The 56,507-nt window shown below is 71.1% G+C and carries 48 protein-coding genes and 1 tRNA gene (1 of these 49 running past the window's edge); 33 read left to right on the top strand and 16 right to left on the bottom strand.

The window, feature by feature from the left end; all coding sequences use genetic code 11:
- Positions 1 to 1,048: 1,048 nt before the first annotated feature.
- Genes J5Y10_RS23730 through J5Y10_RS23740 form a run of 3 tightly spaced genes read left to right on the top strand, consistent with a single transcriptional unit; the run spans position 1,049 to position 3,453 of the window.
- Positions 1,049 to 2,074, top strand: coding sequence for a PGN_0703 family putative restriction endonuclease (locus J5Y10_RS23730; RefSeq protein WP_209376613.1), 1,026 nt, complete (start codon positions 1,049 to 1,051; stop codon positions 2,072 to 2,074).
- A 6-nt stretch (positions 2,075 to 2,080) separates the two neighbouring features.
- On the top strand, positions 2,081 to 2,458 hold the full coding sequence (locus J5Y10_RS23735) for a hypothetical protein (protein ID WP_209376614.1): 378 nt from the start codon (positions 2,081 to 2,083) through the stop codon (positions 2,456 to 2,458).
- A complete protein-coding gene (locus J5Y10_RS23740) occupies positions 2,458 to 3,453 on the top strand; it encodes an ArdC family protein (RefSeq protein ID WP_245215029.1) in 996 nt (331 codons plus the stop codon). Before J5Y10_RS23735 ends, J5Y10_RS23740 begins: the two co-directional genes overlap by 1 nt.
- Positions 3,454 to 3,487: 34 nt before the next feature.
- Here the strand turns inward: J5Y10_RS23740 and J5Y10_RS23745 are convergent.
- Positions 3,488 to 3,564, bottom strand: a tRNA-Arg gene (locus J5Y10_RS23745).
- 59 nt (positions 3,565 to 3,623) lie between these two features.
- On the bottom strand, positions 3,624 to 4,850 hold the full coding sequence (locus tag J5Y10_RS23750; RefSeq protein ID WP_209376615.1) for a glycoside hydrolase family 108 protein: 1,227 nt from the start codon (positions 4,848 to 4,850) through the stop codon (positions 3,624 to 3,626).
- Positions 4,851 to 4,986: 136 nt separating this feature from the next.
- Between J5Y10_RS23750 and aptA the strand changes: the two genes are divergently transcribed.
- Together aptA and J5Y10_RS23760 are read left to right on the top strand one after the other, a co-directional pair.
- Positions 4,987 to 6,312, top strand: coding sequence for an omega-aminotransferase AptA (aptA, locus tag J5Y10_RS23755; RefSeq protein WP_408901600.1), 1,326 nt, complete (start codon positions 4,987 to 4,989; stop codon positions 6,310 to 6,312).
- 119 nt (positions 6,313 to 6,431) lie between these two features.
- Positions 6,432 to 8,450: an AI-2E family transporter gene (locus tag J5Y10_RS23760; protein ID WP_209376616.1), complete on the top strand. Its 2,019-nt coding sequence runs from the start codon at positions 6,432 to 6,434 to the stop codon at positions 8,448 to 8,450.
- A gap of 107 nt (positions 8,451 to 8,557) precedes the next feature.
- On the opposite strand, the gene J5Y10_RS23765 is transcribed toward J5Y10_RS23760, so the two are convergent.
- A complete protein-coding gene (locus J5Y10_RS23765) occupies positions 8,558 to 8,920 on the bottom strand; it encodes a plasmid stabilization protein (protein ID WP_209376617.1) in 363 nt (120 codons plus the stop codon).
- A gap of 141 nt (positions 8,921 to 9,061) precedes the next feature.
- Here J5Y10_RS23765 and J5Y10_RS23770 point away from each other — a divergent pair, with 141 nt between their 5' ends.
- Genes J5Y10_RS23770 through J5Y10_RS23780 form a run of 3 tightly spaced genes read left to right on the top strand, consistent with a single transcriptional unit; the run spans position 9,062 to position 11,931 of the window.
- On the top strand, positions 9,062 to 10,039 hold the full coding sequence (locus J5Y10_RS23770; protein WP_209376618.1) for a CobW family GTP-binding protein: 978 nt from the start codon (positions 9,062 to 9,064) through the stop codon (positions 10,037 to 10,039).
- Positions 10,040 to 10,041: 2 nt separating this feature from the next.
- Positions 10,042 to 11,082 carry a WD40 repeat domain-containing protein gene (locus J5Y10_RS23775; protein WP_209376619.1) on the top strand — a complete coding sequence of 347 codons (1,041 nt, stop codon included), beginning with the start codon at positions 10,042 to 10,044 and terminating at the stop codon, positions 11,080 to 11,082.
- Positions 11,083 to 11,103: 21 nt separating this feature from the next.
- Positions 11,104 to 11,931, top strand: a complete 828-nt coding sequence (locus tag J5Y10_RS23780) for an aldo/keto reductase (protein ID WP_209376620.1) — start codon at positions 11,104 to 11,106, stop codon at positions 11,929 to 11,931.
- A gap of 39 nt (positions 11,932 to 11,970) precedes the next feature.
- Here J5Y10_RS23780 and J5Y10_RS23785 read toward each other — a convergent pair whose 3' ends face one another.
- Positions 11,971 to 12,216 carry a hypothetical protein gene (locus tag J5Y10_RS23785; protein WP_209376621.1) on the bottom strand — a complete coding sequence of 82 codons (246 nt, stop codon included), beginning with the start codon at positions 12,214 to 12,216 and terminating at the stop codon, positions 11,971 to 11,973.
- A gap of 303 nt (positions 12,217 to 12,519) precedes the next feature.
- On the opposite strand from J5Y10_RS23785, the gene J5Y10_RS23790 reads away from it, so the two are divergent.
- Positions 12,520 to 12,954, top strand: a complete 435-nt coding sequence (locus J5Y10_RS23790; RefSeq protein WP_209376622.1) for a DUF3775 domain-containing protein — start codon at positions 12,520 to 12,522, stop codon at positions 12,952 to 12,954.
- Positions 12,955 to 12,987: 33 nt separating this feature from the next.
- On the opposite strand, the gene J5Y10_RS23795 is transcribed toward J5Y10_RS23790, so the two are convergent.
- On the bottom strand, positions 12,988 to 13,707 hold the full coding sequence (locus J5Y10_RS23795) for a DUF1194 domain-containing protein (RefSeq protein ID WP_209376623.1): 720 nt from the start codon (positions 13,705 to 13,707) through the stop codon (positions 12,988 to 12,990).
- A gap of 85 nt (positions 13,708 to 13,792) precedes the next feature.
- A complete protein-coding gene (locus J5Y10_RS23800) occupies positions 13,793 to 14,458 on the bottom strand; it encodes a phosphoribosyltransferase (protein ID WP_209376624.1) in 666 nt (221 codons plus the stop codon).
- Between the two features lie 74 nt (positions 14,459 to 14,532).
- Here J5Y10_RS23800 and J5Y10_RS23805 point away from each other — a divergent pair, with 74 nt between their 5' ends.
- The 6 genes from J5Y10_RS23805 (at position 14,533) to J5Y10_RS23830 (ending at position 22,064) form a co-directional block, all read left to right on the top strand.
- Positions 14,533 to 16,131, top strand: a complete 1,599-nt coding sequence (locus J5Y10_RS23805) for an ABC transporter substrate-binding protein (RefSeq protein WP_209376625.1) — start codon at positions 14,533 to 14,535, stop codon at positions 16,129 to 16,131.
- Positions 16,131 to 17,147, top strand: a complete 1,017-nt coding sequence (locus tag J5Y10_RS23810) for an ABC transporter permease (protein WP_209376626.1) — start codon at positions 16,131 to 16,133, stop codon at positions 17,145 to 17,147. Before J5Y10_RS23805 ends, J5Y10_RS23810 begins: the two co-directional genes overlap by 1 nt.
- On the top strand, positions 17,144 to 18,163 hold the full coding sequence (locus J5Y10_RS23815; protein ID WP_245215030.1) for an ABC transporter permease: 1,020 nt from the start codon (positions 17,144 to 17,146) through the stop codon (positions 18,161 to 18,163). The genes J5Y10_RS23810 and J5Y10_RS23815 overlap by 4 nt, the downstream gene beginning before the upstream one ends.
- Positions 18,160 to 19,023: an ABC transporter ATP-binding protein gene (locus J5Y10_RS23820; RefSeq protein WP_209376627.1), complete on the top strand. Its 864-nt coding sequence runs from the start codon at positions 18,160 to 18,162 to the stop codon at positions 19,021 to 19,023. Before J5Y10_RS23815 ends, J5Y10_RS23820 begins: the two co-directional genes overlap by 4 nt.
- Positions 19,020 to 19,763, top strand: coding sequence for an ABC transporter ATP-binding protein (locus J5Y10_RS23825; protein WP_209376628.1), 744 nt, complete (start codon positions 19,020 to 19,022; stop codon positions 19,761 to 19,763). The genes J5Y10_RS23820 and J5Y10_RS23825 overlap by 4 nt, the downstream gene beginning before the upstream one ends.
- A gap of 105 nt (positions 19,764 to 19,868) precedes the next feature.
- Positions 19,869 to 22,064 carry a matrixin family metalloprotease gene (locus tag J5Y10_RS23830; RefSeq protein ID WP_209376629.1) on the top strand — a complete coding sequence of 732 codons (2,196 nt, stop codon included), beginning with the start codon at positions 19,869 to 19,871 and terminating at the stop codon, positions 22,062 to 22,064.
- Here the strand turns inward: J5Y10_RS23830 and J5Y10_RS23835 are convergent.
- The 3 genes from J5Y10_RS23835 to mdoH all read right to left on the bottom strand — a co-directional run bounded on the left by J5Y10_RS23835 (position 22,055) and on the right by mdoH (position 25,418).
- Complete coding sequence (locus J5Y10_RS23835) at positions 22,055 to 22,621, bottom strand: sugar O-acetyltransferase (protein ID WP_209376630.1); 567 nt, start codon at positions 22,619 to 22,621, stop codon at positions 22,055 to 22,057. The two genes, J5Y10_RS23830 and J5Y10_RS23835, sit on opposite strands and share 10 nt — an antisense overlap.
- Positions 22,622 to 22,722: 101 nt before the next feature.
- On the bottom strand, positions 22,723 to 23,694 hold the full coding sequence (locus J5Y10_RS23840; RefSeq protein WP_209376631.1) for a LysR family transcriptional regulator: 972 nt from the start codon (positions 23,692 to 23,694) through the stop codon (positions 22,723 to 22,725).
- Entirely contained in the window at positions 23,691 to 25,418 is a 1,728-nt protein-coding gene (gene mdoH, locus J5Y10_RS23845; RefSeq protein ID WP_209376632.1) for a glucans biosynthesis glucosyltransferase MdoH, read from the bottom strand. Before mdoH ends, J5Y10_RS23840 begins: the two co-directional genes overlap by 4 nt.
- A gap of 151 nt (positions 25,419 to 25,569) precedes the next feature.
- Here mdoH and J5Y10_RS23850 point away from each other — a divergent pair, with 151 nt between their 5' ends.
- From J5Y10_RS23850 to J5Y10_RS23875, 6 genes are all read left to right on the top strand, one after another.
- Positions 25,570 to 26,646 carry an acyl-CoA dehydrogenase family protein gene (locus J5Y10_RS23850; RefSeq protein WP_245215031.1) on the top strand — a complete coding sequence of 359 codons (1,077 nt, stop codon included), beginning with the start codon at positions 25,570 to 25,572 and terminating at the stop codon, positions 26,644 to 26,646.
- A complete protein-coding gene (locus J5Y10_RS23855; RefSeq protein ID WP_209376633.1) occupies positions 26,643 to 27,404 on the top strand; it encodes a PIG-L deacetylase family protein in 762 nt (253 codons plus the stop codon). Before J5Y10_RS23850 ends, J5Y10_RS23855 begins: the two co-directional genes overlap by 4 nt.
- The gene (locus tag J5Y10_RS23860; protein ID WP_209376634.1) at positions 27,401 to 27,994 is read left to right on the top strand and encodes a class I SAM-dependent DNA methyltransferase; all 594 of its coding nucleotides are present in this window, start codon (positions 27,401 to 27,403) and stop codon (positions 27,992 to 27,994) included. Before J5Y10_RS23855 ends, J5Y10_RS23860 begins: the two co-directional genes overlap by 4 nt.
- A 151-nt stretch (positions 27,995 to 28,145) precedes the next feature.
- The gene (locus tag J5Y10_RS23865; RefSeq protein WP_245215032.1) at positions 28,146 to 29,264 is read left to right on the top strand and encodes a glycosyltransferase; all 1,119 of its coding nucleotides are present in this window, start codon (positions 28,146 to 28,148) and stop codon (positions 29,262 to 29,264) included.
- A 9-nt stretch (positions 29,265 to 29,273) separates the two neighbouring features.
- A complete protein-coding gene (locus J5Y10_RS23870; protein WP_209376636.1) occupies positions 29,274 to 30,296 on the top strand; it encodes a glycosyltransferase family 2 protein in 1,023 nt (340 codons plus the stop codon).
- Positions 30,293 to 31,309: a glycosyltransferase gene (locus J5Y10_RS23875; protein ID WP_209376637.1), complete on the top strand. Its 1,017-nt coding sequence runs from the start codon at positions 30,293 to 30,295 to the stop codon at positions 31,307 to 31,309. Before J5Y10_RS23870 ends, J5Y10_RS23875 begins: the two co-directional genes overlap by 4 nt.
- 9 nt (positions 31,310 to 31,318) lie before the next feature.
- Here the strand turns inward: J5Y10_RS23875 and J5Y10_RS23880 are convergent, their stop codons facing one another.
- Positions 31,319 to 32,560, bottom strand: a complete 1,242-nt coding sequence (locus tag J5Y10_RS23880) for a D-alanyl-D-alanine carboxypeptidase family protein (protein WP_209376638.1) — start codon at positions 32,558 to 32,560, stop codon at positions 31,319 to 31,321.
- A 379-nt stretch (positions 32,561 to 32,939) separates the two neighbouring features.
- Here J5Y10_RS23880 and J5Y10_RS23885 point away from each other — a divergent pair, with 379 nt between their 5' ends.
- The gene (locus J5Y10_RS23885; protein ID WP_209376639.1) at positions 32,940 to 34,217 is read left to right on the top strand and encodes a hypothetical protein; all 1,278 of its coding nucleotides are present in this window, start codon (positions 32,940 to 32,942) and stop codon (positions 34,215 to 34,217) included.
- Between the two features lie 6 nt (positions 34,218 to 34,223).
- Here J5Y10_RS23885 and J5Y10_RS23890 read toward each other — a convergent pair whose 3' ends face one another.
- On the bottom strand, positions 34,224 to 37,031 hold the full coding sequence (locus tag J5Y10_RS23890; RefSeq protein WP_209376640.1) for a phosphoenolpyruvate carboxylase: 2,808 nt from the start codon (positions 37,029 to 37,031) through the stop codon (positions 34,224 to 34,226).
- Between the two features lie 30 nt (positions 37,032 to 37,061).
- Between J5Y10_RS23890 and J5Y10_RS23895 the strand changes: the two genes are divergently transcribed.
- The 10 genes from J5Y10_RS23895 (at position 37,062) to J5Y10_RS23940 (ending at position 50,846) form a co-directional block, all read left to right on the top strand.
- Positions 37,062 to 37,751 carry an ANTAR domain-containing response regulator gene (locus J5Y10_RS23895; protein ID WP_245215033.1) on the top strand — a complete coding sequence of 230 codons (690 nt, stop codon included), beginning with the start codon at positions 37,062 to 37,064 and terminating at the stop codon, positions 37,749 to 37,751.
- Between the two features lie 299 nt (positions 37,752 to 38,050).
- Positions 38,051 to 38,752 (top strand): glycosyltransferase family 32 protein, encoded by a 702-nt coding sequence (locus J5Y10_RS23900; RefSeq protein ID WP_209376641.1) that lies wholly within the window; start codon positions 38,051 to 38,053, stop codon positions 38,750 to 38,752.
- Between the two features lie 909 nt (positions 38,753 to 39,661).
- A complete protein-coding gene (locus J5Y10_RS23905) occupies positions 39,662 to 40,732 on the top strand; it encodes a CmpA/NrtA family ABC transporter substrate-binding protein (RefSeq protein ID WP_209376642.1) in 1,071 nt (356 codons plus the stop codon).
- Between the two features lie 2 nt (positions 40,733 to 40,734).
- Positions 40,735 to 41,994 (top strand): CmpA/NrtA family ABC transporter substrate-binding protein, encoded by a 1,260-nt coding sequence (locus J5Y10_RS23910; RefSeq protein ID WP_245215036.1) that lies wholly within the window; start codon positions 40,735 to 40,737, stop codon positions 41,992 to 41,994.
- 2 nt (positions 41,995 to 41,996) lie between these two features.
- Positions 41,997 to 42,869, top strand: a complete 873-nt coding sequence (gene ntrB, locus J5Y10_RS23915; RefSeq protein ID WP_209376644.1) for a nitrate ABC transporter permease — start codon at positions 41,997 to 41,999, stop codon at positions 42,867 to 42,869.
- 10 nt (positions 42,870 to 42,879) lie between these two features.
- Positions 42,880 to 43,683, top strand: a complete 804-nt coding sequence (locus J5Y10_RS23920; RefSeq protein WP_209376645.1) for an ABC transporter ATP-binding protein — start codon at positions 42,880 to 42,882, stop codon at positions 43,681 to 43,683.
- A complete protein-coding gene (locus tag J5Y10_RS23925) occupies positions 43,680 to 44,870 on the top strand; it encodes an NAD(P)/FAD-dependent oxidoreductase (protein WP_209376646.1) in 1,191 nt (396 codons plus the stop codon). The genes J5Y10_RS23920 and J5Y10_RS23925 overlap by 4 nt, the downstream gene beginning before the upstream one ends.
- Positions 44,870 to 46,597: a NirA family protein gene (locus J5Y10_RS23930; RefSeq protein ID WP_209376647.1), complete on the top strand. Its 1,728-nt coding sequence runs from the start codon at positions 44,870 to 44,872 to the stop codon at positions 46,595 to 46,597. Before J5Y10_RS23925 ends, J5Y10_RS23930 begins: the two co-directional genes overlap by 1 nt.
- Positions 46,594 to 48,219 carry a sulfite reductase subunit alpha gene (locus J5Y10_RS23935; RefSeq protein ID WP_209376648.1) on the top strand — a complete coding sequence of 542 codons (1,626 nt, stop codon included), beginning with the start codon at positions 46,594 to 46,596 and terminating at the stop codon, positions 48,217 to 48,219. Before J5Y10_RS23930 ends, J5Y10_RS23935 begins: the two co-directional genes overlap by 4 nt.
- Positions 48,219 to 50,846: a nitrate reductase gene (locus J5Y10_RS23940; protein WP_209376649.1), complete on the top strand. Its 2,628-nt coding sequence runs from the start codon at positions 48,219 to 48,221 to the stop codon at positions 50,844 to 50,846. The genes J5Y10_RS23935 and J5Y10_RS23940 overlap by 1 nt, the downstream gene beginning before the upstream one ends.
- Before the next feature lies 1 nt (position 50,847).
- Here J5Y10_RS23940 and J5Y10_RS23945 read toward each other — a convergent pair whose 3' ends face one another.
- On the bottom strand, positions 50,848 to 52,548 hold the full coding sequence (locus tag J5Y10_RS23945) for a gamma-glutamyltransferase family protein (RefSeq protein ID WP_209376650.1): 1,701 nt from the start codon (positions 52,546 to 52,548) through the stop codon (positions 50,848 to 50,850).
- A gap of 137 nt (positions 52,549 to 52,685) precedes the next feature.
- Here J5Y10_RS23945 and J5Y10_RS23950 point away from each other — a divergent pair, with 137 nt between their 5' ends.
- Positions 52,686 to 53,282 (top strand): hypothetical protein, encoded by a 597-nt coding sequence (locus J5Y10_RS23950; protein ID WP_209376651.1) that lies wholly within the window; start codon positions 52,686 to 52,688, stop codon positions 53,280 to 53,282.
- Here J5Y10_RS23950 and J5Y10_RS23955 read toward each other — a convergent pair.
- The 4 genes from J5Y10_RS23955 to J5Y10_RS23970 form a co-directional block, all read right to left on the bottom strand.
- On the bottom strand, positions 53,266 to 54,888 hold the full coding sequence (locus J5Y10_RS23955; protein WP_209376652.1) for an ABC transporter substrate-binding protein: 1,623 nt from the start codon (positions 54,886 to 54,888) through the stop codon (positions 53,266 to 53,268). The genes J5Y10_RS23950 and J5Y10_RS23955 overlap by 17 nt on opposite strands.
- Positions 54,889 to 54,951: 63 nt before the next feature.
- A complete protein-coding gene (locus J5Y10_RS23960; protein WP_342453005.1) occupies positions 54,952 to 55,524 on the bottom strand; it encodes a HupE/UreJ family protein in 573 nt (190 codons plus the stop codon).
- On the bottom strand, positions 55,521 to 56,216 hold the full coding sequence (gene ureG / locus J5Y10_RS23965) for an urease accessory protein UreG (RefSeq protein WP_209376653.1): 696 nt from the start codon (positions 56,214 to 56,216) through the stop codon (positions 55,521 to 55,523). The genes J5Y10_RS23960 and ureG overlap by 4 nt, the downstream gene beginning before the upstream one ends.
- Positions 56,213 to 56,507, bottom strand: the 3' portion of a protein-coding gene (locus tag J5Y10_RS23970) for an urease accessory protein UreF (RefSeq protein ID WP_209376654.1). Its footprint extends 440 nt past the window's final position; 295 of the gene's 735 nt are visible here — the last part of the coding sequence; its start codon lies off the right edge, out of view — the gene reads right to left on this strand; it ends in the stop codon at positions 56,213 to 56,215. The genes ureG and J5Y10_RS23970 overlap by 4 nt, the downstream gene beginning before the upstream one ends.

Below are 56,507 nucleotides of genomic sequence, written 5' to 3' on the forward strand. Positions count from 1 at the left end.
TCGGATGGGTAGCGCTTCGTCTTGCGGGCGACTTCGGCCATCCGGCGGCGCGTCTCTCGGGTCCACATCCCGAGCTTGAATCATCTCGCCCACGTCGCGCCAAGCCATTCTCAAACGGTCACTAAGAGCCTGTTTGAGCTGCGCTTTGCTGGGCATCCCGATCTTCTCCTGAGGTGAAGACCAGGAGCCGCCTGGCGGGGCGGAGCGGTAGGAGCGATGTGGACGTCCCAGCATCGGGCGCGCCATGCGGCGTACCGTAGGCGGATAGTATCCTCGCATACGATTCGCGAGGTAGCGGACTGGCTGGAGCGCACCGCCCCGCCACGAAGCCCGAACCCGACGCCAGCGCTGGCCGTGGTGGGGGCGCTGGCCTGGCACCTGCGGGTGGGCGTAGCTGGCGGTTTTTGCTGCCGGGCATGCCGCTCTGGCGCACCGTTTACGGCTGGTTCCGCCGCGGGGCAGAGCGAGGCCTATTCGAGCAGATGATGCGCGACCTGACCCGGCTGCGCCGCCGGGCAGCGGGACGCCGACCAGAGCCCGCGCAACACGAGATCGCCCGCCGGCCGCCCGGCCTACAACCCTACCGCGCCGCTGCGTCGTCGAGCCCAGCTTCGCCTAGCTCACCCCCCCTGGGCCGGACTGATCCGCGACCGCGCATGCCGCCTCGACGTCTGCGAAGCCCGCCTCCACGCCGCCATCGTTCACGCCGCAACAGAGGCCCTCATCAACCCAGCCTGATTACCTCTTAAGCAGGCTGTCAGGCTTTTCGGCTTGCCCCTAAGCCATACGATTCCGTCCAAGACCGCGACGATCTAAGCCGAGTGGAAGTTGGCTCTCAAGTGCGCCGAGGGTCCCTCTCAGGTTGGATGAGCAACCTCGCCGGGGTGGGGTGGTGCTCCGGTATGCGGGTTGGTGTTGCTCCACCGCGAGTAGTTATCTTCTCCCGTGTTGTTCGAGGCCGTCCGGAAGCGGACCTCTATCCTGAACTCCTGACCCGTTCGCTCGAATCCCCAGCGCCCGGCATCCCGCCGGCCGTGCTGGAGGCCCGATGCGCCACGATCACTCCTTTGTCCCGCTTCTTCCCGAGGCGCTGCTCCGTCGCCATCGCTGCCACGAGCCCACCGACACCCGCTTCCGCGCCGCCGCCCGCCTCGCCCAGTCCCTCTGGCGCGAGCAGCAGGGCCTGCCCTGCGGTCGCGTGACCAACCCCGACACCGGCCGCCACCGCCCGCTCGGCAGCCGCCTGACGGGCGCCGCAGCCAAGGCCGGCGCCAGTTTCCTCGACCCCACCCTCGTGCCGCTGGTCCGCCGCGAGCTTGCCTGGCGCGAGCCGGGCGCCGTCATCGAAGAGCGCCGCCTCTGGGGCAACCTCCTTTCCAGCCAAGCCCTCGCCTTCTCGCTCTTCCTCCCCCTCAAGCGCGACCTGGCGCTGGCGACCAAGCTGCTGGGCGGGCTCTTCCCCGACTTGGTCGGCATCGTGACCGGGATCCTCCTCGAGCACTCCCCGGGTCGCGGCCATCCCGCCCTCACTGCCGACCGCACCGCCTTCGACGTGCTGGTCCGCTGCACCACCCCCACCGGCCGGCGTGCCTTCCTCGCCATCGAGGTGAAGTACTCCGAGGCGCCCGGCGGCGCCGCGGCTTCCCCCTACCCGCCCTATGACGGCCTCTCCCGCACCGCCGGCATCTACCGCGACCCCGACGGGGCGGTCCTCCGCTCCGGCATCCTCGGCCAGTTCTGGCGCCAGCAGCTCCTCGCTGCCGCCATGCTCCGGCAGGGCCTCTACGAGACGGGACGCGTGGTCGTCCTCGCGCCCGCGCCCAATGCCGACGCCTGGCGCGCGCTGGAGGGCTACGCCGACCAGCTGAAGTCGCCGGAGCCGGCGGTTTCCGGCTTCGAGGCCTTGCCCCTGGAGGCCTTCGTCCTCGCGCTCGCCAAGGCCGGGGCCGACGCGGTTGCCGAGCCGATCGCCCGGCGCTACCTCGACCTCTCGCCCGTCTACGCGGCCCTGGACCGACACCTGGAGGGCGGGACGCCACCGGACGGGAAGGAGACCCCGGCGGACGCGGGCTGAGCCGCCATGGCCCAGCACGGAACCGGCACGGGGGAGGGTCCCTCCCCTGCCGTTGCCGCCCTCCTCCGCGCCCTCGCCGCGCACCCACGGCCGCAGCTCGTCCTGCCGCATGTCGACCCTGAGCACCCGGAGACGGATCTCGCCCGCCGGGCCGCTGCCCTCGCCTCGGTTGCGATGGAGGCCCTCGCCTACCTCGCGGGCGAGGCCCGGTGCGGGCACCTGGCCGACAGCCTCTGGGAGCAGGTCGCCGCCCTGGAGGACGCGCCGGCCATCCGCGCACCGGTGCCGGACCGGGCCGCCCAGTTGGCGGACCACCGCGTCGAGGTCTGGCTGGAGGACCGCGCCTTCGGGACTGGCCCCTTCGCGTCCGAGGGGCAGTCGTGATGCGCGCCGGAATGCCTTCGGGCAGCTCGTCCGCCGGGGCCGACGTCTACGCCCGGGTGACGGACGCCATCGTCGCCGCGATCGAGGCCGGCCTCGCCAACAATGGTGCTGACTGGCGTATGCCCTGGCATCGGCGACGGGACACGGGTGCCTCCCCTGCCCTGCCGGTCAACGTCGCGAGCCGGGCCCCCTACCGTGGCATCAACACCCTGGCCTTGTGGGCCGCCGCCGACGCACGGGGCTACCCCGTCGGGATCTGGGGCACCTACCGGCAGTGGTCCGAGTTGGGCGGCCAGGTCCGGAAGGGCGAGAGGGCCAGCACGGTCGTGTTCTGGCGCTTCCCGGAGCGGGGCAACGCGGAGGAGGAGGCCGGCGACGGGGAGGCTGCCGTCCATGACGACGGAGCCGTAGACCATCGCCGCCGCGGACCCTGGGCGCGGTCCTACGCCGTCTTCAACCTGGCCCAGGTGGATGGAGCCACGCTGCTCGCGGACACCACCCCCAAACTGTCGGAGGGGGCGCGGATCGGCAGGGCCGAGGCGTTCTTCGCTACCCTACCTGGCCTCGACCTGCGGCACGGAGGCGCGGCCGCCTTCTATGCCCCCACGACCGATCACGTGCAGTTACCCGCCTTCGCGGACTTCCGATCGGCCGAGGGCTACTACGCTACCTTGGCCCACGAGGTGACGCATTGGACGGGGCACCCCTCCCGCTTGGCACGCGACCTCTCGGGGCGGTTCGGATCCGCAGCCTACGCGGCTGAGGAACTCGTGGCGGAGCTCTGGGCCGCCTTTGTCGGTGCCACCCTCGGCCTCGCAACCGAGCCCCGGCCCGACCACGCCCGCTACGTTGCCCACTGGCTCGACTTGCTGCGAGCGGACCGGCGTGCGGTTTTCACGGCCGCCGGTAAGGCGCAGAGCGCCTCAGATTGGGTTGTCGCAAGACAACTGACTTCCGACGAAGGGTGGCCAATGGGTAGCCACCACTCTGGCTGACCTGATGACCAACTACGCTAACAATTGAAAAGATTGGCGGACCCGATACGATTCGAACGTACGACCTTTGCCTTCGGAGGGCAACGCTCTATCCAGCTGAGCTACGGGTCCGTTGGCCTTCCCATACCGCACCCGCGCGCCGGGGGAAACCCCCCGGCGCGCGGCCAGCCTCAGGCCACCAGTGGCAGCGATCCAGGTCCCGTCATCCCCAGCGCGGCCTGCCGCGTCGCGTCCACCCGCCGCGTCCAGCCACGCCCGAAGGTCGGAAAGGTTCCCAGCCCTCGGTAGTAAGCCATCCGCGCCTCGGCCAGCCGCCCGATCAGGTCCGCGCTCCGGCAAGCCCCGGTCGCGGCCAGGGTGATCGGCCCCACGGAGCCATCCGGAGAGACGCCCACTGCCTTCTGCAGCATCTTCACGGAACGCCCCGCTCCGGCATTCACCCCGAAGTCGAGCACCATCAGGTCCACGCCCGCCGGCAGTTCCGCGCAGCGCATCGGGGACCAGTAGCGGGCCCGGTAGATCTCGCGCACCTCGGCCCGGGTCAGGGCCCGGATATCGGCCTCGGTCACCTCCCCGTCCCGGAACTCGGACAGGGTGCGGAGAGTGATGCCCATGTTGGTGGCCCCGCCGGGATCGGCCGGGTGGTTCACGAAGCCGCCCTCGGATTTCAGGACCTCGTCCAGACAGGCCTCGAAGCGGTCCTCGTCGGAGGGTCCGGACGCGGCAGCGAGGGAGACCGGCCGCAGCAGCGGGGCCGGGGCGGTGTCCCGCAGCGTCGCCATGGCCGCCTGCACCTGCTGGGCCTGCGCGTCCTGCAGCCGCCCGACGATCGCGTCCTTCTCCCGCGAGGACTGGGAGGAGCCGATCCAGAAGTTCACCACTGCAGCGAAAGCCGCGCCGAGGGAGCCGACGGTGATGTTGATGATGCTCGCCACCTGCGGGTCGAACCGCGCCGCACCGCCCGGCCCGGGATCGAGCGTCACCAGCAGGATCAGCACCGCGAAGAAGCCGAGCACGACGAGGGAGGAGACCGTTGCCGGCCCCCAGGCCAGGCGGCCACCGCCCCGCAGCATCTCCGCCATGCTGGCGCGGGCGGACTGCGTGTCGCCCAGGGTGGCGCGCAGCGTTTCCAGCGCCGCGCCGCGCTGCCCGGCCTCGCGCTGCGCGTTGAGACGCTCGCCCTCCAGCGCGATCTCGGCCAGGCGGACACGCAGGGCATTCGCCTTTTCCGTATCGGCGGCCAGGGCGGCGCGGGCAGCGGCAGGGTCCTCCGTGCCCGCGGCCTGGCGGACGGCCTCGGCCACCGTCCCGGCCACGGTTCCCGCCCGGTCCCCGGCGATCAGACGGATGATCTCTGGCGCCAGGGTCGCGGCGATGGCGATCAGAGGAAAGGCCATGGAAGAATTCCTCTCAAAGAACGAAACAGGAACCTATCCCGCGCCTCAATAGGAAATCAAGCCTTTTGTGCGGCTTCAGCCTTGTTGCCGGCCCTGCCCGGGCGCATGGTGCCGCCCCCGCCCCAAGGTGCCCGCGATGAACGAGATGTCCCTTCCGCGTCCGAACAACCTCGACTCGTTCTGGATGCCCTACTCGGACAACCGGCACTTCAAGGGCACGCCGCGCATGCTCGCGCGGGCGGAAGGCATGTCCTACTACACGCCGGAAGGGCGTGAGGTGCTGGACGGCACGGCGGGCCTGTGGTGCTGCAACGCCGGCCATGGCCGGCGCGAGATCGTGGAGGCGATCCAGAAGCAGGCCGCGATCATGGATTTCGCGCCCACCTTCCAGCTCGGCCACCCCATCGCCTTCGAGGCGGCGGCGCGCGTGGCGGAGATGACGCCAGCCGGCCTGGACAAGGTCTTCTTCACCAATTCCGGCAGCGAGAGCGCGGACACGGCCCTCAAGATCGCCCTGGCCTACCAGAAGGCCCGCGGCCAGGCTCAGCGCGTGCGCCTGATCGGGCGGGAGCGCGGCTACCACGGCGTCGGCTTCGGCGGCATGTCGGTCGGCGGCATCGGCGGGAACCGCAAACAGTTCGGCGCCATGCTGCCCTATGTGGACCACCTGCCCCACACGCATGACCCCGCGCGGAACGCCTTCACCAAGGGCCAGCCGGAGCATGGCGTGGAACTCGCCAACCACCTGATGGACCTGATCGCCCTGCACGGCGACACCATCGCGGCTGTCATGGTGGAGCCGGTGGCGGGCTCCACCGGCGTGCTGGTGCCGCCGAAGGGCTACCTGGAGCGCCTGCGCGAGATCTGCGACGCCAACGGCATCCTGCTGATCTACGACGAGGTGATCACCGGCTTCGGCCGCCTCGGCACGGATTTCGGGGCGGAGCGCCTGGGCGTGACGCCGGACATCATGACCATGGCGAAGGGCCTGACCAACGCCGCCGTGCCCATGGGCGCTGTCGCCACCTCCAACGAGGTCTACGACACGGTGGTGAACAACGCCCCCGCGGGGATCGAGCTGTTCCACGGCTACACCTATTCCGGCCACCCGCTGGCCTCGGCCGCCGCTATCGCCACCCTCGCCCTGCACCGGGAGGAGGACCTGCCGGGACGGGCGCGCGCGATCGAGCCCTACTGGCAGGAAGCCGCGCACTCCCTTCGCAGCGCGCCGGGGGTGGTGGACATCCGCGACTTCGGCCTCATCGCCGGGATCGAGCTGGCCCCGCGCGAGGGCAAGCCCGGCGCCCGCGCGATGGACGTGTTCCGCAAGTGCTTCGACGACGGCGTGCTGGTGCGTGTGACCGGCGACATCGTCGCCCTCTCCCCGCCCCTCATCATCGAGAAGCCGCATGTGGACCGGATCTTCGGCACGCTGAGCGACGCGATCCACGCCTTCGCCTGAGGCATCCCCTCAAGGACTGCTCCTGCGTTAAGGCATAGGGGGCTCCGGCCCCCCTTCTTCGTAACCCCGGTCGATCACGCCGCGTTGGGCTTCCTGATCCAGGGAGCCGAACGCGCCGCATGAGCACCACCCTCGCGCCGGAGGCACGTCCTCCCGCCCAGGTTCCGCCCCCCTCTAGCCCGGAACTGGGCCACCTGCTGACCGTGGTGGTCGGCGTCGTCACCGTCGCCGCCCTCTATCTGGCGCGCGAGGTGCTGATCCCCATTACCCTCGCCATCCTGCTCTCCTTCGTGCTCGCGCCCGTGGTCGGCCTGCTCCGGCGCTGGCGGGTGCCGCGTGTTCCGGCGGTGCTGCTCTCCGTGCTGCTGGCCCTTGGCGTGATCCTGCTCATCGGCAGCATCATCGGCGTGCAGATCGCGGGCCTGGCCCGGGATGCGCCCCGCTACCAGAGCGCGGTGCAGGAGAAGGTGGAGACGGCGCAGGAAACCGTCTTCGGCCGCATCCGCGATTTCTCCCGCCGCCTCAGCAACGAGGCGGAGCCCCCGCCCCCGGCGGCCCAGGGCGAGGCACAGGGCCCTGCGGCCCCGGCCACCCCCGCCCTGCCCGGCCTCAGCGGCGATGACCGCCGCCCCGTCCCCGTGGAGATCCGCCCGGGCGAATCCTCCGCGGTGGAGCTGGCCCGCAAGATCGTCTCCCCCGTGCTCGGCCCGCTGGAGACGACTTTCATCGTCTTCATCGTCGCCGTCTTCATCCTCCTCCAGCAGGCGGACCTGCGGGACCGGCTGATCCGCCTCTTCGGCTCCAGCGACCTCCACCGCACGACAGAGGCGCTGGACGATGCCGGGCGGCGGCTGAGCAAGTACTTCCTCGCCCAGCTCATGCTGAACAGCTCCTTCGGCGTGCTCGTCGCCATCGGGCTCTTCGTCATCGGCGTGCCCAGCCCGATCGTCTGGGGCATCCTCGCCGCGCTCTTCCGCTTCGTGCCCTATGTCGGCTCCATCCTGGCCGCCGCGATGCCCCTGGTGCTGGCCGCCGCGACGGAGCCGGGCTGGTCCATGGTGATCTGGACCGCCGCCCTCTTCCTCGTCACGGAATCCGTCATGGGCCAGGTGGTGGAGCCCATGGTCTACGGCCACTCCACCGGGCTCTCACCCGTCTCGGTCGTGGTTGCCGCCATTTTCTGGACCTGGCTCTGGGGCCCGATCGGCCTGATCCTGGCGACCCCCCTCACCCTCTGCCTCGTCGTGCTCGGGCGGCACGTGGAGAGGCTGGAGTTCCTGGACGTCATGCTGGGGGACCGCCCCGCCCTGACCCCGGTGGAGAACTTCTACCAGCGCATCCTGGCCGGCGACACGGACGAGGCCCTCTCCCAGGCCGAGACGCTGCTGCAGGAGCGCTCGCTCACCAGCTACTACGACGAGGTGGCGCTGAAGGGCCTGCGCCTGGCCGCCAACGACGCGGAGCGCGGCGTGCTGCCGCCGGAGCGGCTTGGGCGCATCAAAAATGCCGTCGGCGGATTGGTGAACGACCTGTCGGAGGTGCCGGATGGCGACCCGCCGCCGAAGGCGCACAAAGCCGAGCCGGATGCCATGCCGGCCGGGCGGACGGCGGACGAGAAGGCCGTGCCGATCCAGCCCGCCCCGAGCGTGGTGCTGCCGCCCCTGGCGGAGCGCGCGGGCAACTGGGGCGCGGAGACGCCCGTCCTCTGCCTCGCCGGCCGCGGCCCGCTGGACGAGGCCGCCTCCGCCATGCTCGCCCAGCTCCTCACGAAGCACGGCCTCGGAGCCCGCGTGGTGCCGCACGAGGCCAGCTCGCGCGAGCAGGTCGGGCGGCTGGACGCGGCGGGGGTGGCGATGGTTTGCGTGTCCTACCTCGACATCTCCGGCAGCCCCGCGCATCTGCGCTACCTGCTGCGCCGCCTGCGGCAGCACATGCCGGGCGTGCCCCTGCTGGTCGGGTTGTGGCCGGAGGGCGAGGCGGTGCTGAGCGATGCCAGCCTCGCGAAGGCTGTCGGCGCGGACTACTACACCTCCTCCCTGCATGCCGCCGTCACGGCCTGCCTGAAGGCGGCCGCCTCCGGCGCCCAGGACCCGGGCGAGGCGAAGGCGGCGATGGAGAAGAAGCCTCTGCCCGGTTGAGAAGCCGGGCCGCCGGCCTCAGACGCCGATCAGCTGTATTGCGAGCGGACGGTGAGGTCCGGGGATCCAAGGGGGGCGACGCCCCCTTGGGGCCGCCCGTGTCCGGTTCAGGCGCTCTTGCGCGCGGCGTTTCGCTTCCGCGTCGCGGCCGCCTTCCTCGCGGAGGCGGACCGCTCCTCCGGCGTCCGGCTTGCCGCCGCCTTCTTGGCCGAGGCGGAGCGGGCGCTCGCCGGTCGGGCCGCGCTGGCCGCTCCGCCCCGCTCGCCGCCCTTGCGGGCAGGCGCCTTGTTCATCGGTTTGCCGCGGCCGGAGCCGCTCTTCTTCCCCCCGCCCGTCTCCTTGTTGACGGTGGCCCAGGCCCGGCGCTCGGCTTCCTCCTCCGGCACGCCGCGGGATCCGTAGGAATCCTCAATGTGCTCGGCCATGCGCTTCTGCTTGTCGGTATAGGCGGATTTGTCACCACGGGGCATGGGAACGGCCTCCTGCTGGGATGATGGCCGGAAGAACGCGGGAACCGGGGGGCCGGTTCAATCGCCCTTCCCGATACCATATAACGCGGCGAACCGGCCCTCCCCCGAGGGCCACCGAGACTTGCCCGAAGGCGTCACCCCATGTCCCAGACCACCGAAGCGGCCCCTACCCCCGTCACCGTCCTCACCGGCTATCTCGGCGCCGGCAAGACCACCCTGCTGAACCGCATCCTCACCGAGAATCACGGCCGCAAGTTCGCGGTGGTGATCAACGAGTTCGGCGAGATGGGCGTGGACCAGGACCTCGTCATCGACGCGGACGAGGAAGTGTTCGAGATGAACAACGGCTGCATCTGCTGCACCGTGCGCGGTGACCTGATCCGCATCATCGGCAGCCTGATGAAGCGCCGGGACCGGTTCGACGGCATCATCGTGGAGACGACGGGCCTGGCGAACCCCGCCCCCGTCGCCCAGACCTTCTTCGTGGACGAGGACGTGAAGCGCGCCACGCGCCTGGACGCCATCGTGACCGTGGTGGACGCCAAGCACCTCCTCACCCGCCTCGGCGACAGTCCGGAGGCCGAGGACCAGGTGGCCTTCGCCGACGTGATCGTGCTGAACAAGATGGACCTCGTGACGGCCGAGGAGGCGGACGAGGTGGAGCGCCGCATCCGCGCCATCAACCCGACCGTGGAGATCCGCCGCGCCACCAAGTCCGAGGTGCCGCTGGACGCCGTGATCGGCCGCGATGCCTTCAGCCTGGACCGCATCCTGGCGCGGGAGCCCGAGTTCCTGACCGGCGACGACGAGCACACGCATGACAGCGCCGTGCAGTCCGTCTCCTTCGAGCTGGACCGCCCTGTGGACCCGGAGAAGTTCAATGCCTGGATCGGCGAGCTGCTCCAGACCAAGGGCCAGGACCTTCTGCGGACGAAGGGCATCCTTCACTACAAGGGCGATGACCGCCGCTTCGCCTTCCAGGCCGTGCACATGATCGCCGATGGCGACTACATCGGCGAGTGGAAGGAAGGCGATCCCCGCAAGTCCCGCATCGTTTTCATCGGGCGCGACCTGAACCGGCCCAAGCTGCGCCGCGGCTTCGAATCCACGGCGGCCTGAGCATGTCGGACGTCGCGGACGCGGATTTCCTTCTGGACCAGCGCGGCACCGGGCGCGAGCTCGGCGCCTGGGTGGCCGACGTCGCCTTCGGGAGGGAGGGGCGCTCCGTCGCCTTCGCCCTCTCCGATGGCAGCATCCACCTCGCCTCCCCCGCGAACCACGCGGGGGAGTGGCAGAAGCTGGAGGCGCATGACGGCGCCGTTCTCAACATGGTGCCGGACAGCGCCGATGGCCTGCTCTCCGGCGGCGACGACGGCAAGCTGCTGCACATCGCGCCCGATGGCAGCACGGAGGTCGTCTCCGACTTCGGGATGATGAAGTGGGTGGCGCACCTCGCCGCCCATTCCTCCGGGCTGCGCGCGGTGGCCGTCGGCAAGAACGTCCACCTGCTGGACGGGAAGGGCGCGAAGCTCAAGACCCTCGGCCCGCACCCCTCCACCGTCGGCGGCGTTGCCATCGACGCCAAGGGCAAGCGCCTCTTCGCCTCCCACTACAACGGCGTCTCCGCCTGGTTCGTGGGCGCCAAGGAGGACAAGCCGCGCGTGCTGGAGTGGAAGGGGAGCCATCACGCCATAGCCGTTTCCCCCGATGGCCAGAACGTCGTCACGGGCATGCAGGAGAACGCGCTGCACGGCTGGCGCCTGACGGACAGCCAGCACATGCGGATGTCGGGCTACCCGACGAAGACCCATTCCCTCTCCTTCACCGCCAAGGGCCGCTGGCTCGCCTCCTCCGGCGCGGATTCGGTCGTGCTCTGGCCCTTCTTCGGCGGCGGCCCGATGGGCAAGGCACCGACGGAGATCGCGGGCGGGGACCAGGTGATCTGCACCCGTGTCGCCTGCCACCCGCAGCACGAGGTGGTGGTGGCGGGTTTCCAGGACGGGCTCGTGCTGATGGCGGAGATCGCCTCCGGCAAGGTCGTGCCCGTCGCGGCGCCCGGGCGCGGCGCTGTCTCCGCGCTCGCCTGGAACGCCACCGGGACGCATCTCGCCTTCGGCACTGAAACCGGCTTTGGCGGGCTTCTGGACTTGGCGAAGCGCTAGGGCAGCCCCAACCTGGGTGGCATGAGCGATCGCATCACCACCCCCCTCCTCTCCATCCCGCGCCTCGGGCTCGGCACCTACCGTCTGACCGGGGCGGCAGGGCAGGCCGCGGTGGAATCAGCCCTGGCCATGGGCTACCGCGCCCTGGATACGGCCGAGATGTACGGCAACGAGGTGGAGGTCGGCGCCGGCCTTCAGGCCTCCGGCCTGCCGCGCTCCGACGTTTTCGTGACCAGCAAGGTCTGGTGGGACCATCTCAGCCCCGCTGAAATCCGCCAAGCCTGCGAGACCTCGCTCCGCAAGCTCGGCACGGACTACCTGGACCTCTATCTCGTCCACTGGCCTGCCGCCGACATGGACCTGCACCGCGTGATGCACGACATGACACGGCTGCGCGAGGAAGGGCTGGTCCGCGCGATCGGCGTGGCGAACTTTCCGGCCGGGCTGCTGAAGCGCGCGATCGAGACGGGCGCACCCATCGCGGCCAATCAGGTCGAGTACCACGCCCAGCTCTCGCAGGACCGGCTGCTGGAGGTGACCCGCCCCAACAACATCGTGCTGACGGCCTATTCCCCGCTCGGCCGCGGCGTGATGACGGAGAATCCGGTGATCCGGGCGATCGCCGCGCGCCACGGCACCGGCGCCGGGCAGGTCGCGCTGGCCTGGCTGCTGCGGCAGGACGGGGTGGCCGCCATTCCCAAGGCGTCGCGCCCGGAGAGCCAGCGCGCGAACCTGGAGGCGCTGGCCCTAGCGGAGCAGATCACCGAAGCGGATGTGGCGGAGTTGAACGCACTTCCGAAGGACCAGCGCTTCGTGAACCCGGCTTTCGCGCCGGACTGGGCGGCCTGAGAGCCGCCAACCGCCCGGCCATCGCCGGGCGGACTGCCCTCAGGTGTAGCGGACGGGGCGCGAAGCGCCGGCCGGAGAGATGCAGAAGTGCACGGCCGGGTAGAGCACGGCCTCGGCCTCGGGGGCCGGGGCATCGGCCTGCGCCGCCTGCTCAACCGGCTTGCGCGGGGCGGGGCGGGCGGCCGGGCTGCGGCGATGCGCCGGAGCAGCGGCCGGCCGCTCGGCCCGGACCTGCCGGGAGAAGATCGTGGCCCCGGAGGAAATCGGCGCCGCAACGTCACACATCGTCGCATTAACGAAGGCCGGAGCCTCTTCAGCGCTTGCAGATGGCGCCAGGGCAACAGTCCCGGCGAGCATCCCGAAGAGTGCGATCGCGCCCCAATTCAGCATCTCCGACCCCCTCTTCCGCATTAAATCATATACTTAGCGAAGCTTCTTGCCTCGCTCTCTGCGGAATGAACGCCGAGTCATCGCGGCGGTTTCCGCGAAGCCGAATCGCGGATCCGGCGGCAGCCGAAACGCGGATGAAGCGTTGGGCGGGCGGCAACCCTCTCCAGCGCCCGATCGGGGCCCCTCAGGAGCGACGAAATGAGCGACAAGCCCCCCGGCATCCCTGGGATTTCTCCCCAGGACGATGATGAGGTTGACCTCGGCATCAGCATCCAGACCGTCGCCAACATCGTCGACGCGGCCCGCGCCTCCGATGAGACGGAGGAGGACGAGCTGAACGAGGACATGAACGACCCGGAGACGGACGACGCCGCCAAGCCCGACCTGACCGGCGAGAATCTTGAGACCCTGATCGGCGAGCTGAACGAGGACGAGCAGGCCGCCCTCATCGCCCTCGCCTGGGTCGGACGCGGCGACTACGAGCCGGATGAGTGGAGCGAGGCGATCGGCCTCGCGCGCGAGCGCAACGAGACTGACACCGCCGCCTACCTGATGGGCATGGAGTTGCTCGGCGACCTGCTGGCCGAGGGCCTGGCCGCCTTCGGCATCGTGGTCGAGGAAATCGAGCGCTGACGGCTCGCCCCTGAACGGGCCCGCGGGCCGGTCCTACCCGAAGACCGGCCCCGGCAGCCCGGCGATCTCCCGCACCAGCTTGCGGCGCACGGCGTTGCCGAAAGCCTCGAAATCCTCGGCCGCAATGAGGAAGGCGCCGTCGCCGCCGATCACGGAATCCCGGTAGTAGGCATCCAGTGGGATAGGGGATGGCCGCCCGAAGGTCGGGCGGTCGTTGATGATGGGCAGTCCGTTGATCGTCACGCCTTGCGCCACCACGCGGTCGCGCACGGCCTCTACGGGCTGGCCGCTGTTGTTCACGCCGTCGCCGGAGACGTCGATCACGCGCCGCGTTCCCTCATAGGGCGATTCCATGAGGGTCCGCATGGAGAAATCCAGCCCGCCCGAGATGGAGGTCCAGGAGAGCGCGACGCGCGGCGCCTGCTCCAGCGCCGTGGCCCAGGCCGCCGCCTCCGCCTGGCTGCCGATATGCGTCCAGGGGATCACCAGCCGCTGGTAGTCCGATCCCGCCCATTCGACATAGGCCACGGCGATGGCTCCGGTCATGCCGCCGCGGATCGCCTCCACCACGCGCGGATCGGTCATCGCGTTGCGGTAGCCCTCCCGCTGCAGCCGGGCCTCGTCGTCGTCGATGGAGCGGGAGACGTCCACCGCCAGCACCAGCAGCAGGTCGACCGACTCTTCGGCGCGCGCGGGATGCGTGGCGGGGAGCATCGCGGCGCCGCCCGCCGCGAGAAGGGACCGACGCCGCATGGAACATGCCCTCGCCTGCTGATCGAGGGATCAGATCAGGCGCATCCACCGCGCCGCAATGACTTTCGTGTGGCGCACGCGCTTGTCAGGGAAGGCGCACGGCCGGCACCGTGGCGGGATCGGGCGCCCAGCCGCCGGGCACCGGGCGCAGCAGCGGCGCGGCGAAGGCCGCGACGACCGGCACCTCGCCCGGCCAGTCCGCCACCCAGCGGTCCCCCTGCGCCATGGCCACGCAGAGGCCCACCGGCCGCACCCCGGCCCGCGCCAGCAATGCCAGCCCCGCCAGCGCCGAGGTGCCGGTGCTGATCACGTCGTCCACCAGCAGCACGCGGCGGCCCTGCAGCCGGTGCAGCACGCGCGGATCCAGCCACATCCGCCGCTCCCCGGGCGTGGTGGAGGAGGAGACGGGGGCGGAGAGGGCCTCCTCGTACCAGCGCTTGCGGGAATAGCCCGCGGCGACCCAGTTCGGGTGCCCCAGCGCCTCCGCCACCGGCGGCGCCAGGGCGTGGCCCAGCGTGGGCAGCCCGCAGACCACCTCCGCCCCCAGCGGCCGCGCCGCATCCGCCATCCAGCCCGCCAGGCGCCGCAGGACCGGGAAGGAAGCCTGGTTCACGATGAGCCCGGTGACCGCCACCCCGCCATAGTTCCGCAGCGGCAGGCGCAGGGCGGAGCCGCCCGGCACGGGCAGGGCCGCGCTCTCCCGGTAAGGCGGGGCGTCGGGGGCGGGTTCAAAACCTTGCCAGAAATCCATTCACGGCGCTTGGCACGCTGTCGCGCGGTGGTCCAGCCTCGTAGAACCACCCGAATCCCCCTCGGAGCCGAGCCATGCCCAGCCGCCGCACCCTTTTCGCCGCCTCGGGCGCCGCCTTCCTGTCCTGGGACGCGGTGATCCGCGCCGCCCATGCCCAGACCCCGCCCGGCGTGCTGGTGATGGCGAAGCAGATCGACGACGTGATCTCGCTCGATCCTGCCGAGAGCTTCGAGTTCACGGGCACCGAGATCTGCGGCAACGTCTACCAGAAGCTCACCACCACCGCGACCGACGACCCCGCCCGCCTGGCCGGCGACCTCGCGGAGAGCTGGACCGCGGGCGATGACGCGAAGACCTTCACCTTCACGCTGAAGCCCGGCCAGAAGTTCGCCAGCGGCAAGGAGGTGACGGCGGAGGACGTGGTCTACTCCCTCCAGCGCGTCGTGGCGCTGAACAAGAGCCCGGCCTTCATCATCAACCAGTTCGGCTTCACCAAGGACAACATGGCGCAGACGATCCGCGCCACGGGGCCGCGCACGGTGGTGCTGACCACGGCCGAGCCTACCGCCACTTCCTTCCTGCTCTACTGCCTCTCCGCCGCCGTCGGCTCGATCGTGGAGAAGGCGGTCGTCTCCGCCCGCGCCGCGAACGACGACTGGGGCAATGCCTGGATGAAGGCCAACTCCGCCGGTTCGGGCCCCTACCGCATCGTCTCCTGGCGCGCGAGCGAGGCGGTGACGCTGGACGCCAATCCGAACGCGGCCCGTGCCCCGGCCACGCGCCGGATCATCCTGCGCCACGTCGCCGATCCCTCCGCCCAGCTGCTGGGCCTGCAGCGCGGCGACTACGACGTGGCGCGCAACCTCGCCTCCGACCAGATTCGGGGCGCGCAGGGCGACAGCCGCTACACGCTGGTGACGCAGCGCAAGGCGGGCCTGCTCTACATCGCGATGAACCAGAAGCACCCGATCCTGTCGAAGCCGGGGGTGCGGCAGGCCATCAAGTGGGCGATCGACTACGAGGGCATCCAGCGCAACATCGTCCCCAGCAACTACGCCGTGCACCAGGCCTTCCTGCCGGAGGGCCTGCCGGGCGCGCTGACGGAGAAGCCCTTCAAGGCCGATGTCGCCGCCGCGAAGAAGCTGTTGGCCGAGGCCGGGCACCCGGACGGCTTCGAGATCGGCTTCGACTTCTTCTCCGGCCCGCCGGTGAACGACATCGCCCAGGCCGTGCAGGCCAACTTGGCCGCCATCGGCATCCGCGCCCGGATGCTGCCGGGCGAGATGCGCTCCGTCATCACCAAGACCCGCGCGCGCCAGCACGACCTCGCCCTGCTGCGCTGGGGGTCCGACTACTTCGACCCGCACAGCAACGCCGAGGCCTTCAGCATGAACCCCGACAACGGGGATGATGCGCGCAACAAGACCCTCGCCTGGCGCTCCGCCTGGGCCATTCCGGAGCTGACCGCCCGCACGGTCGCCGCCGTGAAGGAGACGGACGGGGAGAAGCGCGTGGCGATGTACGAGGCCCTGCAGCGCGACCACCAGCAGCAGAGCCCCTTCGCCATCATGCTGCAGGACCTAGAAGTGGCGGTCGCGCGCAACACCGTGAAGGGCCTGCAGATCGGCGTGCTGAACGACCGCACCAACTACGCCGGTGTCACCAAGGCCTGATGCTTCTCGCCCGGCTCAAGTCGCTGGCGGCCACGGCCGCCAGCATCCCCATCACCCTGCTCGGCCTCGCCGTCGTCACCTTCTTCATCGGCCGCGTGGTGCCGATCGACCCGGTGCTGGCCGTGGTGGGCGATCGCGCCCCCGCGGACGTGGTGGCGCGCGCGCGGATCGAGCTCGGGCTGGACCAGCCGCTCTATGCCCAGTTCTGGCGCTACCTGACGGACATCCTCTCCGGCAATCTCGGCCGGTCCGTCATGACCTCCAACACGGTGTGGGAGGACATCGCCCGCTACTTCCCCGCCACCTTCGAGCTGGCGACGCTGGCGATCCTCATCGCCGCGCTGCTGGGCATCGGCCTCGGCGTCCTTGCCGCCACGCGCCAGGGGAGCTGGGTGGACCAGGCGGTCCGCGTCTTCTGCCTTGCCGGCCATTCCCTGCCCGTCTTCGTCCTCGCCCTCGTCTCGCTGCTCGTCTTCTACGCCTGGCTGGGCTGGCTGCCCGGGCCGGGGCGGCAGGGCATCGTCTTTCAGGACATGGTGGAGCCGGTCACGGGCATCCTGACGCTGGACGCCCTCCTCGCCGGCGATTGGCCCGCCTTCTGGGATGCGGTGCTGCACCTGATCCAGCCTGCGGGCATCCTCGCCTTCTTTTCCCTGGCCTATATCGCGCGCATGACCCGCGCCTTCATGCTGGCCGAGCTTCGCAGCGAGTACGTCACCACCGCCCGTGCCAAGGGCCTCTCCTCCATGCGGATCGTCTGGCGCCACGCCTTCCGCAACACGGCCGTGCCGCTAGTGACGGTGATCTTCCTCACCTATGCCGGGCTGCTGGAGGGCGCGGTGCTGACGGAAACGATCTTCGGCTGGCCGGGGCTGGGGCAGTACCTCACCGTCTCCCTGCTGAATGCGGACATGAATGCGGTGCTCGGCGCCACCCTTGTCGTGGGACTGATCTACGTGGTGCTGAACCTGATGGCCGACCTGCTCTACCGCCTGATGGACCCGCGGACGCGATGAGCGGCCATTCCCCCGGCAGCCCCATGGCCGATGCCGCCACCGCCACGGCGGCGGTCGAGCCCGTGTCCGACGCGGCGCCCGAGGCCGCCCTGGCGCCACCGCCGCCGCAACCCGGCGCGGCGCCTAGCCGCCGCGACTGGCTGCTGACCGATGCCCCCGCCTCCCGCAGCCAGGCCGCCTGGGGCCGCCGTTACCAGGCCTGGCTCGCCTTCCGCCGCAATCCGCTGGCGATGGTGGGGCTGGGCGTGATCCTGGCGATGCTGGTCCTGATCCTACTGGCGCCGCTGATCGCCACCCACGATCCGGGCGCGCAGGAGCTCGGCAACCGCCTTGCCGCCCCCTCGGCCGCCCATTGGCTGGGCACGGACGAGCTGGGCCGCGATGTCTGGTCCCGCATTCTCTACGGCGGCCGCATCACGCTCGGCATGGTCGTCGCCGTGGTGCTTTTGGTGGCCCCGCTGGGCCTGCTGGTGGGCTGCGTGGCCGGCTATGCCGGGGGCGTCTGGGACCGGTTGCTGATGCGGGTCACGGACATCTTCCTCGCCTTTCCCCGGCTCATCCTGGCGCTCGCCTTCGTCGCCGCCATGCGGCCGGGGGTGGAGAGCGCGGTGATCGCCATCGCCCTTACCGCCTGGCCGCCCTATGCGCGGCTGGCGCGGGCGGAGACGCTGACCATCCGCCGCACGGACTATGTCGCCGCGGCGCGGATGACCGGCGCCTCCCCCGCCCGTATCGTGCTGCGCCACGTCATGCCGATGTGCCTGCCCTCCCTCGTCGTGCGCGTCACGCTGGACATGTCCTCCATCATCCTGACCGCCGCGGGCCTCGGCTTCCTCGGCCTCGGCGCCCAGCCGCCCCTGCCGGAATGGGGCACGATGATCGCCACCGCCCGGCGCTTCATCCTGGAGCAGTGGTGGGTCGCCCTGATGCCCGGCATCGCCATCTTCTCCGCCTCCCTCGCCTTCAACCTGCTCGGCGACGGCCTGCGCGACGTTCTGGACCCGAAGCAGCGATGAGCGGCCCTTCCCTCGAGAGCGAACCTCTGGTCGCCGTGCGGAACCTCCATGTCGAGTTCCCCTCCGCTACCGGCGTCACCCATGCCGTTCGCGGCGTCTCCTTCGCGATCGGGCGGGAGAAGCTGGGCATCGTGGGGGAGAGCGGCTCCGGCAAGTCCGTGACGGGCCGCGCCCTGATGCGCCTCCTGCCGGGCAGCGCGCGGATGCGGGCGGACGTGCTGCGCTTCGGCACCACGGACATCCTGCAGGCGGGCGAGCGCGAGATGCGCGCCCTGCGCGGCGGCCGCATCGGCCTGGTGCTGCAGGACCCGAAATATAGCCTCAACCCCGTGATGACGGCGGGTGCCCAGATTGCGGAGGCGCTGCGCGCCCACAAGCGCCTGGGCCGGCGGGAGGCGCGCGATGCCGCCCTGGCCCTGCTGGAATCCGTCCGCATCCGCGATCCCCGCCGCGTCCACGACGCCTACCCGCACGAGCTTTCCGGCGGCATGGGCCAGCGCGTGATGATCGCCATGATGCTCGCCCCCGACCCGGAGCTGCTGATCGCGGACGAGCCCACCTCGGCGCTGGACGCCAGTGTGCAGGCGGAGATCCTCTCCCTCATCGAGGAGCAGGTGGACCGCCGCGGCATGGCGCTGATGCTCATCAGCCACGACCTCCCCCTCGTCGCCCGCTTCTGCGACCGGGTGGCGGTGATGTATGCCGGCCAGGTGATGGAGGAGCTGCCCGCGGCCGACCTGCACCAGGCCCGCCACGCCTACACGCGCGGGCTGTTGGAATGCCTGCCCAGCCTCTCGGAACGGCGGGACCGCCTGCCCACCCTGAAGCGCGACCCCGCCTGGCTGGCGCCGCGCGCATGATCGACGTCGGCAACCTCGATATCCGCTTCGGCGCCAACCACGCGGTGCGCGGCGTCTCGTTCCGCGTGGAGCCCGGCGAGACCTTCGGCCTGGTGGGGGAGAGCGGCAGCGGCAAGTCCACCGTGCTGCGCGCCATCGCCGGCCTCATCACCGAATGGTCCGGCCGCATCGCCGTGGACGGCCAGGCCCTCGGACGCAAGCGCGACCGCGCCTTCTTCCGCACCGTCCAGATGGTGTTCCAGGACCCCTACGGCTCCCTCCACCCCCGCCAGACCGTGGACCGCATCCTGTCGGAGCCGCTGGAAGTCCACGGCGTGCGCGATGCCGATACCCGCATCGCTCGCGCGCTGGAGGAGGTGGCCCTGCCCCGCACCGCGCGCTTCCGCTACCCGCACCAGTTGTCCGGCGGCCAGCGCCAGCGCGTCGCCATCGCCCGCGCCCTGGTGGCGGACCCGCGCGTGCTGCTGCTGGACGAGCCCACCAGCGCGCTCGACGTCTCCGTGCAGGCGGAGGTGCTGAACCTGCTGGCCGATCTCCGTGCCGCCCGGAGCCTCACTTGCATCCTCGTCTCGCATAATCTCGCCGTCGTGGCCCATCTCTGCGGCCAGATCGCGGTGATGCAGGGTGGACAGGTCGTGGAGAGGCTGGACGAGGCCGCGCTGCGTGCCGGCCGAGCGGTACACCCGCACACGCAGGACCTGATCCGGCTCTCGCGGGAGGTGGAGGACCGGGCCACTTGAGGCCACCACCGTCCCGAACCCTGGGATCATCATCATGGGATGACACATGGAACGTTTCGATGATATCCTGCATCCGCAGGGTATCGGGTCGTAGGAAGCGTTCCATTGCGTAGTTACAAGCTTGATGATTCGGGGCTGAACGAGAGCGATGGCGGGTTCGACACTCCCTTCATCCCGCCCGGTGCCCTCGGCCTCGCGCCTCCCCAGGGCCTGACGCCGCCCGGCGCGCCGGTGCCGCCGATGGCGTCCACATTCCCCGATCCGGACCAGCCGGGCGCCCCTGAGCTGGACGTCTTCTACGGCCTCGACAGCGGCACGGTGCCGATGGAGGAGCCGGAGGACTATTCGGCCTCTTACGGCAAATGGGGTGCCTCCCGCAGCTTCGGCACCGCCGGGGGCGTGGTGACCTGGAGCATCGCCGGGGCCGGTCTCTCCAACGGCACGGGCAGCTACAGCTTCTTCACTGGCAGCACGGTGTCGCTGTCGAGCTTTCTCTCTTTCGATTACAGCGCCGTCCTCACTCAGGCCTTTGCCGCCTGGTCTTCGGTCGCGAACATCACCTTCGTTCAGGTGGCCGATGGCGGCGGCAGCATCGGTGTCGGCCTTTCCGCCAACATTCGCATCGGCGCCGGCTACGTGGATGGCCGCCCGGTCTATGGCAGCAGCGTGCTGGCATCCACCTTCCTGCCGTCCAGCTACACGAACCCCGCCAGCGTCGCGACCTCCGGCGACGTCGTCTTCGACAGCGCGGAGGGAAGCTTCTGGACGCCCAACAGCTTCCTCGCGGTCGCCACGCATGAGATCGGGCACTCGCTGGGGCTAAGCCACTCCGGCTTCTCCAGCGCTCTCATGTCCCCCTACTACAACGCCGCCATCACCACGCCGCAGGCGGATGACATCGCGGGCATCCGCTCCATCTACGGCTCGGCCAGCGGCTTTCCCGGGTCCGTGTCCATCAACAATGTCACCATCACGGAGGGCACGGGGGGCATCACCTATGCGACTTTCACGGTGACCCGCACCGGCGGGAGTTCCGCCTTCTCCGTGAACTATGCCACGGTTGACAGCACCGCCCATGCCGGCAGCGACTATGTCGCGACCTCCGGCACGCTTTTCTTTGAGAGCGGCGCCCTTTCGAAGACGGTTTCCGTCGCCGTCCTCGGGGATAGTCTTCACGACCCGAACGAGGCCTTCGTCGTCGCCCTCTCCGGCGCCACGAACAACGCCCTCGTCACCAACGGCGTGGGCGTCGGCACGATCCTGGACAACGACGCCCCTTTCCGCCCGACCGGCTTCGCCCTGGCCAGCTTCGCGCCCAACGCCGGCGGCTGGGCCAGCAACGACCTTGTTCCGCGCCACCTTGCGGACGTGAACGGCGATGGCGCGGCCGACATCATCGGCTTCGGTTTCGGCGGCGCGCTCGTCTCCCTCGCCAATGGCCGCGGCGGCTTCGACAATCCCGGCTACGGGCTGGGTGCCTTCGGTGCCGACAACGGCGGCTGGGTCAGCGACAGCCTCCTCCCGCGCGAGCTGGCCGACGTGAACGGCGACGGAATGGCCGACATCGTCGGCTTCGGCTTCAACGGGGTCTATGTTTCCCTCGCCACCGGTGGCGGCCACTTCGCCGGCCCCACCTTCGAACTCGGGGCCTTCGGTGCCAACAGCGGCGGCTGGGTCAACAGCAACATCCTCCCGCGTGAGCTGGCCGACGTGAACGGCGACGGAATGGCCGATATCGTCGGCTTCGGCTTCAACGGGGTCTATGTTTCCCTCGCCACCGGCGGCGGCCACTTCGCCGGCCCCACCTTCGAACTCGGGGCCTTCGGTGCCAACAGCGGCGGCTGGGTCAACAGCAACATCCTCCCGCGTGAGCTGGCCGACGTGAACGGCGACGGAATGGCCGATATCGTCGGCTTCGGCTTCAACGGGGTCTATGTTTCCCTCGCCACCGGCGGCGGCCACTTCGCCGGCCCCACCTTCGAACTCGGGGCCTTCGGTGCCAACAACGGCGGCTGGGTCAGCAACGACATCCTCCCGCGCGAACTGGCCGACGTGAACGGCGACGGGATGGCCGACATCGTCGGCTTCGGCTTCAACGGCACCTATGCCGCCCTCGCGACCGGTGGCGGGCATTTCGGGCCGGTGATGCAGCAGGTCGCCGACTTCGGCCCCTCGGCCGGCGGCTGGGTCAGCAACAATCTCCTTCCGCGCGAGCTGGCCGACGTGAACGGCGACGGCCATGACGACATTGTCGGCTTCGGCTTCGGTGGCGTTTATACCACCCTCTCCAACTACGACTGATCGGGTCCCAGCCGCCGTACCACCCGCGCCGGGTTCCCTACGGCCAGCACTCCCGGCGGCAGGTCGCGGTTCACCACCGCCCCTGCCCCCACCACCGTGTCGTCCCCGATCGTCACCCCGGGCAGCACGATGCAGCCGCCGCCCAGCCACACGTTCCGCCCGATCGTCACGGGGTGCGCGCTCTCGATCCCTGCCGCGCGTGGGCCGGGCTCCAGCGGGTGGGTTGCCGTGTAGATCTGCACGGCGGGCGCCACTTGGCAGTGATCGCCGAGGGTGATCGGCGCGCAGTCCAGGAACACGCAGTTGAAGTTGACGTAGGCGGATGCGCCAATGCGGATGTTGCTGCCGTAGTCGCAGCGGAAGCCCGGCATCACCATCGTCTTCGCGCCGATCCCACCCAGCAGCTCCTCCAGCGCGGCCCGACGCGCCGCCTCGTCCTCGGGCGGCAGGGCGTCCATGCGCAGCATCAGCGCCCTGGCCCGGTAGCGTGCCGCCAGGAGGTCCGGATCCATCCCGTCATAGGGAAGCCCGGCCAACATCTTCTCGCGTTCGGTCATGCCCCAGCATGGCCCGGCAGGACGCGCCCGACCACCCTACGGCGGGGAAGCGCGGCATCGCCGGGCGCAACAGCCAATGCGCCAGCGAGCGTGCGCGGCGCCTAGTCCGCCACCGCCCGGCTTCCCTCCTTCCCGTCGGCCGGGCAGTCCTCCACCACTTCCCGCGCCAGGGTCAGCAGCAGGCGCCGCAGCCAGGCATGGCCCTGGTCGGCCTCGAAGCGCCGGTGGAAGATCATGGAAAGGCGGGTGTGCTGCGTCGCCGCGGCCGCTGCCTCCGGCAGGGGCAGCATCGCCAGCCCGTTCGCGGCGGAAAGCTGCCGCGCCAGGCGGGAGGACAGGGTCATCACCATGTCCGTCCCCAGCAGGATGCTCGGCACAGCGGAGAGATGGGCGACCACCGCGCCCAGCCGCCGGGAGTGGCCGAGGTCCCGCAGGATACGGTCCATCGCCCCGTCCCGCGAGCCGTTGGGCGAGTGCAGCAGGTGCGGGAAGGCGGTGTAGCGCTCCAGGCTCAGCGGCCCATCCAGCAGCGGGTGCCCGGGGCGGACGAGGATCATGAAGGCCTCCGGCAGCAGCCGCAGCCGGGTGTAGAGGGCGGTGGGCTCCGCCAGCATGGCCACCGCCAGCTGCGCCTCGTCCCCTTCCAGCAAGGCATTGGCATTGGTGCGGTCCGCGTGGCGGATGGCCACCAGGATGCCCGGCGCCTCCTTCGCCAGGCGCGCGAAGAGCGGGGGCGCCAGGATCGCCTCCGCATATTCCGAGAAGGCGAGGGTGAAGACGCGGTCGCTCGTCGCTGGGTCGAAGGGGGCGGTGGCGGCCAGGGTCTCCTGCAGCCGGTCCAGCACCTCCGCCACCGGCTGCATCAGGGCGAGCGCGAGGCTGGTGGGCTCCACCCCCTGGGGTGCGCGCAGGAACAGCTCGTCCCCCAGGGCCCCCCGCAGCCGGTTCAGCGCGTTGGAGACGGCGGGCTGGGAGAGGTTCAACCGCGACGCCGCGCGGGTGACATGCCGCTCCCGCGCCACCGCGTCGAAGACGCGCAGCAGGTTGAGGTCGAGCTGCGACAGGTCCTTCATGCCCGGTGATCCCCCTGGGCCCCATCCTTGGCGCGGGCGGGCCCGGACGCCAAGGCCGCCAGTTCCTCCGGCGTGGCGGCGATGCGGTGCCGGACGAGCAGGGCGGAGAGCCCGGGTGAGGCCGTGAGCACGCAGAGCGGCACCGCCAGCACCGGCCCCGCCAGGAAGGGAAGGCCGAGCAGCAGCGCCGTCCCGGAGGCCGAGGCCAGTGCCGCGGTGCAGCCCAGCCCGATCAGCGTGTGCGGCCAAAGCAGCCGCGCCGCGTCCCGCCAGGCCACGCCGCGATCCGCCCGGTTCTGCGGCGCCCAGCCGCCCCGGCCACCGAGGGCCAGCCGGCCCAGGGCAAGGCTCTTGTTGAGAAGGCTGACCGGCTCCACCAGCAGGGAGAAGAGGATTTCCGCCCCCGCTCCGCGCAGCACCGCCCGGCGCCCGCCATAGAGGGCGGCGCGCTCCCGCCGCATCAGCAGCTCCGCATAGCCCATCAGCTTCGGCGCTGCGTTGGCGGCCCAGGTGAGGGCCAGCAGCGCCGCCAGCGCCCCCATGGGCGTCCCCGCCCCGCCGCCCGTCGCGGCATTCGCCGCCGCCGCCAGCAGCATCCCCAGCCAGAGCGGCGCGCAGAGGAAGAGCAGCATGGCCTGCGCCAACTGCCACCGCCCCATGAGGGTCAGGCCCGGCCGCAGGATCAGGTGGCGGTACTGCATGTTCCCCGCCCCCCAGCGCACGTCCCGCGCCAGGAACTCCGGCAGGGCGGGGGGATTGCCCTCCAGGCTGCCATCCTCGGAGGGCAGGCAGCGCACGCGCCAGCCGGCGGCGTGCAGGCGCACCGCCTCCACCTGGTCGTGGGAAAGGATGGAGGAGCCGTCCGGCAGGGGCGCGAGCCGCGCGTGCGCCCGGAAAGGTGCAATCCGCAGCACGGCGTTGTGGCCCCAGTAGGGACCGTCATCCAGCTGCCACCAGCCCTGCCCCGTGGCCCAGGCCCGCATTCCCGCACGCATCCCGAACTGGAACAGGCGGGGGAAGGCGCGCGCCGCCGGGCGGCCGGCGATGAGCTGCTGGATCAGCGCCAAGCCCGGATCGGCCTCCATCCCCCGCACCAGCCGCAGCACGGCGGCCGCCGACATCTCGGAATCCGCGTCCAGCATCAGGGCTAGGTCATGATCGCCGGCGTGATGGTCCAGGAACTCCATCACATTCCCCGCCTTGAAGCCGGTATTGCCTGCCCGACGGCGGTAGCGCACGGAAATCGGGCTGGCGGCGGCGAATGCGGCGACCGCCGCCGCCTCCGCCGCCGCATGCGCCGCGTCCGCGGTGTCCGAGAGGAACCACAGGGTGAAACGTCCTCCCTGCCCCGCCGCCGCCAGCCCATCCAGCAGCCGCCCCAGGGGGGGCAGCACGCCCTCCATGGCCTCGTTGCGGATGCAGACGGCAATGGCGGTGCGCAGGGGCGGCCCGATGCGCGGCGCGGCCACCTGCGGCACCAGGAAGGCCGGCGCATCCGGCTCCCGCAGCAGAAGAAACAGGCCGATCGCGGCGTTCGCCACACAGATCGCCGTCCAGGGCAAGGTTCCCAGGTAGAGGGCGGCGATCGCCGCCTCCCACCCCGTCCAGCCGCCGGGAAGCAGCACCCGCCAGAGCAGCGCCGCCAGCGGCAGGGCAACGACAAGGCAGAGCAGCAGGAAGAGCGCGCGGCGGAGCGCGGGGCGCTCCCGGTGCGTCGGATTCACGATCACTCACGGAAATGGGATGGGATCAGAGTAGCTTGCGCAACTGCAAACCGTGAGCACCTTATCGCACGTTATGGATGCCCTCACCCTTACCAGCGCACTCGCCCCCCCCGCGGCGGACGAGGCTGTCCTCTCTCGGCTCCGTGCCGTCATGCCGGCCATCGCAAGCCGCGCGGCGGCGCTGGACAGCATGGATTCCGCCCTGCCGGAGGCGGATGTTGCTGCGCTGGCGGAAGCCGGGTTGCTGACAGCCCCCCTGCCCCGCGCGCTGGGCGGCCGGGGCTGGGGCAGCGAACCCGCCGGGGCCGAATCGGTCTTCGAGGCGCTTCGGCTGGTGGGCCGGGCGAGCCTGCCGTTGGGCCGGCTCTATGAGGGCCATGTCAACGCGATACGGCTGGTGGCGGAGCACGGCACCCCCGCCCAGCACGCCGCCGCAGCCGCCGCCGCGCGGGACGGCCGTCTTTTCGGTGTCTGGAACACGGAGCGGCCGGGGATCGACCTGCGAATCGATGCGGAGGGGGTTCTGCGCGGAGGGAAGGTGCTCTGCTCCGGCGCCGGGCTGGTGGAGCGCGCCCTCGTGACGGGCCGCCATGGCGGCGAGGGCCCGCAGCAGATGCTGCTGGTGCCACTGGAGCGCGGGACGGACCGCGCGGAAAGTTCCGAGTGGCGCGTGACGGGCATGCGCGCCTCCGCCACCGGCACGGTGATGATGGACGGCATCCCCGCCACGGAGGAGATCGTGCTCGGCGAGCCCGACGCCTACATGCGCCAGCCCGGCTTCTCTGGCGGCGCCTGGCGCTTCCTGGCCGTGCATCTCGGCGGGGTGGAGGCGGTGGCCGCGGCGCTGCGCGAGCACCACATCCGCACGGGCCGTGGCGCCGACCCGCACCAGGCGGCCCGCTTCGGCGCGGTTCTGACGGCAGCCGAGACGGCCCGCCTCTGGGTGTTGAACGCCGCCCGGATGGTGGAGGAGGAGGTGGCCGAGCCCGCGCGGATCATTGCCTATGTCGATCTCGCGCGCGGCGCGGTGGAGCGGGCGGCGCTGGACGTGCTGGAACTGGCGCAACGCTCCATCGGCCTGCAGGCCTTCACCCGCGCCAACCCGGTGGAGCGGATGATGCGTGACCTCGCCACCTATCTGCGCCAGCCCGCACCGGACCGCGCGCTGGTGGCGGGCGCGGCCGCCGGGCTGGCCTTCGGCGAGGCCGTGGGCGACATGTGGCCGTGAGGGCCGGCGACTTCCTGCGGGAGGCCGAGGCGCTGCCGCTGGTTCCCTTGAACACGCTAGTCCCGGAAGGCGGCGTGCTGGTGCTGGCACCGCACCCCGACGATGAATCCCTGGGCTGCGGCGGGCTGCTGGCCGCGCTGGCTGCGGCGGGCCGCCCGGCGCGCGTGGTGGTGATGTCGGACGGCGCGGGATCGCACCCGAATTCCCGCACCCATCCCGCCCCCGTGCTGCGCGAGCTGCGGCGGCGGGAGGCCGTGGAGGCAATGCGGGCGCTCGGCGTCCCGCCGCCGATTTTCCTCAACCTGCCGGATGGCGACGTGCCCAGGGCCGAAACCCCGTCAGGAAACGCGGTTGCCTTCGAGAACGCGGTGGAGGCGGTGATCGGCGCCGCAATCGGGCTGGGCACGATCGCCGCCACGATCGACCTGGATCCGCATAAGGACCACGAGGCGACCTGGGCCATCGCGAAGGAGGCTTCGCGCCGCGCGGGGCTGCGGCTGCTGGGCTATCCCGTCTGGAGCTGGCGCCACCTCTATCCCGCCATGGCGCCGATTGCGCCGGTGGAGGTGCCGGCGCCGCCGCGCGGGATGCGGCTGGACGTCTCCGCGCAGATGGCGGCGAAGCGGCGCGCGGTGATGGCGCATCGGAGCCAAGTGACGCGGCTGATCGAGGACGATCCTTTTGGCTTTATCCTCTCACCCGCCGTGCTCTCCGTGCTGATGCGGCCCTTCGAGGTCTATCTGGAGGAGGTCGCGTGAAGCCGCCCGGCGAGAGCTTTGGCCCGCAGTTCTTCGAGGAGTTCTACGCGAAGGACCCGGATCCCTGGCGTTTCAGGACTTCGCCCTACGAGCGGGAAAAATACGCGGCAACCCTCAACGCCCTGCCGCGCGAGCGCTACGAGAGCGCCTTCGAGCTGGGCTGCTCCATCGGCGTGCTCACCCGCCTCCTCGCGCCCCGCTGCGCGCGGCTGCTCTCGGTTGATGCGGCCGAGGCGCCGCTGGCGGAGGCGCGGGACAACGTGGCCGAGATGCCCTGGGTGGAGATCCGCCGCGCCCACGTCCCGGCGGACTGGCCGGAGGGCGAGAGCTTCGACCTCATCCTGCTCTCCGAGGTGCTCTACTTCCTCAACCCCGCCGATCTCCGCAGGGTGACGGAGCAGGCTTTGCGCGCGCTGCGCCCGGGCGGCGACGTGGTGCTGGTGCACTGGTTGCCACCCGCGGATCCGCCCTTCCCGCAGACGGGCGACGAGGCGGTGGGGGGATTCCTCTCGCATGCCGGCGCCGCGCTGCAGCCTGTCTCGGCACGTCGCGAGGAGCAGTACCGGCTCGACGTGCTGCGGCGCGCGTGACACCGAATTTACCTGTCGCGCGGCAACGCCGGGGCCGGATCATTCGCTTGCATATTCGGTGCGCGGGCCTTCCGGCACGCTTATTCCCGCCACATTCAAGCGCGACATAGCGCTGAGCAACGGCCCATCGCGGCCTATCGGAGAGATGACGTTGACGGCTGCCACATCGCTCAGGATCGCGGTCGTCTCTCACCTGAAATACCCTATCGCGGAGCCCTTCCCGGGCGGGCTGGAGATGTACACGCACATGCTCGCGCGCCTGCTGAAGGCACGCGGCCACGACGTGACGCTCTTCGCCAGCGAGAGGTCGGACGCGGCCTTGAACCTGCGCACCTACGGCCCGCCCACCGGCACGCCGACGGATGACCGGGAGGCGGAGGCGACGGAGTTCGCCGAGCACCGCGCCTACGACGCCATGATGGACGACGTGGCGGCCGGCGGCTTCGACATCGTGCACAACAACGCCCTGCACTACCTGCCCCTGACCGCCGCGCGCCGCGTCAAGGCGCCGATGCTCACGGTCTTCCATACGCCGCCCTTCATGGAGCTGGAGAACGGCGTGCTGGAATGCACGCGGCCGGACATGCGCTTCGTCGCCGTCTCCCAGGCCGTGAAGGCGATGTGGAAAGATGTGGTGACCGTGGACGAGGTGATCTGCAACGGCATCGACCTCGACCTCTTCGCCGCGCGCACCGGGGCGCCGGCCCATCCCGCCGCCCATCCCGGCACCGGGCCGCACGCCATCTGGTCCGGCCGCATCGTGCCGGAGAAGGGCACGGACCTGGCGATCCGCGCCGCGCGTCGTGCCGGCATCCCGCTGCGCTTCGCCGGCCCCATCAGCAACCTCGCCTTCTGGCATGAGAAGATCGTGCCTCTGCTGGGCGAGGACGTCACCTATCTCGGCCACCTGAACCACCGCGAGCTGGCGGTCGAGGTCGCGCGCGCCTCCGTCGCGCTCATCACCCCGCGCTTCGACGAGCCCTACGGGCTTGTGGTCGCGGAGGCGCTGGCCTGCGGCACGCCCATCGCCGGCTTCGCGCGCGGCGCCCTGCCCGAACTGACGAATGAGAAGACGGGCTGCCTCGCCCCGCCCGATGACGTGGATGCGCTGGCGGACTGCATCCCCCGCGCCGCCGCCCTCTCCCGCGCCGCCTGCCGGGCGCGTGCGGCGGCGAACTGCGACATGCACCGCATGGTCGACCACTACGAGGCGCTGTACCATCGGGAGATCGCCCGCGCCGCCGCGGCAGGGGCCATGGCCGCAAGGTAGGAATCCCGCTTGAGTCCCGCCCTCGTCGTCTGCATTCCCGCGCGGAACGAGGCGGAGCGGCTTCCTCGCCTCCTGCGCGCCCTGGCGGCGCAGGAAGGCCCCGCGCCGCTGCGCGTTCTGGTGCTGGCGAACAACTGCACGGACGGCACTGCCGAGGCCGCGCGCCGAGAGGCCGCGCCATCCCTGGAGTTGCGCGTGGAGGAGGCGGTGCTGCCGCCGGATCGTTCCCATGCCGGGGGGGCGCGCGGGCTGGCCATGGGGCGGGGCGCGGCGTGGCTGCGCGAGGCCGGCGCTACCGATGGCGTGCTGCTGAGCACGGATGCCGATTCCGAGCCGCCGCCGCACTGGGTCGCCGCCAACCTCGCCGCCATCGCCGCCGGGGCTGAGGCCGTGGGCGGCGCCATCCGCATCGCGCCGGAGCCCGGTGCCGCTGTGCCGGACTGGCTGCAGGCCGCGCAGGCGCGCGTGGCCCGATACTGGGAAGCCGTACGTGCCCTGGCCCATGCCATCGATCCGCTGCCCTATGACCCGCCGCCGCGCCACGGCGACCACACCGGCGCCAGCCTCGCCGTGACGCTGGCGGCCTTCGAGGCCGCCGGCGGCGTGCCCGCCATTCCCACCGGCGAGGACAACGCGCTGGTCACGGCCATCGAGCGCAATGGCGGCCGCCTGCGCCACCCGCCCGATGTCTGGATCGCCGTGTCCGCGCGCGAGGACGGCCGCGCCACCGGCGGCATGGCCGGCGAGGTCCGCCGCTGGCGCGAGATGGCGGAGAGCGGCGCGCCCCACCTGCTGCCCGATGCTGCCTTCTGGCAGGCCCTGTTCATGCGCAACCGGGCCCTGCGCGATTCCTGGCCGCGCGCCGATGCGCGCATTGCCGGCGCCGATCCCGACATCCTCGCCCGCACGGCGCGGGAGAGCGTGAACGCGATCGCCTTCGTCAAGCGCGCCGAACCGCTCCTGCCGCCACTGACGCCGGAATGGCACGAGATTGCCCGCGCCACGCGCGACCTGGAAGCGATGGTGCGATGAGGCCCGTCGGCTACTACGTGCACCATCAGGGCATGGGCCACTGGCACCGTGCCGCTGCCCTGGCACGGCAGATGCGCCACCCCGTGACGCTGATCGGCACCATGGCGGAGCCGCGCGAGGCACCCTGCCCCGTCCTCGTTCTGCCCGACGATGCCGGCGCCGACGGGCGCCACGGCGATCCGGCCGGCGTGCCCGGCCTGCACTACGCGCCGATCCACCACGAGGGGATGCGCGTCCGCGGCGCCGCCATCGCCGGATGGATCGCGCGGGAACGCCCGGCCCTGATGGTGGTGGACGTCTCCGTGGAGGTGGCCGTTCTCTCACGCCTCCTCGCGACGCCTTTCCTCTACTTCCGCTTGTCCGGCACGCGGGACGATGCGCCGCACATCACCGCCTTCCGCGCCGCCGAGGCCCTGATCGCCCCCTTCCCCGCCGTGCTGGAGGATCCCGCCACGCCGGACTGGGCGCGTGCGAAGACCTTCCACGCCGGTTTCCTTTCCGGCAGCGGTGCCCTGCCCTCCTCGGGCAGTGGGATCGTCGCCGCCTTCGGGCGCGGCGGCACGGGCGGTGACGCATCCGCCCTGGCGGCTGCCGCACGCGCCGTTCCCGGCCAGCGCTGGCGCGTCCTCGGCCCCGTCACCGGCCGTGCCGACCTGCCGCCCAACCTGGAACTGCTGGGATGGCGCGACGACGCGAGCGCCATTCTGGCAGAAGCCGATCTCGTCGTCGGCGGCGGAGGGGACGGGCTGGTGGCGGAGGTCGCGGCCCTCGGCAAGCGCTTCCTCTGCCTGCCGGAGCCACGGCCCTTCGACGAGCAGGGAACCAAGGCCCGCCGCCTCGCCGCCCTCGGCGCGGCGGTGGTGCGGGAGGAGTGGCCGAAGGACTGGCCGGAGGCGATCACTGCAACGCTCGCGCTGGACCCCGCGCGCATCGCAGCGCTGCACGATCCGCAGGCCATGGCGCGCACCGCCGCCTTTATCGACGAGGTGGCGGCGCGGTTCGACGGAGCCTAGCCCCGGCCCTTACTGGCCGGGCGCAACCGCGATGCAGGGCCCTCGCGCCGTGCGGCAGGCCCGGCGTGCCCGGTCCTGGGAAAGCCCGGTCACGCGCGCGCGCCAGAGCCAGCCGCTACGCACCCGCACGCGCCGCAGATCCACCGTGCCGCCCCCTGCGGCCGCGCGCCGCGCCGCGGCCTGTGCAGGCCCGCGATCCGCGTAGGCGCCCACCTGCACCGCCCATCGGCCGGGCACGGGTGCCTTCCGCGCGGCGGGCGGCCGCGGGCGGGGCACGGCCGCACGAACGACCGGGCGCGGCGCCGCCACACGGGGCAGCGGCCGCAGCGCGGGCGCGATGGCCGCGGCCTGCGCGGTGCCGACGAAGCGCAGCCCGCCGCGCGAGGCCATCATCGTGCCGCCCTGCGGTGGGGCGATCTGGTCGAAGCCCTGGTCGAGCAGCGCCATGACATGCGCGTCCCGCGCGGCACCGCTCGCGCCCCCGAACACCACCGCCACCAGCCGTCTTCCGTCGCGCACGGCGCTGGCGGCCAGGTTGAACCCGCTGGCATCGATATATCCCGTCTTGATCCCGTCCGCGCCGTCATAGGCGGTGAGGAGGCGGTTGTGGTTGCCGATGTAGCGCCCGCGCCAGTCGAAGCCGGAGGCGCTGAAATAGGCGTAGCGCTCGGGGAAGTCCCGGATCAGCCGGCGGCTGAGGACCGCGATGTCGCGCGCCGTCGTCACCTGCCCACGGTCCGGCAGGCCGGATGCGTTGCGGAAGGTGGTCCGGCCCATGCCCAGCGCGCGAGCCTTGCGCGTCATCATCCGCGCGAAGCCGGCCTCGCTCCCGCCGAGATGCTCGCCCAAGGCCGCCGCCGCGTCGTTCGCCGACTTCGTGACGAGCGCCATCATCGCCTCCCCGACCGAGATCGTGGAGCCCGCGCGCAGGCCGAGCTTGGAGGGCGGCCGGCTGGCGGCGTGTCGCGAGACGCGGATGCGCGTGCTCTCCGTCATCTTGCCGCGCCCCAGCGCCTCGAAGGCAAGGTAGAGCGTCATCATCTTCGTCAGCGAGGCCGGGTAGCGCGGCGCGTCCGCATCCACCGCGAACAGAACCTCGCCCGTTCCCGCATCCTGCACGAAGGCGGCGTAGCGCCTGTCGCCCGGCTCCGCACGCGACGGCAAGGCGAGCGCGGCCGGGGCAAGAAGCGACACGGCGAGCAGCGCGGCAAGCGCCAGGCGGCACCGCGTGGCACGGCTGAGAAGCGGCATGGCTGAACATCCCCCAACAGCACGGCCGCCTCCGCCTCGGGCCGCGCGGTTCGTCTCCGCCAGGCCCCCCGGCCCGACGGTTCGGCGCCGCGGAACCCCTATGCGCCGCGACCGCGCGCAGCATGGCGCCCCGGTGCGGCACCAGGAAGCGCGCGAGGAAGGATGTCGGGGAAAGATACCTTCTGACACGCACCGTCATGCGCCGTGACGGACGATGCAGGTGTGTCCCGAAGGACAGCGTCAATCCCACACATGCAAGTCCGTCGCTCAAGAAAACGCAAGCCCGCGGCGCGCCTTGCCGGATGGGGGATGGCCGCTATCCTTCCGCCCGCGGGCGCGCGGCGTCCGCTTCCCCCGCCCTTTCGTGGAAGCACCGCGCTTGCGCCTGATCCGTCTCGCCGTCGCCCTGCTGATCCCCGTTCAACTCATACTGGTGAAGGATGCGCCCGCACGCGGGACGACATCGCCTGCGCGGGCCGAGGTGGCTGTGGAACCGAGGGCGCCGTCCGAGCAGGACATTCTCTTCGCCTATCACCGGATGCGCGGCACGGAACCGGATTTCGGCGCCCTCGCGGTAACGGAGGTGGACAGTCGCCCGCCCCCGCCGCAGCGCGCGCGCGATCCCGAGCGGGAGCGGCGCTACCTCCTCGTTCTCGCCGAGCGGCGGCTGCGCGCGAACTTCGCCGCTTTCGACCTCGACCGCTCCTTCCGCATCCACGCCGCCGCGGACGTGCTGGGCTACGACGCGGAGCGCGGCGGCATTCCGCTCCGCACCGGCGTGTTCCGCGGCATCTCCATGCGGGACGCAACGGATGGGGAGCGCGGCTTCACCCTGCGCTTCCGCAACCCCGACGCGATCCGCGCCATTCCCGCCGCGGATTCGCATGCCGCCGGCGCGCTGCTGCAGAATGCCGGGCTAGCATCGCTCGGCAACTGGGCGGGGCCGGGCGTTCTGGTAATCGACTTCGTTTTCGCCGGCACCGTGCCCGCGCTGCCGGAGCTGAAGGACACGCCGGTCCTGGCGGAGATTACCTCCGCCCGCGTCGAGACGCGCGAGGGACGGCCGCTGCACAGCTTCGCTTCCGTCGGCTCCCGCAGTTCCGCGGCGGCCATGCGGCGGGCGGGCTTCCCGCCGCTGCTCGGGGCTGAGCTCACCGGGATCCGCATCGGGATGCCACCGGAGGAGGCACGGCGGCTCGCGCTGCAGGGTCATCCCCAGGCGCTGGCCTCCGGGTTCTTCAGCGAAGCACGGCAGGGCGCCGCCGATGCGCCGCGCTGCTCGCGCGGGCTCGTCGCGGATATCCGCGCCTTCAACCTCCCCCTCGCGCCGAAGGATTCCTACGCCGCCTGCATCGCCTTCACGGCGGGCGACGGGGATGGCGGCCTGTCCGAGGTCACCTGGCTGCGTTTCCTGCCTGGCACTACCCCGGCCCTCCTGCGCGAGGATCTGGAGCGGGAGCACGGCATGCCGGAGGAACCGATGAACGGCGGCATCCTGTGGCTCGGCCGCGATCCCGAGCGGAAGGGCCTGCCGGAGCTGCTGGAGCTGCGCGCGGACATGGCCGAGTTGCAGGAGGGCGGGCCGGAGCGGGAGCCCGGCACCCTCCTCGCGCTCACGCTCCGCCGCCTTCCCCTGCCCGCCGAGGACGGGGGCTGAAGCGCCTCAGCCGAAGGCCCCGCACTCCAGCGAAACCACCGCTGTCGCTTCCCGGACCATCGCGAACATCTCCCGCAGCGGTTCCATCAGCTCCGCGTGCTCGCGCCCGTAGCCGCCGTGGCGCGGTGCGGGCGGCTCGCCATAGTCCAGCGCGGCGCTCGGCGGCTCGTGGGCGGGGAAGACCTCGTCCAGCAGCTTCGCCGCCTCCTCCACGTCCAGCCGCAGCAGGCGGCGCAGCAGCCCGTCCCGCGTCACGCCGTGGCGGGGCGAGAACTCGGGAATTCCGACGGCGCGCATCCAGATGCGCTGTATCATCAGCAGCCGCACCGCGTGCACGGCAAAGAGCCGGTCCGACATGAGCGGCGCCTCGGTCGGCCAGGCGCCGCGCAGTGCGGTGTCATCCGCCAGCAACCGGCGGAAGGTGCGGCGCACGGGATCGCCGAGCCCGAAATCCTCCAGCGCCGCCGCCACGGCCGTCAGCGCGGCCGCATTCGCGGGGCGGCGCGCATTCGCTGCGCGATCCAACCACATCCCGGGATCGAGGGTGGCGACATAGGCGCGCAGCACGTCAGGATCGGAGAGGGAGAGGCCCGCCCGCGCGAAGGCCATGGCGCCCGCGAAGCGTGGCGACTTCCGCACGAGTTCCGCGAAGCCCTCCGGCTCCCGCGAGGCGCCCGCCCCCAGTCCCTGAGTCAGGTTGGCGAGGAAGCCCAACTGCTGCAGCACGGCGTTGTTGGGGATGGCACGCAGCTCGCGCGGGTGGCGGATCGTGGCAGGGCCGCCCGTGTCGCTCTGCCGGGCTGCGGGGCGCGATCCCGTGCGGTCCAGCAGCGCCGGCCCGAAGCCGCCGAGCAGGCCCGCATAGCCGGGATCCTCCACCAGCGCCGCCATGGCGCCGCGCATCCCCGCGAAGAGGTCCGCCGCGAAGCCGGCTTCCACATAGACGGGGTCCTGCACCTCCGCCGGCAGCGCGGCGAAAGCGTGCTCCGCGATCCGGGCGACGGTGGCGTGCGCCAGGGCGGGCGTGCCGAAGAGCTGGTAGCCGTCGCCGCCCTGGAAGCTCGTCTCCAGCCGGAGCGGGATGCGCGCGGCCGCCATGGCGGCGCGCACGGCGGGCGGGTCCACATAGGCGAAGCGCGCGGCCAGCCCGTCCGGGTGGCCGCCGCGCCCCAGACCTTCGCCATGGGTGTCGAACATCACGATTTCCAGGTCCGACAGCCCGTGCCGCTCCAGCAGCCCGGCCACGCGCAGCTTCAGCCGCTCGATCAGGTGGGATGCGGCGGGCTGCCCGACATAGCGCCCGGAATCCGAGTAGCCGAACTGCAGGCAGAGCCGCCCGATGCCTTTAAGGTAGGCGCGCCAGTGCGGGGATCGCAGCGCCTCCTCGATCACCCGCTCCCCGCGCATCTCCAGCGCCTCGGCCGTCTCGAAGAGCGGGCTGATCTCCACGTGCCGCTCCGCGCCGCAGATCCGCGCCAGCAGCAGCGCGCAGAGCAGCGTGAAGCCGCTCTCCGTCTCCGCCACCAGGAAGCGCACGGGCTGGGATGCGTCGACGTGCTTGGCGATCTGCGCGACCGTCATCATCAACCGCATGGCGCTGGCCGATTCCGCCAGCAGCCCGCCCGTGTCCACGGGTTCCGCTTTCGCCTCGTCCAGCGCGGCGTTGATGGCGCCGAACAGGGCGCGGCGGCGCGCCACGTCGTCCGGCCCGCCGCCTAGCGCCGGCGCCCGCAGTCGCGCGGCGTTGTGCAGCTGGCTGGAATTCAGCCGGACATGGGTGTGCGCCAGCGACAGCCCGTGCGCCACCAGCCCGGCCCGCGCGACGAGCAGCGCCACACGCGCGCCATCATCCGGCGCGGCGGCGATGGCGCCGCCGAACAGTTCCAGCAGCGGCTCCGGCGTGGTCAGCGCGTCGTCCCGCCGGTCCACCAGGGCCAGCGCGAAGCGCCGCGCCGCCTCTGGATCGGGCTGGCCGGAGGGGGGGCAGGCCGCGATCTGCGCGCGCACCGCCTCCAGCGCCAGGGCCAGTCGCTCACGCAGCGGCTCCGCGCCATCCGGCGGCAGGGCGCCGATCTGCGCTTCCAGCCGCGCAAGACCCAGTTCCTTCATCCGCAGCCGGAGCCGCAGCGTGTCCTGCCAGCCGATATCGGTGCGCCCGTCCGTGTCGTAGCCCACCCAGGAGGAGAGGATGACGGGCGTGGGGATCAGCCCCCGCCAGCGGTCCGGCCAGGTCTCCCGCGCCACGCCGAGGAAGGCGGCGGAGAGCCGGTCCAGCGCGTCCCGCCCGTTGGCGATGGCGAAGGCGGCCTGGGAGAACTCCTCCTCCAGGTCCGGCGGCACGGGGCGCAGGGGCAGGCCCTCGGGGATCGGCGCACCGCAGGCGGCCTCGGCCAGGGCGCGATTGGTCTCCCGCGGGAGGGAGAAGGTGGGGTGGGCGGTGAAGACCGCCGCCGCCCGGGGCCGCTCGCAGGTCAGGCGGAAGGCGGCGAAGGGCACGGGGCTGTCCGCCGGGTCCGGCCGGGCGGCGCGCTTGGCCACGGCGATCAGCGCGGCATCCGTCTCCGCCGCGTCCGTGCCGCCCACCTGCCGGGACAGGCGCTTCGCGCGGTCGGCAAAAGCCTGGTCCCCGATCCGCCGCAGCGCCGCGCGCAGGGCGGGCAGGTCCAGTTCCCCGTCATCCAGCCGCCGGCTGAGGGCGAGGGCCATGGCCAGCGCCGGGGTGGCGAAAGGATCGCCCCGCCCTTGGGCGCGGGCCGCCGCGGCCAAGGCCACGAGGTCGGGCGGCGGGGCGCCCTCCTTGCCGGCTTTCGCCATGCCCGACTTCCTTCTGCTTCTGGCCGGGGGATGCTGCGGCCGCGAGGGACGGCCGGCAACCGCGCCGGACATGCTGCGCTGCAAGAACTCTGGCAAAGCCCTTGCGTAGGACAGTACCGCATACCGGAACGTGCCGGGGCGGATGAAGGGATCAGGGGCCTGCGCGTCCTTCTCGTCGATGCGGACACCGAGCGCGCCGCCCTGGTCTCGGCCGGCCTGCGGGCGGCCGGCTACGAGGTGGTGGCCCTGGCACCCGACGCCGCCGACCTGACCCGACGCGTCCGCGAATCGGGCGCAGAGGTGATCGTCTGCGACCTGGACGACCCCGGCCGCGACGCGCTGGAGAGCATGCGCGCCCTGAACCGCGACGAGCCCCGCCCCGTGGTCCTCTTCGCCGAACGGGGCGAGCCCGAGCAGATCGAGGCGGCGCTGGAGGCAGGGGTGGCCGCCTATGTCGTGGAGGGCCTGGCGCCCACCCGTGTACGACCGGTGATCGAGGTGGCGATCCGCCGGTTCCGCGCCCATCACGCCATGCGGCAGGAGCTGGAACAGACCCGCGCCACTCTCGCCGCCCGCACCATCATTGATCGCGCCAAGGCGAGGCTCATGGAGCGCGGACGGCTGAGCGAGGAGGAGGCCTATCGCCGACTGCGGCGGTCTGCGATGGACCAGGGACGCCGCATGGTGGACGTTGCACAGACCATCCTGGACAAATCCTAGGCATTTGCACGCACCCTTCGTCAGATGGCTGCGCTCTGAGAAGAGGAGGACGAAGGATGGCTTATAGGGCGGGAATGGCTCGCAGGGTTCGTGCCTCTGGCTTCTAAGGTAAAAATGATCGGCGGAGATTTAGGGTAATGGCAATTCAAAGAATTTTACCCAGTTTATTCCTGAACCAGCCCACCACCCGAGATTATGTGCCACACCAGAAAGAAGGTCTGTCCATTCCAAGGATCATACATCAAACATATCGATCTTGGGACGCTATACCCACAGTCATCCGTGACAGTATAGCCGAGATGCGCGCGCGCAATGTCGGCTGGGATTATCGATTCTACGATGATGCTGCCGTCAGTCAATTTATTCGAGATGCTTACGGATCAAATATACTGGCTCGCTTTGAGCGGATCGACCCCCGATATGGTGCGGCGCGGGCCGATGTATTTCGCTATCTGTTGGCCTATCACACGGGCGGTGTTTACCTCGACATCAAGAGCACGGCTAGCCGCCCCCTGGACGAGCTTTTACTCCCAAATGATCGATTGATACTCGCGCAGTGGCCAGAGGACGCGGCCTTCGATGGTTGGGGTAGCCACGACTGGGATTTCGCCGGGAGGATCAAGGGCGGCGAGTTCCAACAATGGCACGTTATATGTGCGCCTGGCCATCCCTACATGCACGCAGTAATCAATGCGGTTCTCCGGAATATCGACTGCTACATCCCGCAGATGCACGGCTGCGGAGTCAATGCCGTGCTACGTTTGACAGGACCGATCGCTTATACGATTGCGATGTTGCCGCTACTAAATGCCGGGCTGCATCGGACCGCGCAGCAACACAGGGACTTGGGCCTGGATTATTCGATGCTTCCAGCCAATGCGGATCACAAGAAGATTCTCGTGTCGCATTACAGCAAGCTGTCGCAGCCGATCGTTCACCCTTATTTTGCCCAAAAAGTGTTAGGGCGCCTCTACACACTATATGACGGTTTGCGGAAGTGACCATTGTCCCGACATCATGATCTCGTGAAATGCAATAAAGAACATCCAACGAAACAAGCCTGCGCCGTGCAGTGCCTGGCGGTCGTTCGCCGTTGCGGCAGACAAGCTTTTCCGTCGAATGTTGATGGCTAGGCGGCTGAGGCTCTATCTTCGAAAGAGCCGCCGGAGCACGCTTGGTCCTGCGACAATTTTCAGAGCTCACGTCACCACTCCACTGGTAAGCGCGCCGGCAATCGAACCCTTGCCCACAGGGCAACCGCGCAACGGTGCAGAGCCAAGCACAGGCTGCAAGTCGAGCATGGGCTTATGAGACGAAAGGTTGCTCGATTTCGCTCATCTCGCTCAGCCGAGATGTCGGTTGGGGATTCAGCGTTCGGGCTCTGAGGCGATGAAGGTTCGCGTATCGGGAGCAGGGAGCAGCACTCAGCGACGTGGCGGATCACGGTGCCGTCGCTTAACTAGGGACCAGCCGAGATCCGCCGGGCCACCGGATCGCGCCTGCGTATGCCGATCATCTCGCCACCCAGTCCGTTCGTGCCTGCAGCACCATAGCCCCGCAGGTGCCTCCACTGCCCGCCCAGAGCTGAGTCCTCCGGCCAGCTTCACAGTTGAGCTGAACGGCAAGGCGATAGGACAGGCGTCGAGTTACTGCCAATGAGGAGCGATTTGATCAACTTTTAGGCTTCTCGCACAAAATGTCGTCGTTTTTCCGAGTGCCTTTTCGTCTTTGCCCGAATAAGTTGCGTATTTCGCTTGCCTGCCTGCACCGCCGCATGATCAATGAGGCCTACGGGGTCGGCCTGCAACGATGCAGGTCCTCGGCCACCCCGATCGGCCATCCGGCGGTCCAATGGCGGCCCGCCTCCCGCTTCCCCAGGATTTTTCCGACAGGGGGAGCCCGGAGCGCGCATGCCAGACCGGCCCCTCCGCATCGGCTATGTGCCCCTGACCGACGCCGCGCCGCTTCTCGTCGCCGAGGAGATGGGGCTGTTCCGCCAGCACGGCGCCCGCGTGGCGCTCTCCGAGGAATCTGCCTGGGCGGCGGTGCGGGACCGGCTGGCCCACGGCATCCTGGACGGCGCCCACCTGCTGGCCCCCATGCCCATCGCCCTCTCCTGCAGCCTGGGCGGGGTGCGCGCGCGGCTCTCGGTCGGCGCCGGCATCGGCCGCAACGGCAACACCCTCACCCTTTCCAACGCGATGGCGGAGGAGGCCGGGCTGGACCCGGACGGCGCGCCGCTCTCGGCCGAGGCCTTCGCCGCCGCCATCCGCGCCCGCGCCGCCGCCGGGCGCCCGCCGTTGCGGCTGGCGGCCGTGTTCCCCTTCTCCTCCCACCATTACCTGCTGCGCCACTGGCTCGCCTCCGGCGGGTTGGACCCGGACCACGACCTGCGCCTCGTCCTCGTGCCGCCGCCCCGTACCGCGCGCGCGCTGGAGGCGGGCGAGGTAGACGGCTTCTGTGCCGGCGAGCCCTGGGGCAGCCACGCCGCGGCGCTCGGCCTCGGCCGCGTGGCGCTGACAGGTGGCGACATCTGGCCGGACCACCCGGAAAAGGTGCTCGCCTTCCGCGAGGGCCTGCCTTTCGAGAGCGGCGTGGCGGTGACCGCCGCCGTGATCGCCGCCGCCCGCTGGCTGGACGACCCCGCCAACCGCGACGATGCGGCGCGGCTGATGCATGCCCGCGTCTTCCCCTTCATGGCGCGAGAGACGGTGCGGCTGGCGCTGGACGGGCTGACGCCCACCGCGAACGGCACGCGCGCGCTGCCGGCCCCCATGCGCTTCCGCGAGGCGACCCTGGCCCGGCCCGAGGCCGCCGCCTGGTACCTGCGGCAGATGCGCCGCTGGGGCCACGTGCCGGAGGGCGTGCCGGACGAGAGCGCCCTTTCCGCCTTCGGCGATGCCACCTGGCACGCCGCCGCCGCCCTGCTGGGCGAAGCCGAACCCCGAACCGTGACCCTCCCCGAGGAGAAAGCCGCGTGAGCATGAACAGACGCCAGGCCATCGCCGCCACCGCCGCCCTCTTCGCGGCCGCCCGCGCCACCGCGCCGCGCGGTGCCTTCGCGCAGGGCTCCACCGTGCCGGAGGTCAAGAAGGCGGTGCTCGGCTATATCGCGCTCACCGATGCCGCGCCGCTGATCATCGCGAAGGAGAAGGGCCTCTTCGCCAAGCACGGCATGCCGGACGTCGAGGTTTCCAAGCAGGCCAGCTGGGGCGCGACCCGCGACAACCTCGTGCTCGGCGGCGGCGCGGGCGGCATCGACGGCGCCCACATCCTCACGCCCATGCCCTACCTGATGCACACGGGGCGCGTGACGCAGAACAGCCAGCCGGTGCCGATGGCGATCCTGGCGCGGCTGAACACCCAGGGACAGGGCCTGTCTGTCGCCAACAAGCACAAGGCCACGGGCGTCACCATCGACGCCTCCGGCCTCAAGCGCGCGATGACGCCGGAGAGCAAGGTCGCCATGACCTTCCGCGGCGGCACGCACGACCTGTGGATCCGCTACTGGCTCGCCGCCGCCGGCATCGACCCGGACAAGGACTTGCAGACCATCGTGGTGCCGCCGCCGCAGATGGTGGCGAACCTGAAGGTCGGCACCATGGACGCCTTCTGCGTGGGCGAGCCCTGGCCGGACCAGACGGTGAACCAGAAGATCGGCTTCACCGCCGCCGTGACGGGCGAGCTGTGGAAGGATCACCCGGAGAAGTCGCTGGGCATGCGCGCGGATTGGGTGAACGCCAACCCGAAGGCTGCCGAGGCCCTGACCGCCGCCGTGATCGAGGCCCAGCGCTGGTGCGACGCCGAGGCGAACAAGCCGGAGATGTGCAGCATCATCGGCAAGCGCGCCTGGTTCAACGTGCCCGTCACGGACATCCTCGACCGCTCCCTCGGCAACATCGACTACGGCGACGGCCGCAAGGTGGAGAAGTCGCCGCTGCTGATGAAGTTCTGGCGCGACCACGCCTCCTACCCCTTCCGCAGCCACGAGCAGTGGTTCCTGACGGAGGACATCCGCTGGGGCGTGCTGCCGGAGAGCACGGACACGAAGAAGCTCATCGGCGAGGTGAACCGCGAGGACATCTGGCGCGCCGCGGCCGCCCGCGCGGGCGTGCCGGCCGGCGAGATGCCCAACGGCACGTCCCGCGGCCGCGAGACCTTCTTCGACGGCAAGGTCTTCGACCCCGAGAACCCGGCGGCCTACCTCGCCTCCCTCTCCATCAAGAAGACAGCGGCGGCCTGACCATGAACGCTTCCGTCCAGACCCCGGTGGCGGCCAACCCGGCCGTCACGGTCGCCGAGCCGGCGATGATGCCGGTCCCGACCCTCGCCACCCGCCTGCGCCCCTATGCCGAGCGGGTCCTGCCGCCCGTGCTTGTCGTGCTGGCCCTCGGGCTGCTGTGGGAAGCGGCGGCGAGCGGCGCCGGCGCCACGCTGCCGCCGCCCTCCAAGGTCTGGGCGGACGCGCACGACCTGATCGTCGATCCGTTCTTCGACAATGGCGGGCTGGACAAGGGCCTGTTCTGGCACCTGCTCGCCAGCCTCCAGCGCGTCGCTGTGGGCTTCACCCTCTCCGCCATAGCCGGCATCGCCGTGGGGCTGCTGATCGGGACCTCCAAGCTCGCGATGCGCGGGCTGGACCCGATCTTCCAGGTGCTGCGCACCGTGCCGCCGCTCGCCTGGCTGCCACTGTCGCTCGCCGCGTTCCGGGAAGCCCAGCCCTCCGCGATCTTCGTGATCTTCATCACCTCGGTCTGGCCGATCATCATCAACACCGCGGTCGGCGTGCGGAACGTGCCGCAGGACTACCGCAACGTCGCCGCCGTGATCCGCCTGCGCGGCCCGGCCTACTGGTGGCGCATCATCCTGCCCGCCGCCGCCCCCTACATCTTCACGGGCCTGCGGATCGGCGTCGGCCTCTCCTGGCTCGCCATCATCGCGGCGGAGATGCTCATCGGCGGCGTCGGCATCGGCTTCTTCATCTGGGACGCGTGGAACTCCTCCAACCTGTCCGACATCATCGTGGCCCTGTTCTACGTCGGCATCGTCGGCTTCCTGCTGGACCGGCTGATGGCCCTCGTCGGCCACCTCGTCACCCGCGGCACCGCGACGGCCTGAGGACGTGATCATGAGCGGCAACCAAGCCTTCCTCGACATCTCCGATGTCACCGTCGCCTTCGGGCGCTCCCGCGTGCCGGTGCTGAACGGCATCGACCTGAAGATCCGGCGCGGCGAGTACATCTCCGTCATCGGCCATTCCGGCTGCGGCAAGTCTACGCTGCTGAACGTGGTGGCGGGGCTGCTGGACGCCTCCGGCGGCGGCGTGGTGCTGGACGGGCGCGAGATCTCCGGCCCCGGCCCGGACCGCGCCGTGGTGTTCCAGAACCACTCCCTCCTCCCCTGGCTCACCTGCTACGAGAACGTCCGCCTCGCCGTGGACCAGACGCTCTCCAAGACCATGTCCAAGGCCGAGCGGCACGAATGGACGCTGGAGAACATCGCCCTCGTCCGCATGACCCACGCCAAGGACAAGCGCCCGGGCGAGATCTCCGGCGGCATGAAGCAGCGCATCGGCATCGCCCGCGCGCTGTCGATGAAGCCGAAGGTCCTGCTGCTGGACGAGCCCTTCGGCGCGCTGGACGCCCTGACCCGCGCACACCTGCAGGACCAGGTGATGCAAATTCACGCGGATCTCGGCAGCACGGTGATGATGATCACCCACGACGTGGACGAGGCCGTGCTGCTCTCCGACCGTATCGTGATGCTCACCAACGGCCCCAATGCCCGGATCGGCGAAATCCTGGAGGTGGACCTGCCCCGCCCGCGCGACCGCCTCGCGCTCGTGGCCGATCCGCGCTTCATCGCAGCCCGTGCCGCGGTGCTGGAGTTCCTGCACCACCGCCACACCGCGCCGGGGCTGGCCGCGGCATGAGGATCCTGGTCGTCGGCGCCGGCCCGGCCGGCACGCGCTGCGCCCTGCGGACCGCCGGGCGCGTGCCCGGCGCCCAGGTGCTGCTGGCGGGTGCCGAGCCGGCCCTGCCCTACGACCGGGTCGCCCTCTCCAAGCACCTCGTGGGCGATCTGACCCAGGAGGCGCTGATCACCCACACCCTCGCCGACCTGCGCGCGGCGGGCGTCTCCTACCGCCCAGGCACGCGGATCGAGCGGCTGGACCTCACCGCGCGCGAAGCCATCACCGCCCGCGGCGAGCGCATCCCTTACGACCGCTGTGTCATCGCCACCGGCAGCCGCTCCTTCCGCCTGCCCCTGCCGGGTGCCGATCTGCCCGGCGTCATTGCCTGGCGCGACCTCGCCGAGAGCCGCCAGATGCTGCAGGTCGCGCGCGACGGCGGGCCCGCCGTGGTGATCGGCGGCGGACTTCTGGGCCTTGAAGCCGCCGTCGGCCTCGCCGCGCGCGGCATGAAGGTGACGGTGCTCCATGCCGTCGGCTGGCCGATGGAGCGTCAGCTCGATTACGACGCGGGCACGCTGCTGGCGAATCGCCTGCGCGCCCGCGGCCTGACCATCCACATGCCCGCCGCGACCGTCGCCATCGAGGGCAAGGAGCGCGCCGAGGCCGTGCTGCTGAAGTCTGGCGAGCGCATCCCCGCCCGCCTCGTCGCCATGTGCGTCGGCGTGCGCCCGAACGTCGATCTGGCGAAAGTCAGCGGGTTGGAGGTCGCGCGCGGCATCGTGGCCGACGCCGCCATGCACACCAGCGATCCGAACGTCCTCGCCATCGGCGAGTGCGCGGAGGTGGAGGGTCGCCTGATCGGCCTCGTCGCCCCCGCGCTGGAGCAGGCGGAGATCGCCGCCGCCACCATCGCCGGAGAGGCCGCCATCTGGGCGCCGCGCGCGGAATCCGCCGCCCTCAAGGTCTCCGGCACCCATGTCTGGTCCGGCGGCGAGGTGGCGCCCGCCAATGCAGAGGCGGTGACCCTGCGCGCCGGCGAATCCTACCGCCGCCTGTGGTGGCGCGAAGGCCGCCTCGTCGGCGCCGTGCTCTACGGCGACACCAGCGAGGCCGGCTTCTACCAGATCCTGATTGCGAGCGGCCGCCCGGTCGCGTCCCGCGCGGACGCGGCCCTGGGCCAGGCCTACCTCAAGGATGCGGCGTGATGGACGGCAGCTTCACCCCCGAGCAGCAGAACTACCTCCAGGGCTTCATGGCGGGCGTCGAGGCCCGCCGCGGCACGCTCTCCCCCGGTGGCGCCGCGGAGGGCGGCGCGCCGCCGGACGCGATGCGCGCCGCGCAGGACGCGGCGGTGGCGGCCGGCGGCAAGCTGAGCCCCGAGGAGAGGATGAAGCGGGAGAAGCACCCGCTGGACCGCTGGGACGAGGTGGAGGCGCGCGCCAGGGCGGGCAAATTCCCCCATGGGCTGGAGAACCTGGCCACGCGCTGGCACGGGCTGTTCTACGTCGGCCCGACGCAGGATTCCTTCATGTGCCGCCTGCGCATCCCCGGCGGCATCCTCTCGACCCACCAGGCGCGCGGCATTGCGGCCATCGCGGAGGAGTGCGGCGGCGGCTACGTGGACGCCACCACCCGCAACAACCTGCAGATCCGCGAGATCCCCGCGGACAAGGGCTTGGAGCTGCTGGAGCGTCTGGCCGACCTCGGCATCATCCCCAAGGGCACGGGCGCGGACAACATCCGCAACATCACGGCATCCCCCACCAGCGGCATCGATCCCCACGAGCTGATCGACACCCGCGCCATCGTCCGCAAGCTGCACCACCACATCCTGAACACGCGCGACCTCTTCGGCCTGCCGCGCAAGTTCAACATCTCCATCGACGGCGGCAGCCGCGTGGCCGTGGTGGAGGACACGAACGACATCGCCTTCGCCGCCGTGAAGGTCGGGGAGGAGGTCCTGTTCCGCCTTGCCCTCGGCGGCATCACCGGCCACCGCGACTTCGCGCGCGACACGGGCCGCGTGGTGGCAGCGGACGAGGTGGTGAAGGTCTGCGACGCCATCCTCCGCGTCTTCCTCGCCCATGGCGACCGCACGGATCGTCGCAAGTCCCGCCTGAAATACCTGCTGGATACCTGGGGCCTGCCCCGTTTCATCGAGGCGGTGGAGGCCCAGCTGGGCGCCCCGCTGCGCGAGGTGGATGGCGGCGAGTCCGCGCCGCCCGCCGACAAGCACGGCCATCTCGGCGTGCACGACCAGAAGCAGGACGGCCTGCAATATGTCGGCGTGGTCCTGCCCGTCGGCCGCATCACCGCCGACGAGCTCCGCGCCCTGGCCCGCATCGCCGACACTTATGGCAGCGGCACCCTGCGCCTGACGGTCTGGCAGAACCTTCTCATCTCCGACATCCCGCGCGACCGCATGGCGGAAGCCTGCCGCGAGATCGAGGCGATCGGCTTCGGCACCACCGCCAGCCACGTGCGCGGCGGCCTCGTTGCCTGCACGGGCGCGGCCGGCTGCAAGTTCGCCGCCGCCCACACGAAGCAGCACGCGGCGGCGCTGGCGGACTACCTGGATTCCCGAATCGCCGTGAGCCGCCCGATCAACATCCACCTCACCGGCTGCCACAACTCCTGCGCCCAGCACTATATCGGCGACATCGGCCTGATCGGCGCCAAGGTGGAGCGCGGCGAGGAGGAGGTGGAGGGCTACGACCTCCATGTCGGCGGCGGTGCGGGGATGGAGCAGCGCATCGGCCGCTTGGTCCTCCCGAAGGTGGCGCATGACGATCTGGGCCCGGCGGTGCTGAACCTGCTGCGCGCCTGGCAGGCCGAAGCCGCCGAACTCACCTTCCAGGCCTTCACCGACCGCCACGGCGAAGCCGAGCTTCTGGCCATGACCGGTCGCAGCGCCGCGGAGATCGACGCGTGAACGCCATTTCCCCCGTCGCGGGCGCCTTCCCTGGCCCCGCCCCCACCCCGATGATCCCGGAAAGCGCGCCTTTCTCGCCGGAGCAGCGCGCCTGGCTGAACGGTTTCCTCGCCGGCCTCTACGGCGGCGCGGGGGCGGCCGGCAGCGCGGCCGCCCCCGCGCCGGAGCCGGAGGAGGACTTTCCCTGGCACGACCCGGCGCTCTCGCTGGATGAGCGGTTGCTGATGGCGGCGGACAAGCCACAATCCCGGCGCTACATGGCCGCCATGGCGCAGCTGGATTGCGGCCAGTGCGGCTATGTCTGCAAGAGCTATGCGGAGGCCATCGCCTCGGGTGCGGAGGGCTCGCTTTCCCTCTGCGTTCCCGGCGGCAAGGCGACGCAGAAGGCGCTGAAGGCCCTGCAGGCCGAAGCCCCCGCCGCAACGGCGCCCGCCCCTACCGCCAAGGCCACGGGCCCGGCCATGGTGCCCATCCGCGTCCTCGCCGTGCATGCCCTTTCCGGCGAAGGTTCCGCCAAGGACGTCCGCAACATCGTGCTGGACCTCGAAGACAGCGGACTGCGCTACGATCCCGGCGACAGCCTCGGCCTGCTGGCGCCGAACGACCCGGAGCTGGTGGAAGCCTGCCTCCGCATCCTCGGCGCCACGGGGGAGGAGCCGGTGCCCTGCCCCGATGGCATGGCTCGCCCCGCACGCGAGGCCTTCCTGACGCACCTCGCCATCGCCCGCCCGCTGGACCGCACCACGGACCTTCTCGCCGGCGCGGCGAAGGACGCCAAGGAAGCGGCCATGCTCCGCAAGCTGACTGACGGGGAGGACGACGCGGAGCCGCAGGACGCCGACCTGCTGGACCTGCTGGAGCACTTCCCCTCCGCACGTCCCTCGCTGGCCGACCTCGCCGCCTCCCTTCCCGGCCTCAAGCCCCGCCTCTACTCCATCGCCTCTTCGCCCCTCGCCGTGCCGGGGAAGGTCGAGCTCTGCGTCTCCGTGGTGAAGGCAGACCGGCGCGGCCGCGTGCGCCAGGGCGTCGCCTCCTCCCATCTCGGCTTCCGCGCCATCCCCGACCTCATTGAGGGCGAAGGCCATGCCACGCCCGGCGACCGGGAGCGCGCGATCACCGAGATCATGCCCGCCTACATGCAGGTCTCCCACTTCCGCCTGCCGGAGGACCCCTCCACCCCCGTCATCATGTGCGGCCCCGGCACGGGCATCGCGCCCTTCCGCGCCTTCCTGCAGCACCGCGCCGCGCAGGGCATCAAGGGCCGCACCTGGCTCTTCTTCGGTGACCAGAGATCCGCCACCGACTACCTCTTCCGCGAGGAGATCGAGGACTGGAGGGCCGATGGCACGCTGGAGCGTCTCTCGCTCGCCTGGTCGCGCGATCCCGGCGCGAAGAAGACCTACGTGCAGGACCGCATGAAGGAAAGCGCCGCCGACCTCTGGCGCTGGTTCCAGGACGGCGCGCGCTTCTACATCTGCGGCGACGCTGCCCGCATGGCGAAGGACGTGGACACCACGCTGCGCGAGATCGCCATGAAGGAAGGCCGGATGGACGCGGACGCCGCGCGCGACTGGATCGTCGCCCTGGCCCGCCAGAACCGCTACCAGCGCGACGTGTACTGATGGACGCGCTGCCCCCGCCCTCCGGCCTGACGCGCACGACCTGCCCCTATTGCGGCGTCGGCTGCGGCGTTCTCGCCGCGCCGGATGGACGCATTGCGGGCGATACCGAGCACCCCGCGAACAAGGGCCGCCTCTGCAGTAAGGGCACGGCGCTGGGCGAGACGCTGGACCTGCCGGGCCGCCTGCTGCACCCGGAGGTCGGCGGCAAGCGCGCGTCCTGGGGCGCCGCGCTGGACGCGGTGGCGGAGGGCTTCCGAAAGGCGCAGGCCGATCTCGGCCGCGACGGCGTGGCCCTCTACGTCTCCGGCCAGCTGCTGACGGAGGACTACTACGCCGCCAACAAGCTGGCGAAGGGCTTTCTCGGCACCGCCAACATCGACAGCAACTCCCGGCTCTGCATGGCCAGCGCGGTGGCCGCCCACAAGCGCGCCTTCGGCGAGGACGTCGTGCCCGGCCTCTACGAGGACCTCGAAGAGGCGGAACTCGTGGTGCTGGTCGGCAGCAACCTCGCCTGGTGCCACCCCGTGCTGTTCCAGCGCATCGCGGCCGCGCGCGCCATGCGGCCCAATATGCGGCTCGTCATCGTCGATCCCCGCCGCACGCCGAGCGCGGAGGGCGCGGACCTGCATCTCGGGATCCGTCCGGGCTCCGACGTCGCCTTGTTCAACGCCCTCCTGGCCCACCTGCACGACCGCGGCCTGGCCGACCACAGCTACGTCTACGCCCACACGCAGGGCCTGGACGCCACACTCACCGCCGCCCACGCCGACGCCGCGCATGCGGCGCAGCGCACGGGGCTGGACCCCGCCGACCTCGCCACCTTCGTCGACTGGTTCGCGAGCACGCCCCGCACCGTCACCCTTTGGTCGCAGGGCATCAACCAGTCCGAGACGGGCACGGACGGCGCCAACGCCATCATCAACTGCCATCTGCTGACGGGCCGCATCGGAAAGCCCGGCGCCGGCCCCTTCTCGGTCACGGGCCAGCCCAACGCCATGGGCGGGCGGGAAGTGGGCGCGCTCGGCCATGTCCTCGCCGGCCATCTCGACTGGTCCGTGCCGGGCGAGGCCGATCTCGTGCGCGGCCACTGGAACGCCCCGAACCTCGCCGTCGGCCCCGGGCTGAAGGCGGTGGACCTGTTCCGCGCCCTCGGCGCCGGCAGGATCGGCGCCCTCTGGGTCATGGCCACCAATCCCGCCGTCTCCCTGCCGGAAGCGGAGGCGGCGCGGGACGCGATGCGCCGCGCGCCCTTCCTCGTCGTGTCCGAGGTCATGCGGGACACGGACACCGCCGGTTTCGCCCATGTCCGCCTGCCCGCCCTCGGCTGGGCGGAGAAGGACGGCACCGTCACGAACTCCGAACGTGTCATCTCCCGCCAGCGCGCCTTCCTGCCGCCGCCCGGCGAGGCGCGGCAGGACTGGTGGATCGTCGCCCAGGTCGCCGCCCGCCTCGGCTGGGGCGCCGAATTTGCATGGCCCGATGCCGCCGCCATCTTCCGCGAGCACGCGGCTCTCACCGGCCTCGGCAACAACGGCACCCGCGCCTTCGACATCTCCGGCCTCGCCGACCTGTCCGACGCGGACTACGCCGCCCTGCCCCCCACGCGCTGGCCCGTGCCCGCCGGGGGCACCGCCAAGCCCCGCTTCTTCGCCGACGGTGCCTTCCCCGCCGGCCGCGCGCGCTTCGTCCCCGTTGCCCACAAGCCGCGCCCGGAAGGCAACGGTCTTCTCACCCTCCTCACGGGTCGCTTGCGCGACCAGTGGCACACCATGACCCGCACGGGCGGCGTGCCCCGGCTGATGGCGCACAAGCCGGAGCCGGAGCTGGTGGTCCACCCCGCCGATGCGGGGGGCCTGCCGGATGGCAGCCTGGCCCGCATCACCGGCCATGAGGGCGCCTCCGCCGTGCTGCGCCTGCGCCACGATGCCGGCCAGCGCCGCGGCACTGCCTTCGCGCCGATGCACTGGACCGCGGAGCGCGCCCCCGCCGCGCGCATCAACGGGACCATCCCGCCCGTGGTGGACCCGGTTTCCGCCCAGCCCGCGCTGAAATCCGCCCGCGTGGCGCTCTCCGCCTTCGCTCCGGCCTGGCACGGCTTCCTCATCGCCCGCCGCAGCCTCGGCCCGGTTGTGGCGGACTGGGTGGCCCTTGCCCTCGCAGGTCCTGGCCTGTTCCGGCACGAGCTGGCGGGCGCGGAGGCGCCAGAAGACGCTTTCACCCGCCTCTCCGCCCTGCTGGAGGAGCTTGGCACCGAATGGGTCCGGTTGGACGACCCCGCCGCCGGTCTTCACCGCGCCGCGCTGATGCGCCAGGGCCGGGCCGAGGCAGTTCTCTTCATCGGGCCGGACCACCGCCTGCCCCCGCGCGACTGGCTGGTCGGCCTTCTGGCCGGAGAAGGCGTGGCGAGCGCCGCGGCCCTCCTCGCCGGTCGCCCCGCCGATGGCCCGCCGCCCTCTCCCACCCTCTGCGTCTGCAACGGCGTCTCGGTGGATACGGTGTGCCGCGCCCTCCGCCAGGGCTGCGGCAGCGTGGCCGCCGTGGGCGAGGCCACGCGGGCCGGCACGAGCTGCGGCTCCTGCAGGCCGGAGATCGCGGCCCTTCTGGCCGCAGACATGGTCCCGGCTTGATCTACATCGCCAGGGCGTAGGCCGGCCGACGCGGATCGGCCGCGCCCGCCTTCACGCCCGTGACGGGATCGTAGCGCACCGCCTCCACGCTGCCGGCCAACCAGGTCCAGTCCGGCCAGTCCTGGATCTCGTGCCCCCGGTCCCGCAGCGCCTCCCGCGTGGCGGCGGGGATGCGGGACTCTACCGCCAGCCGGCCCGGGAAATAATCGTAGGGCGCGAAGGAGGAGGGGAAGGAATAGGTCGCCACGCGCGGCGCCTCGATCGCCTCCTGCAGGTCCATGCCGAAGTGCAGGTGGTTCAGCAGCACCTGCAGCATGGCCTGGATCTGCACGTCGCCGCCCGGCGTGCCGAAGGGGATCACCGCCCCCTCCCGCGTCACGCAGAGAGCGGGATTGGGCGTCAGCCGCGGCCGCGCGCCGGGGCGCACGCCGCAGGGATGCGCCGGATCGGGCCGGGACTGCGTGCCGCGGGGCGAGGCCACGAAGCCCAGGCCCGGGATGACCGGCACGTTCCATGTGCCGTCCGATGGCGTGGCGGAGAAGGCGTTCCCCTCCCGGTCAACCACCGCGACATAGGAGGTGTCGGGCTCGATCGCCGCGACCAGCCGCTCGCTCCGCTCGTGCTTGCCCGTGCCGTCGTTCAGGCGGGGGGAGGGCATGCCGGGATGGGCGCGCGCCGGGTCGATCGCCGCGGCGCGCGCGGCCAGGTGCGTCTCGCCCAGCAGGGCATCCAGCGGCACGTCGCGGAAGGCGGGATCGCCGAAATGGTACTCGCGGTCCGCCATGGCCACCTTCAGGCACTCCGCGAGCAGGTGCAGGTAGTCCGGGCTGTTGTGTTCCATGCCGTCGAAGCCCGCATGCTCCATCAGCAGCAGCGCCTCCAGCAGCGCCGGCCCCTGGCACCAGGGGCCGGAGGTCGTCACCTCGTGCCCGCGCCAGTCCCGCGTCAAGGCGGGCTCCAGGCGGGAGCGGAAATTGGCGAGGTCCTCGGCGGAGAGGTACCCGCCCTCCGCCTTCATGAAGGCGACGATCTGCCGGGCAATGTCGCCGCGGTAGAAGGCATCATGCGCGGCCCGCAGCCCCGCCTCCCGCCCGCCCCTTGCGGCGGCATGCCGGTCCTCATCCGCCATGAAGCGGATAGTGGCGGCCAGATCCTTCTGGATGAACAGCGCGCCGACCGGGTGCGGCCTGCCGCCGGGCAGGAAGATCGCCGCGTTCGTCGGGAAGCCCGCATAGTCCTTCGCGTGGGAGGCGACGCTCTCCGCGAACATCGGATAGACGGGGAATCCTTCCTCCGCGAAGCGGATGGCGGCCCCGGCCACGTCGGCGAAGCCCATGGTGCCGTGCCGCTCCAGCGCGGTGATCCAGGCATCCGGCGCGGCGGGCACCACGGTCCGCAGCACGCCGCGCGGCATCTTGCCGCCGTGCTCCCGCATGAAGATGTCCGGCGGCAGGGACATGGGCCAGTGCCCGAGGCCCGCAATGCTCTCGACCCGCCCGTCCGCGCGCCGAATCAGGATGGGCGCGACGCCGCCGAAGTTCACGATGTCCGGCTGCACCACGCCAAGGACGAGGCCCGCTGCCACGCCCGCATCGATCGCGTTGCCGCCCGCCTCCAGGATGGCCAGCCCCGCCGCGCTGGCGAGGTAATGCCCGGCGCTGATCGCGTGGCGCGGGCCGGAGACGAGGGGACGGGTTGTCATGCAGCGATCCTTGATCCGCCCATTGTCATCCCGCCGATGGACGGCCGGCACGATGTCACGGCACCGGAACGTCTTGCTTGCATCGGGGGACGGGAGGCTAGATGATCGGCGGCCGGGATGGAAAGCGGGAAAGCGCCATGGCCGTCTTGAACCTCATCCTCGTCCGGAAGTTCTCGGCCGAGAGAACCCTGTTCAACGAATCCTGGCAGGGCACCACCGGCATGATCCTGATGGACTACTTCAAGCCCTGCATCACCGGCAGCTACAGCTCGGTGGATTACTGGTGGGACCGCAATGCCTCCAGCGTCACCGACTTCGACCTTGTCTGCTACTGCCTGGAGGACCAGGGCGACAGCATCCTGGTGAAGCACGGCGGCGCCTCGAAAGCGGATCTGGGCTTCGGCGGCTCGACGCAATGGTCCAAGACTCAGCAGGCCATGATCTGCGAGGTCTATCTCACCGACGTCATCCGCGGCGGAGACCCGCGGGGCGGAGCGGACGGGGCGCGGGACTGGGCCGTGGCGAACATCATCTTCCACGAGCTGATGCACTCTTGCCTCGATGCCGGGCCGGGGGCGCCGCTGCGGAACGTGCACAAGATCCCCAACGGCGTGCTCGGCACCGACAAGCCGCTCAACTCCTCCATGCGGGCCTCGGACGCCGACAAGGCCGCGATGCGCCAGGGTCTTGCGGCCCGCAAGTCGGGCCTGAAGCAGTTCACGGGCGCAATGTAGCCTCTGCGGGCCGCGCCTGCTGGGCCAGCAACTGCTCGTCCATGCGCGGCTCGTAGAGCACGCCCTTCCGCGCAGCGACGAGGGTCACCTGGTTGTACATCGGGATGATCGGGACGCGGTCGATCGCGGCGCGCATCACGGCGCGCAGCGCCTCCTCCCGCCCGGGGTCGCTGCGGGTGATGGCCGCCTGGATCGCCGCGTCCATCTCCGGCTCCGAGAAGCTGCCGCGGTTGCCCTGGCCATAGGCCTGCTGGACGTTCCGCGTGTGGACGGCCGTGGAGAGGATGTAGCTGGCATCGCGCGAGGAAGAGAGCGAGAGCCCGTAGAGGATCACGGGAAACTCGTTCTTCCCCTCCACGGTGCGCGGGAAGAAGACGCTGCCCGGCATCGTCTCCACCTTCGTCTGGAACCCGGCGCGGGTGAACATCTGCCCCACCGCCTGGCAGACCCGCGCGTCGTTGACGAAGCGGTTGTTGGAGCAGGCGATGGAGAGCCCGAAGCCGCGGGGGTAGCCCGCCTCCGCCAGCAGCTTCCGCGCCGCCTCCGGATCGGGCCGCGGCACGGGGAAGGACGGATCGTAGGCCCCGAACTGCTGCGGCACCATCTGGCCCGTGGGCACCGCCTGCCCGTCCAGCGCGCGGGAGGCGAGCGCCGACCGGTCCAGCGCCAGGGAGAGCGCCCGGCGGACCCGCACGTCCCGCAGCGGGTTGCCGCCCAGCGGCTTGCCCTCCGCATCCGTCAGCAGCGCCAGCCGCTCCGCCCCGACATTGGGGATCAGGTACATGATCCGATCGGAGTTGTGGCGGAACAGGATCACGCGCGGCTCCCGCTCCAGCCGCGCCACGTCGCCGGGCGGCACGCTTTCGATCAGGTCCACGTCGCCCGCCACCAGTGCGGCCAGGCGGGAGGCGTCGTTGCCGATGACGCGGATCTCGGCCTTCTCATAGGCCGGCGCAGGGCCCCAGTAGCCCGGGTTGCGCACCAGCGACATGCCTTCGGAGCCGTGCATCGCCGCCAGCCGGTAGGGCCCGGTGCCGATGGCCGCGCGGCCATTGTTGAAGTCGGCCGTGCTGGCGCCGGCCGCCGTGCCGTCCCCCCGCGCGGCGTTGCGGGAGACGACGAAGATGTTCGTCAGCTGCCCCATCAGCGTGGGGTTCGGCCGGTCCGTGCGGATCCGCAGGGTCAGCGGATCCACCACCTCCACGGCCGCGATGGTCCGCAGGTTGGACGTATAGGGACCGGGGTTGTTCGGCACGGCCGGCACCCGGGCGATGGAGAAGGCGATGTCATCCGCCGTCAGCGGGCTGCCGTCGTGGAAGGTGACACCCGGCCGCAGGCGCAGCAGCCAGGTCCGGTCATCCGGTGCTTCCCAGGACTGCACGATGCCCGGGACGAAGCGACTCTCCGAATCCCGGTTGATGATGCTGTCGTAGATCTGGCGCGCGGCCGCCATGTTGGGGCCGACGAAGAGGAAGTGCGGGTCGATCCCGAAGGGGCTCTCCACCGCGATGGTGATGGTCCCCGGCGGCGATTCCGCCCTCGCCGGGGCCGCAGCCTGCATCGCCAGACCGAGGAGCAGACCGCCCCAGACCCATCGCCGTGCCATGCCGCCCTCTCGCGCCGTGGACGGCAGGCTATGCCCTTCCCGACCGCGCTGCCAGCACCCGGCTCAGCCGAGGACGAGAAACGCTGTCATGAGCGCCACGCCGCCCGCCCCCGCCACCCGCGCCACCGTGCGGAACCCAGGCATGCGGGCGGAGCCGATCGCCAGCCCCAGCGCGTGCAGCCCCGCGGTCGCCAGCAGGAAGCCGGCGGCGTAGCCGGCCGCCGCCGCCCCCGGCAGCATCTCCGCCCCATGGGCATGGCCGTGGACGAGGCCGAAGAGCGCCGAGAGGCCCAGCGCAACCGCCAGGGGCGGCCGCACCGCGAGCGCCACCAGCGCGCCGAGCACGATGACGGAACCGGCGATCCCCGCCTCCACCATCGGCAGCCCGATCCCCGCCATCCCGAGCGCACCGCCCACGGTCATGGCGCCCAGGAAGGCGAGCGGCAGCGCCCAGGCCGCGCGCCCGCCCATCAACCCCGCCCAGAGCCCGATCGCCACCATCGCCATCAGGTGGTCCGCCCCGCCCAGCGGGTGCGCGAAGCCTGCGGTGAAGCCCGCCACATGGCCCAGCCCCGTATGGGCCAGGGCGGGCAGCGGCAGCAGGGCCAGGGCGAGAGGAAGAAGGCGGCGCATCATGCGGCACTCCGGGGCTGGCCAGGGGACTGAACGGGGGCCTGAACGGGGGGTAGGGCGCGGCGGTCGATGCCGCCGGATTGCAGGATGAAGTCGGCGATCTCGGCCACGCCGAGATTCTCCTTCAGGTTGGTGAAGAGGAAGGGGCGCTGCCCGCGCATCTTCCGGGAATCCCGGTCCATCACGCCGAGATCGGCGCCCACCAGCGGCGCGAGGTCGATCTTGTTGATCACGAGCAGGTCCGACCGGGTGATGCCCGGCCCGCCCTTGCGCGGGATCTTGTCCCCCGCCGAGACGTCGATGACGTAGATCGTCAGGTCGGCGAGTTCGGGGGAGAAGGTGGCGGCCAGGTTGTCGCCGCCGCTCTCGATGAACAGGATCTCCAGCCCCGGGAAGCGCTCGTTCATCTCCTGCACGGCGGCGAGGTTGATGGACGCGTCCTCGCGGATCGCCGTATGCGGGCAGCCGCCCGTCTCCACCCCCGTGATGCGCTCGGGCGCCAGCGCGCCGCTGCGCGTCAGGAACTCCGCATCCTCGCGCGTGTAGATGTCGTTGGTGATCACGGCGATGTCGTGCGTGTCACGAAGGTATTTGCACAACCGGTCGGTCAACGCCGTCTTGCCGGACCCGACAGGGCCGCCGATGCCGACGCGGAAGGGTCCGTTGCCGCTTGCGGCACGATCCGTGTTGCTCATGAGCGGAACAGCCTCGTGTACTGCGTCTCGTGGCGCATGGAGAAAAGGTCGAGCATCGGCGCGGAGGTGCCGATTTCATCCAACTCGGCCGCCAGTGCGGCCTCGGTGGCCGCCTGCACGGCTGACATCAGCGCGGCGGTGGCCACCTGCCCGTCCGTCTGTCCCAAAGGCACCAGCCGGACGCCCGCCGAAACCAGATTGGCCGCGAAGGCCCCGAGCCAGCTGAACAGTGCCGCGCGCTGCGGGATGCCATTCCAGGCCGCGGCGGCCCCGAAGGCCACCGGATGCACC

Origin of the sequence: Roseomonas indoligenes, assembly GCF_017813365.1 — a bacterium.
GTDB lineage: Bacteria > Pseudomonadota > Alphaproteobacteria > Acetobacterales > Acetobacteraceae > Roseomonas > Roseomonas indoligenes.

Coding starts and splice junctions, on each gene's coding strand:
- J5Y10_RS23785 (WP_209376621.1), bottom strand. CDS start 12,216: ATGTGTGACGTTGCGGCGCCGATTTCCTCCGGGGCCACGATCTTCTCC.
- J5Y10_RS23835 (WP_209376630.1), bottom strand. CDS start 22,621: ATGACCGAACGCGAGAAGATGTTGGCCGGGCTTCCCTATGACGGGATG.
- J5Y10_RS23795 (WP_209376623.1), bottom strand. CDS start 13,707: ATGCGGCGTCGGTCCCTTCTCGCGGCGGGCGGCGCCGCGATGCTCCCC.
- ntrB (WP_209376644.1), top strand. CDS start 41,997: ATGAACGCTTCCGTCCAGACCCCGGTGGCGGCCAACCCGGCCGTCACG.
- J5Y10_RS23840 (WP_209376631.1), bottom strand. CDS start 23,694: ATGAAGGACCTGTCGCAGCTCGACCTCAACCTGCTGCGCGTCTTCGAC.
- J5Y10_RS23900 (WP_209376641.1), top strand. CDS start 38,051: ATGCGCGCGCGCAATGTCGGCTGGGATTATCGATTCTACGATGATGCT.
- J5Y10_RS23820 (WP_209376627.1), top strand. CDS start 18,160: ATGAGCGGCCCTTCCCTCGAGAGCGAACCTCTGGTCGCCGTGCGGAAC.
- J5Y10_RS23780 (WP_209376620.1), top strand. CDS start 11,104: ATGAGCGATCGCATCACCACCCCCCTCCTCTCCATCCCGCGCCTCGGG.
- J5Y10_RS23925 (WP_209376646.1), top strand. CDS start 43,680: ATGAGGATCCTGGTCGTCGGCGCCGGCCCGGCCGGCACGCGCTGCGCC.
- J5Y10_RS23895 (WP_245215033.1), top strand. CDS start 37,062: ATGCTGCGGCCGCGAGGGACGGCCGGCAACCGCGCCGGACATGCTGCG.
- J5Y10_RS23880 (WP_209376638.1), bottom strand. CDS start 32,560: ATGCCGCTTCTCAGCCGTGCCACGCGGTGCCGCCTGGCGCTTGCCGCG.
- J5Y10_RS23940 (WP_209376649.1), top strand. CDS start 48,219: ATGGACGCGCTGCCCCCGCCCTCCGGCCTGACGCGCACGACCTGCCCC.
- J5Y10_RS23825 (WP_209376628.1), top strand. CDS start 19,020: ATGATCGACGTCGGCAACCTCGATATCCGCTTCGGCGCCAACCACGCG.
- J5Y10_RS23905 (WP_209376642.1), top strand. CDS start 39,662: ATGCCAGACCGGCCCCTCCGCATCGGCTATGTGCCCCTGACCGACGCC.
- J5Y10_RS23765 (WP_209376617.1), bottom strand. CDS start 8,920: ATGCCCCGTGGTGACAAATCCGCCTATACCGACAAGCAGAAGCGCATG.
- J5Y10_RS23930 (WP_209376647.1), top strand. CDS start 44,870: ATGGACGGCAGCTTCACCCCCGAGCAGCAGAACTACCTCCAGGGCTTC.
- J5Y10_RS23805 (WP_209376625.1), top strand. CDS start 14,533: ATGCCCAGCCGCCGCACCCTTTTCGCCGCCTCGGGCGCCGCCTTCCTG.
- J5Y10_RS23775 (WP_209376619.1), top strand. CDS start 10,042: ATGTCGGACGTCGCGGACGCGGATTTCCTTCTGGACCAGCGCGGCACC.
- J5Y10_RS23810 (WP_209376626.1), top strand. CDS start 16,131: ATGCTTCTCGCCCGGCTCAAGTCGCTGGCGGCCACGGCCGCCAGCATC.
- J5Y10_RS23760 (WP_209376616.1), top strand. CDS start 6,432: ATGAGCACCACCCTCGCGCCGGAGGCACGTCCTCCCGCCCAGGTTCCG.
- aptA (WP_408901600.1), top strand. CDS start 4,987: ATGAACGAGATGTCCCTTCCGCGTCCGAACAACCTCGACTCGTTCTGG.
- J5Y10_RS23800 (WP_209376624.1), bottom strand. CDS start 14,458: ATGGATTTCTGGCAAGGTTTTGAACCCGCCCCCGACGCCCCGCCTTAC.
- ureG (WP_209376653.1), bottom strand. CDS start 56,216: ATGAGCAACACGGATCGTGCCGCAAGCGGCAACGGACCCTTCCGCGTC.
- J5Y10_RS23960 (WP_342453005.1), bottom strand. CDS start 55,524: ATGATGCGCCGCCTTCTTCCTCTCGCCCTGGCCCTGCTGCCGCTGCCC.
- J5Y10_RS23790 (WP_209376622.1), top strand. CDS start 12,520: ATGAGCGACAAGCCCCCCGGCATCCCTGGGATTTCTCCCCAGGACGAT.
- J5Y10_RS23955 (WP_209376652.1), bottom strand. CDS start 54,888: ATGGCACGGCGATGGGTCTGGGGCGGTCTGCTCCTCGGTCTGGCGATG.
- J5Y10_RS23730 (WP_209376613.1), top strand. CDS start 1,049: ATGCGCCACGATCACTCCTTTGTCCCGCTTCTTCCCGAGGCGCTGCTC.
- J5Y10_RS23920 (WP_209376645.1), top strand. CDS start 42,880: ATGAGCGGCAACCAAGCCTTCCTCGACATCTCCGATGTCACCGTCGCC.
- J5Y10_RS23890 (WP_209376640.1), bottom strand. CDS start 37,031: ATGGCGAAAGCCGGCAAGGAGGGCGCCCCGCCGCCCGACCTCGTGGCC.
- J5Y10_RS23815 (WP_245215030.1), top strand. CDS start 17,144: ATGAGCGGCCATTCCCCCGGCAGCCCCATGGCCGATGCCGCCACCGCC.
- J5Y10_RS23770 (WP_209376618.1), top strand. CDS start 9,062: ATGTCCCAGACCACCGAAGCGGCCCCTACCCCCGTCACCGTCCTCACC.
- J5Y10_RS23910 (WP_245215036.1), top strand. CDS start 40,735: ATGAACAGACGCCAGGCCATCGCCGCCACCGCCGCCCTCTTCGCGGCC.
- J5Y10_RS23750 (WP_209376615.1), bottom strand. CDS start 4,850: ATGGCCTTTCCTCTGATCGCCATCGCCGCGACCCTGGCGCCAGAGATC.
- J5Y10_RS23945 (WP_209376650.1), bottom strand. CDS start 52,548: ATGACAACCCGTCCCCTCGTCTCCGGCCCGCGCCACGCGATCAGCGCC.
- J5Y10_RS23875 (WP_209376637.1), top strand. CDS start 30,293: ATGAGGCCCGTCGGCTACTACGTGCACCATCAGGGCATGGGCCACTGG.
- J5Y10_RS23950 (WP_209376651.1), top strand. CDS start 52,686: ATGGCCGTCTTGAACCTCATCCTCGTCCGGAAGTTCTCGGCCGAGAGA.
- J5Y10_RS23735 (WP_209376614.1), top strand. CDS start 2,081: ATGGCCCAGCACGGAACCGGCACGGGGGAGGGTCCCTCCCCTGCCGTT.
- J5Y10_RS23850 (WP_245215031.1), top strand. CDS start 25,570: ATGCCGGCCATCGCAAGCCGCGCGGCGGCGCTGGACAGCATGGATTCC.
- J5Y10_RS23740 (WP_245215029.1), top strand. CDS start 2,458: ATGCGCGCCGGAATGCCTTCGGGCAGCTCGTCCGCCGGGGCCGACGTC.